This is a genomic window from Leptospira johnsonii, assembly GCF_003112675.1.
GTDB classification, from domain to species: Bacteria; Spirochaetota; Leptospiria; order Leptospirales; family Leptospiraceae; genus Leptospira_B; species Leptospira_B johnsonii.
On the sequence record NZ_BFAY01000008.1, the window covers coordinates 57,672 to 115,342 of the forward strand.

Here is a 57,671-nt window from a genome sequence, read left to right on the forward strand (position 1 = left end):
CTAGCTCCACTTAGACTACCCAACATTCCTCCGCTACCTGTTTGAGCGGAGCTTCCACCTACAATACTAGAAAGTGATTTTGCAGCGGTTAAAACCCAATCGGGTATTAAATCCTTCCAATTGATGGAAGAAAACGCGGTTGTGATGGAATTCACTAAACCGATAATCGCTTTTTTGATTTGGTCGAAATAGAAATATAAAATCGAAATGGGGAAAATAGCCATGATCAGATATTTTCCGTAAGTATTAGCGAAATTTAATAAGGAATTGAATGCATTTTTAATCCAATCGATCCCGGCCCCAAACCATTTTGCAGCATTTTCCTTAAATTTCTCAAAGGGTCCGAAGAATTGACCAAGGACAGATTCACCTCCGGTGATCCACGCATATAGATCTGCGATCACGAGAATAATTGCACTAATAGCTAACCACCACCAAGAGAATGTTCCGACCAGTATGAGCAAGATCCCTTGGAACATGCGTGTCAAAACCACAGACTGTTTTACATAGTCCAAGAAATTAACAAAATAACCTAATATAGTAGCGAATAATTTAACAAAAGGAGTGAGAATTGGGAGAAGTAAGTCTCCGAAAGCTGCCGTCAAGTTGCTGATTGTAGTAGCTAATTGCTCTTGAGCTCCTACATTTGAGTACGCATATCGATTGTATTCTTCCTGTATCTGCACATTCTTTTCCAAAACTTTTGAAAGCAATTCTCTTCGTTTGGTCTGGGAATTTAGATCGTCCCCGTTCCCGATTGCCTTTGCCTGATCGATATATGCGGAAAGAGCAGCATTATTCTTAAGAAGACCAACATCTCCTGTTTCGATAAACTTTTGAGCTTCTTCGAACAAAGAAGAAGTTGTTTCACCAGAGATCTTGGAAAGTTTTTGAAAACTGTCCATCGACTGTTTTACGAAATCGAGAGAATGTCCGTATTGAAGTGCATCTTTCGAAGCAGTTAATAATTCGCTCTCAGAAGCAAATCCGTTGGTTTCTTTTTTTACGTTGGCGATCGTTTCTGCAAGAGCTTGGTATCCCTGAGCACCGGTCAGCCTCTTCAGCTCCATTCTTTGTTTTTCCAACGCCCTAGCTGCGTCTAGATCTATGAATTGTGAAGGAATACCTCCCGGTAAACCTTTCGTAACACTCCCAAGTTTTGCCCATTTCGATCTGCTCGCATCGGCAATCTTCGAAAAATTCTTTTTAAAAAGTTCCGTACTCGATTTAAAAGAAGCGGAAAGAGAACTTCCGATCTTCTTCATCCATGATACTGCGTTTTTCCCCCAGGAATTCAATTGATTGAAAGAATTTTTGTAGAAACTATTTAAACTTTTACCCCAAGATTTTAATTCGGCAGAAGCGGATTTAAAGGCCTTCGTTAGATCTTTTCCGAAGGAAGCTTGGAGTTTTTCAAATTGCTTCGCAAGCTTCTGCATTTCTTTTATCCAATCTTCGTTCATGAATTATTTTCCGCCTGATTTGTTTGCTGCCTGTTTCTGCTCTTTGATCATTCTATCTACGAGTATATTCGCTTTTGCTAAATCTCTTGGATGCATTTCGCAAGCTTCCGAATAAGTTAGAATGCCGTTTACAACCGGTCTCCAGATCGCGATTTCTTCGTCGAGTTCCTGTTTTAGTCGAATTTCCTCAAGACGATTGATTTGCAAGAGACGCTTTACCGTTTCTTGCTCCATTTTCTGGCCAGGAAAATCCGGGCTCCAACTCCCCTCTAAGAAATCGGGGAAGAATGATTTCCCATACCTCCTCTAGTTCCCGGATCCAAGATTTTAATTCAGCCTGCTGTAATATTATGGCTTTGCCATCCTGTCCCAAAGGTCCATCAATCGATAATTTTGTAGCGCCTTTTCCAGGAAAGACTACATGATCGAAGCAGTATTCTAATACCACAGAAAGATCCATATTCCCATCGGCGATCTTGAACATCTTAGATTTCAATTTAATCCATTCTTTCGATCCTGGATGTTGGAGAACGTATTCTTTTCCGCCGACTTGTATCGTTTCTTGGTAAGACATATTATGATTCCTTTGTTTATTTTTTTAAATGTTCTTCGCTTCCGTATTCACTTAGAAGTTCCGGAAAGCGAATTTCAATATCGATCAGCTTAAATGTGCTTTATTTAAATCCGCGCAGGTTAAAACCCATTCGACTCCGCTTTCTTCCACACCGAATTCCTTATCGGGATCGGTAGAGACCCAAGCCTGACTTGCAACCGCCACGAATTTCCCATCCGAATTATTCTTTACCATTACAGGGAAAGTGTTCGGTAGGTTTTTTACCAGATCCAAAAACGCGTTATCCGGAGAAGTTCCCTTCAAAGTGAAAGTGATCTGCCCGGAAGTATTATTATTCTTTGTTCTGGAAACTTCTCCCCTTGCGCCTACATGAGTTTTATAAACTTCATTATCGGACCGCTTAACGGAAATGAATGTACCGTCAAAAAATCCTGAAACTAATCTTCCGGAAACGGAAAGAGTAACCTGGTTCGGATCGTATGTTCCTAAAAATTTATCAGCCATTATAATATTTCCTTAAACCGTAATTAAGCCGTTAACATTTACTTTATGGATCGCTCCGGCGAGATAATAAACGAATCGAACTCCTTTCAATTCCCTATTAGCTCTGTCGTTTACAGAAAGATCCGCTCTTCTTGGAACAAAGACTTGGCTCATATAGACTTTATCATCCGATAATTTCAGATCATCTTCTGAAGACGCTCTTGCAACGATCCCTGCGTCTCCTGCCCTCTTCAGAACGTTACGCACCACTCCTTCCACTTGAGCAATACCGGAATCATCCAATGCTATCTTCTCATTATTCAAAAATAAAGAAAGTAGATCCGTTTGAAGTTGATCTTCGACCCAATCCTGTCCGACGATCACATCGATAAATTCCCCGGAAGTGGTTGTTCCTTCATTCACATAAGTCGCTCCGGCCATTTCTTGTAAAGCTTGCCCTTTGCTCGTACGAATTGTAGTCAGTTCGGTTTTGGTGAAGCTGGAAGCATTTTGGCCGTTTAAACGTTTCCACTTAAATGTGGTTGATCCAGGTTGTTTCGGGATATTCTGTCCAACCCAAGCACATTCAGGAAAATCGCCGGGAGCATTATTATGAATGAGATAAGCTTCTCTATCTACATTCCTAGAATCAAGCGAAGTTATATCCGATGAGCATCCGAAGAAAAATTTCTTATTTGCATTCGCCCAAGTGCCTGCCGCATTCAGATCCGTCTTGGTTCTCGAAGTGATACAGACTGCATAAAAATTATCATCCGATTCACGTAGTTCGTCCAAAGCATCGGCAATCGTGTCCGGCGATACTACGATCATGATATCTTCCGGCTTAGGAGACTGGGCAAACATTGCGGCAGCCATTTTATACACGTCATCGGAAGAAGTAAAACCTGCCGATGTTAGATCAGTTAAATCGGATGCTATATGCTTCTCCAAAGCAGTAGCGGAACTATCCCCTGCTTTCAAGATCAGCGGTCGAAACGATTTTTGCGTTAACCCTTGGGTTCCCCGAGTGATATCTATTATGATATCATTAATAAATGCCATTTGCTAAACCTCTACCTCTAGATTTTCATTATGACTGCCGAATTCTTCGGTGATTTGGATTTTCGAAATTTTCTCTATTTCTTCCGTATATTCAAACGTATAATCGAATCGAATATCGAAGCCAACCTGATAGAGCCAGGCAGAATTTTCAAAAACACTTTTGTCTTGAACGTTAGTAGCCACAAAGCGTGGAACAATAGAATGTTCTTCACAAAAAGAACGATTATCAGGAGAACCGAACCAATGAAATACGTTCATAGCAGCGGTTCTTGCATTCTCGAGACTCTGAGTATCAAAAAAATTGAATGAATACGTATCCTGGTATTTTTCAAACCTGGTTCTAACTACTACTGTAGGATCTCCAACCTTCTCCGCGCTAGTCTGAATATTTCGATAAACCGATTCCACCAAACAAGATATTGATCGATACACCCCAAGCGGATAAGCACTTTGCTCTTCGTCAAATCTGAGCAAAATTACCGAGGTATCGGATTGAATTCTCTGAAAAACAGCTTCTACAACGGCACCGGGGATCATTTATACTTAAAAACCCTTGTTAATAATATACAGAAGCAATTCATCAAAGACACAATCTCCAAAAAAAAGACAAGTAATTGCAATTTAAAATTTCATTTTTGCAAAATTAAACTAAATTATCCAATTTGAGGTATTATAAAGACGTTTGATAAATTAACGACATTTAATGGAAGCTTAGAGGCAAACAAGTAAAAAAAGGTTCCAACTAATCCTATAATTTTCTATAAATTGGACAATTGTGCAGAGCTTGGAAAGAAAAAGGACACACTCTGTTATCCGAATAGACAACAGAGTAAAACTTTCGAGGCGGTTTTATACGGGCGTCGTGATTGAAATTACGTTTTTAGGATAAAATAGTAACGGCAGTGTTTTGATCTAAAACGCAGTAACACAAGTAAGGTTGAGAATGAGCTAAAATTGCCTGTTCTATGGTTCTAAAAAATTCCGACCAGGGTGCATCAGTCCAAGTTGAGTTCAAAACAGTGCAACCTGCACTAGCCATTTCTACAAATTTGGAAGTGCTACTTTTGGCATGGATATCGATCGCAAAAAAACCGGCCTGAGTCACAGAGATAGATTCATCCTTCCACTTAAACCATGGTTTACCATTTTGATGAGGAACATATCTATTAACAGTGACTTGCGCATATTGGTTCAAAGCCTTATGCCCTCGATGCATACCTAACTTATATTTATAAATTCCTTCCACAATCCGCGCTGTTCCAGCTGGATTCATTGGCTGATTCAACCAATAACGGCCCGGATCTATCGTGCAGGCGTATATTTTAAATTCCAAAGATTTATTCACGGTCCGTATCAAAAAGAGAGCATCATTGTATTCGTTGATGTTATCGTTATTCGTCTTTACAATGCCATCCTTAAAATCGATACCTCTTATGCCGAAGAGTACCCAACGATCATAAAGTAGGCCGTATTTTTTAGAGCCGTATGCCATAAGACGTTTTACGAATTTCTTCGTATCCATTGTGCCTCGTTTACGCAAGATCGGCATGTAAATTCCCCTAAGAGCGTTGCGCTCAAATCAACTGTAATGGCGCAAAATAATTCTTCCTCGAATATCGTGTCAACCAAGATCCATTATATTTCTCTTTTAAACGAATATAATTGGCTCAAAAGACAAATCTCGAAAAATCATTGTCTTTCACCCTTAGATAATAAAATCCCTTCATGCGCCTTCAACTTTCCTCAGCGTTCCTGCTCCTACTTGCGTTTTCCCTTTTCCCAAAAACATCCGAACCGGCGGATCCTTGCTCCAAGATCAAAAGTAAAAACGATCAGAAAAAATGTTATTCCAAAGAATACCAAGCCGCAGACAAAGAATTGAATGTGACTTATAAAAAGATAAGAGAAGCTCTCTCTGATTCTGAGAAAGAAGATTTAAAAAAACTACAAGTTCTTTGGATCGGATACAGGGATGGAATTTGTGAAGGTCCGATGTATTCTTCGGATGAATCGGGTATCGAAACGATCGCCTGCAAAACAGAGACTACTGCAGAAAGAACAAAATATTTAAATCATGTTTGGAAATTCGGCACTGCATCTAAAGAAGGACTTGGCTCCTATACGGATGGTTTCGGGGGAAGTTTAAGACTATTCCGAGATAAATCGAGTAAGAACATCCAATTTTCCTTTGAGGTTGTCAGAGGTCCTATTGCTCATCTGGGAGAAGTAAGTGGAAACTGGACTCCAGTTAAAGAAGGTAAATGGAACTGGGCTTCTACAGAAGGTTGTAAAGCAGAAGATCCGGACTGCTGCTTGTTGGAATTCCAATATTCACAAAATAGGATAGAGGTCGAAGAGGTGTCTTGTTCGGCGTATCACGGAGCGAGAGCTTACTTCGGCGGAAGTTATAGATATGAATTTAAGTGAATAAAGTAGAGCGCCTAACAGTTTGCCTTCGAACTAAAATCATGGACTGTTCTTTATTCTTTAGAAGTTTCTTATATATGAATTATATATAAGTTATTTATAACGGATGTATCCTCTACGTTCATTCATTAGTATTTTGTATTTCTACATGTTGTCACACTCGTATTTTTAGTTTCTTCTTGCTCTGCATGTGCAGCTCCAATATATTCGCCGCTGTTTGGAAAATTTTTGTAATCAGTTTACAAAAATTATTTCGAACGAACTTACAGATGAAAAAAATATTTGGAGATCCCTATGCGATTCTTTTTGTTAGCCTTGTGCTTAAGTGCGTTCTCAGTTGGCCTTTGGGCGGATTGTCCGGACTACACTACTCCTTCTAACCCTCCCAGTTTTTCGAAACCTACCAAAAGAAATTTCCGTAATTTCGGGAATACAATTTTAGCCGGTCTTTATGTGCCTTATCATATGGTTTATGATACGATCGTAAAATCAGGTTCGAACGCGACTATGGTTGGTAAATTCGATTATGATGCGGTATTTCACAAGGATTTGGAAGGTGAATACATTCACGTTTATATCTACGGAACAGCAATGAGCGGCTGGACCTACGTGGGACGTTACACGACGAACGGTGATGGCAAGATTACTGCAAACTTGGGAGTCCGTGCAACTGGCGATTATATAGTTCGCATGGTGGTAGAAGGTGATCTTTCTAGTGCGGACGGTTATTTGACTGTGGCTGATCCAGGTCGCCAAACCGTTTTATTCGATGTGGACGGAACCTTGACCACAAATGATTTCGAAGCCCTTGCAGATTATGCAGGTATCAAAATTGCCGACGCATATTATTACGCTCCGGAAACTGTGAATGCATATCGTAATAAAGGTTATCAGGTCGTTTATTTGACCGGTCGTCCTTATTGGAATACCAAAGATACTCGCGAATGGTTTCCTAACAAAGGAATGAAATCTTGGCATTACCATCCTAGTTCCGATTATTTAGGTGCGAATGTTCAGGGTTACAAAACGGATTATATCAACTATTTGCGTAATACCGTTGGCTTGGATATTATCCGCGCTTATGGAAATGCGACTACTGATATCGCAGCTTATGCAGCGAGTGGTATTCCAAAATCGGATACATGGATCATAGGAGAAAATGCAGGTAAAGAAGGAACACAGTCCATCACTGGGAACTATTCACTTCATTACAATACTGTAGTTGCAAGTACTCCTCAATCTGCTTCCTGCCAGTAGAAATTTGTTAGAATACGAAATGCCTTTTTAGGAAGGCATTTCTAAGAATAATTTTAGAGAAACATAAACTAAAATTGAGATCCCAAGTTCTAAAACTTCTATCCAAATCCAGCCAATCTTTCATGGAAGTTTGGTTTTGGCCATTGGTGAAAAAACAATCTATGTAGATCCTTCTTCAGAAGAGTCTGGTAAAATCGATTTTCTGAATTCTTGGGGGGTCAATCCTGTATGTTTTTTAAAAGAATCATAGAAAGATGATTTGGATTGGAAACCCACCGAAAATGCAAGATCCAATATATTTGTAGAAGGATCGTTTAAGATAATTCGTTTCGCCTCTTCTATCCTATACTTCTTAAGCAGATCCGGAAAAGAAATATTCAAGACTTGGTTCAAAAGTTCGGAAACCTGATGCACAGATAATCCCAAAACCGCCGCGAGATCGCTGATCCTCAATTCTTCCTCCAAATAGATCTTGTCCTCATCCAGAAGTTTATTCAATCGAGCCAGGGTAACTTCTACATTGATACCTAGAATGGTGGATTTTTTCTTTGTAGATAGATCGGAAGCTGTCTTGTCGGTTTGGAAGTTCCTAAGTTCTTCCCTTCTTAAAAAAACCTCATGTTCCAATTCTCGAATTCTAGTCCGGACGGAGCGGCTAGTTAAAAATATATTTATTGGAACGAAGAACGCTATAAAGAATAAGAAACTTTTGCCATCGAATGAGAAGAAAGCTCGATAGGAAATGATATTTAATATCTCTATCAGGAGCAAGGAGAACATACTGGCTACGAACCAACGAGTTTGGATCGTCTTTTGTTTTGTAGCAATGAGGCTGAGAACGATCGCAGTCATCGTCACTGCTAAGTAAAAAACGGTAAAGGAGCGAGAAACGAACTGCCTCGGAAACTGAGTAAAACTCAAGGCGATCATGATTGCAGTGATAATCGATACGGTATTATAAAAGTACCAAACCGGTTTGAAATTCTGTTTGATCTTGAGAAAATGCGAGACCCAAAGGATACCCGAAATGATGAGATAGCCGATTAGGATCTTCTTCCCTAAAGAAAGTGGAAACCCAAATCCAGGAAAAACATACCTAGATCCTATCCCCGAAACGAATAGGAATGTTAACCCCATCCCAAAAGAGAATAAGATCTGATACAAGATCCATTTGGAACGAAGACGAATATAGGAATTGATTAGATACGCGATCTGAACGATCACAAGCGCAAGAATTGAGAATACGATCCCTGAATATACAGTTGAAATGGAATATAGTTCTTCCGCACTCACCAGGCGGACCTCTGAGAAGATATAATTCCTAGACTGGATCCTTACATTGATCTCCGAACTATTCTCCAAGAATTTTCTAAGCGGAAAAACAGGGAATATACCTGGGACTAGCCATTCGTTGACCGGATGGGCAAAACCAGCCTGCAGGCAGTTGTTCTTGAGATCGCATACTTGAACAGAATCCAAATGGCTCCAAGGAAAGATCAAAAATTCGGTCTTGGATTCCTCTGGCAAATTGCCGATCCGAAAGCGAAGATCAATCGGTTCTGGATAAAATCCCCAATCCAGGACCACTGAAAAATCATCGATCTGCTTCCAATGGGTTTGGTCCGAGTCCAGGATCCGTAGATGCCCTGCTCGATTCTCATTCCCTTGGGCATAGACGCCCTGAAAAACGATTCCGAAAACCAGGGTACAAAGGAGGAATATATTCATTCTAGACGCTTTGATCATTTAAAACTCAGTCCAAACTTATAAACCGGGACGATTTTCCTCATCCTAAATGCTACTAATATACGAGGGAAATAAAATGAAACAAAAAACAAACCCCACTTTCAACATTCATCTGCAAGCAAGATCAATCTTCTGCGGAGATTTACTCAAATGAATGAAATCGTACTCATTGCACTTAAGAGGCCTTATACTTTCGTAGTCCTCGCTATCCTAATTCTATTATTCGGAATACAATCCATTTTCAAAGCCCCTACGGATGTTTTTCCAAACATCAAGATACCGGTCATTTCGGTCGTATGGGGATACCAAGGAATGCTTCCTGCGGATGTTGCAGGAAGGATCACCTACTTTTTCGAAAGAGCCTTAACGAGTACTGTAGAAGGGATCAAAAGTATTAATAGCAGATCCTATTACGGAAGTAGCATTATCAATATTGAACTCCAACCTGATACTGATCTTGCAGGTGCCGAAGCGGAGGTGGCTGCGATTTCGCAGACAGTAGTCACATCTTTGCCCCCGGATATTTCTCCGCCCATGATCATGCGGCTTGAGGCATCTTCTGTTCCGGTTGCAATGCTCCAAGTCACATCGGAGAAGATGACTCCTGCGGAACTCTATAATCTCGCGTTCATGAGGATCCGTTCTCTACTCGTTACCATTCCAGGCGCAATTATTCCTCAGCCTTATGGAGGAACTCCCATGCAACTATTGGTCTCTCTGGATAAGCAAAAACTTTTATCTAGGAACCTATCGCCTATGGATGTATTCAAGGCGTTCAACGAGCAAAGCGCAGTATTGCCTGCGGGAGACCAAAAGATCGGCAAGACCGACTGGATGGTAATGACAAATGCAATCCCTCTCCAAGTAGAAGATTTTAATAATATTCCTATCAAACGTGTCGGGAATAGCACCTTCTTCATGAGGGACGTAGCAAGTGTTGCATTAGGCGGCCCTCCTCAATTGAATTCTGTGCTGGTGGATGGAAAACAATCCGTCTTGATCGTTGTGATGAAAAGTGGTGATGCATCCACATTGGATGTAGTCGACGGAATACGAAAGACCATGCCTAGGATCAAACAGATCGCTCCAGACGACGTAGAGATTAAATTATTAAACGATGCTTCCATATTCGTTAAAGATTCTATAGAAAACGTTGTCCATGAAATGGTATTGGCCGCGGCTCTTACTGGACTCGTTGTATTACTCTTTTTAGGCTCTTGGAGAGCGACTACGATCATCGCTACTTCTATACCTCTTTCTCTTTTGAGTTCCATCATCGGGCTTCACTTGATAGGACAATCCATCAATGTCATGACCTTAGGAGGTCTTGCCTTAGCAGTAGGTATTCTTGTGGATGATGCCACCGTGATGATCGAGAATATAGATACTCATATCGAAATGGGAAAACCGTTAGAGCAGGCGATCATCGATGCTGCGAATGAGATTGTAATTCCCACATTTGTAGCCACTCTCGCAATCGTAATCGTTTGGTTCCCTCTATTTGAACTAAGTGGGGTTTCCGGCTGGTTATTCAAGCCTATGGCAGAAGCGGTAGCATTCGCGATGATTGCTTCTTTCATTCTCTCCAGGACCCTTGTTCCGACCATGGCGAAGTATATGTTAACCGCTCACCATTCTCCGGAGCATAAACAAAATGGATCTCGTTCCAAGGCGTCAGCAAAACATAATATAGAGAATCTTCTTCCTAAGAAAAAGAACTCTCGTTTTGCATTTCTTGCAGAATGGATCGAATTTTTAAAACGTTTTCAGAAAAAATTCGAACACGAGTTCAATGAATTCAGAGAACGTTATTATATTCTATTACAAAGAGTCGTTGCGGATCGTAAAAGATTTGTGCTCATTTTCTTAAGCATAGCTATTAGCTCCCTTCTATTATTTTATCTGAATGGTAGAGACTTCTTCCCCGAGATCAAAGCCGGAACACTCCAAATGCATATGCGTGCACCTTTAGGAACTAGGATAGAGGTTTCAGGAAGGATCGCAACTTTGGTTTCGGAAGATATTAAAAAGTTACTTCCGGATAAGGTGGAGAGTGTGCTTAGTAACTGCGGTCTTCCGGTAGGACCTCATAACCTTGCGTTCATTCCTACTCCTACGATAGGTTCTCAAGATTGCGACTTAACAATTTCCTTAAAGGATGAAGAATCTCCGGTATGGGATTACAGACAGATCCTCAGAAAAGGATTAAGCGAATTGTATCCAGGAACCATTTTTACTTTCCAGCCTGCGGATTTAACCGCAAAGATCCTGAACTTCGGATCTCCTTCTCCGATCGATATTCAGATCAATGGAATGGATCTTGAAAAGAATTTTGAATTCGCTCAAAAACTTCAGGGAAAACTGAGAACCATTCCGGGTGCGGCAGATGTTGTGATCCAACAAACAATGAGCACACCTACCCTACTCGTTGATGGAAATCGGAGCCTCGGGATCAACGTAGACCTTCCGATGAAAACAGTCGCAGAAAATATGTTACTCGCAACTTCGGGAAGCCAACAGATTGACCAAGAGTATTGGATGGATCGTAAGACTGGTCTTTCGTATCAGATCAATATCTATGTGCCTCAACCTCAGATGAGAAGAACAGAAGACTTACTCACTGTCCCGATCAATAAAGGAGACTTACAAGATAACTCTGAGAATGGGATCCAACTTTTAGGAAACGTTGCTACAATCACTCCAACCGGCACTCCAGGTTTAGTGACCCACCAAAACCTTTTACCTCTCATCGACGTATATGTTTCTGCAGAAGGAAGAGATCTCGGAGGGGTCCTTAGTGATGCTCAAAAGATCATGGACTCTATGAAAAGCCAACTTCCAAGAGGAGCAGCGATAGAGATCCAAGGCCAAGCCGAAACTATGAGAAGTTCGTATATAGAGCTATTAGGCGGGCTACTCGTTGCCATCCTTTTGGTTTATCTTTTGATCGTGGTAAATTTCCAGTCCTGGATAGATCCATTCATTATAATCACAGCGTTGCCTGGTGCGTTATCCGGGATCGCCTGGTCCCTATTTCTAACGCGCACATATATTTCTGTGCCTGCGCTAACAGGAGCGATCATGTGTATGGGAACTGCAACTGCAAACTCCATCTTAGTGGTGTCTTATGCAAGGGAAAGGCTGCAAGCTCATGGAGACGCAGTGAAAGCGGCCATTGAAGCCGGTTATGCTCGGATCAGACCGGTGCTTATGACTGCATCTGCGATGATCATCGGAATGGTGCCTATGTCCATAAGCAATTCTCAAAATGCGCCTTTAGGTCGGGCAGTGATCGGAGGACTTGCTGTTGCTACCTTCGCTACACTCTTCTTCGTACCTTGTATCTACGCGATCATCTATAATAACCGTGCAAAACTACAGAAGGATAATTCAAAATGATTCCAACATTACCTAAAAAGAAACTTTTAACCTTTTCATCGATCTCATTCGGCGTTATATTTCTCTGCTATATATTCTATCAGCAAATACATAGCGCTGAGGAATTTCGAAAGGAAGCGCTGGAGGCGTCCATTCCGAACGTTTCCGTAGTAAATCCGCAAGCCCCGAACCCTTTAGAGACGATCACCCTTCCAGGAACAGTCCGCGCCTGGTATGAGGCGGTGATCTACGCACAAGCCTCTGGTTACGTGAAAATGTGGTATAAAGACTATGGAGCAGAAGTGAAAGAAGGTGACGTACTAGCAAGGATCAAAGTCCCAGCCTTGGATGCGGAATATGCGCAAGCAGAAGCGGATCTAGATTCTCAAAAAGCAAAATACAAACTGGCAGCGGTTACCGCAGACAGATATCTATCATTAAGAAGTTCTCATGCAGTTTCAGAACAGTCCATATCTGTGGCAGTAGCCGATAAAAATTCGGAAGAAGCTAAACTGAAATCCGCAGAAAAGAATGTGGATAAGTATAAGGCTAAGATCAATTTTAAGACGATAGTCGCTCCTTTTAACGGTGTAGTGATACAGAGAAATATCAACGTAGGTGATTATGTAAGTCAAGAAGGGAATGTAGATGATAGCAAAAGCCCTTCGAATCTATTTACAGTAGCAGACATTCATAGAATGCGTTTATTCGTTTCTGTTCCCGGAACTTTTGCATACTTGCTTAAACCGGGATTAACCGCAGAACTCACTGTGCAACAATTCCCGAATCGAAAATTTGTAGCAAACTTCCTTACAATGTCTAAAGGTTTCGATCTGAATATGAGAACTGTAGTGGCGGAATTCACGATCGAAAATAAGGACAGAACCCTATGGCCTGGTTCCTTTGCACAAGTGACTCTTACTGCTCCTGTTAAAAAGGATCTTCTGACAATACCTTCCAGCTCTTTGGTTTTCGATGAAAATGGCACTCAAGTTGCAACGGTCACTGAAAATAATAAGATCCATTTCAAACCGATCACTGTGAATAAGATCATAGATTCTATTATAGAAGTACGAGATGGAGTTAGTGCAAGCGATAGAATTGTGAACAACCCTTCTGCTTCTTTACTAGAAGGTGACGAAGTAAGAGTAGTCGAACCAAGAATGGGATATTCGGATACAAACATCTCCAAAAAAGAAAACTCAAATCATCAGCCAGTAGCATCCAAATGAACGATTCTCGATCCAAACAGATAAATCAATCAGCCGGGTCGAACATTTTCTTAAGAAGATGGATCGCATTCATACCATTAACGGTTTTACTTGTTTCTTGTATCAGCGGACCGGCAATAGATCTTGCTCCTAAATATTTAAGTCAAGACTACGTGGTTCCGGACTCTTGGAGTGGATCGGGTCCTTTTATAAAAGCGAATCCTTCCGAAGGAGAAGCGATACAAACAGATTGGTGGAAACTTTTTAACGATCCTGTATTAAACAAACTAGAAGAACTTGCAATCACTGCGAATCCGGATCTGCAAGCTGCCGCAGAAAGATTTGTACAAGCCAGAGATGCAATGCTTAAGGTCCGTTCTCAATTGATCCCTCATCTAGGAGTAGGACTAAGCGGATCAAACAACAAACAATCCGACAACAGACTTTTTAGAGGAGCGGGAGAAGCAAATCAAGAAGGAACCGCTTCTTTAGGAGGTATCGCTTCTTGGGAACCCGACTTTTGGTCTTCTATCCGAAATGCTACAAGAGCACAAATCTATAATGCACAATCGGTAGCTGCAGATTATGCTTTGGCTCGATTAAGTCTACAAGCAGAACTTGCCGCTGATTATTTTACATTCAGAGGTCTGAACGCACAAGATACAACCTATCGCCAATCGATAGAATTTTACGAACAGTCGATGAATCTTGTAAACGAAAGATATAAAAGCGGCCTAGCCCCGGAGCTGGATGTTCAAAGGGCTCAGTATCTTCTTTCCAGCACTCAGGCAAAACGTTTAGATATACAGTCCAAGATGAGAGTAACGGAGAATGCGATCGCGATCTTACTCAATCGAGCTCCATCCGGGTTCAAGATCCCTCCTGAAGAAGAGATCCGTGTTGCTTCGTTCAAGGTCCCAACTACACTACCTTCTACCTTACTAGAGCGCAGACCTGATATTGCTTCCATGGAACGTAAAATGGCTATAGCCAATCGTAATATCGGTATCGCTCGAGCGGCATTCTTTCCTAATATTTCATTTAGCGCAGGTGGAGGATTCGAAGGAGGGGTAAACTTAGTCCAACTCGCAAATAGTTTTTGGTCTTATGGCTCCACCGTTTCTCTTCCGATCTTTCAAGGTGGATATCGTCGTGCTCAATTGCAACAAGCATGGTCTGCCTATCGGGAAACGGAAGATAATTATCGTTCTACAGTCTTGAATGCATTCAGAGAAGTGGAAAACGGTTTGACCGAAACTACTTTGATGTCGGAGCAATCACAACGTCAGGAGCAAGCGGTAGAAGCAGCAAACCAAGTGCAGAATATGACAATGGCATTGTATAAAGGGGGCTTGAGCAATAGTTTGGAATTGATCTATGCCCAAGTGAACACTTTAGATGCTCGGATAGATGCGATTTTAGTTAAGACAGAATTAAACAGGGCCTCCGTTCGATTGATAAGAGCCTTGGGCGGTGGCTGGAAAAATACTCAGTTGCCTGGAGACGATGAGATCCAGCCTTTCAATATATTCGACTTTTCTAATTCTAAAAAACCGGAAGCAGCAGGCGGAATAGATGTAAACGCAGACGATAATAATACCCAGAACAAGGATTTAACCGCTCCAAGTCTAGATAAATGATCTGGCTTAGAGCGAATGAGCAAAAGTAATGACCGAGAAAGGACTGTTCAGTCACTTTCTCTGGTCTTAAATTCTTCTATATCGATCAATGCATGATATTTACGGATCACTTCTTCGTCGAATCCGGAATCGTGATTGAGTTCGTTTAGAACACCTCTTTGGAATTGTAGGAGTTCCAAATACACATCTCCGTATTCTTTTCTTTCTCCCTGATGAACACCAGACATTCCTTTTAGTTCTTCTTCAAAATATCCTAATTCTGTTTTTAAACGGGAGATCAGGTTTTTAAGATGTTTATTCTTTTTTGCACCTGTATTACTTTTTCCTTCCAAATACTGAAGCGACTCTGAAGCCAATTTTTTCTGGATCATCACTTCTTGTCTGTGGACCGGAATGGGCGTTTGAAAATCCATTACATTCAATTTTCGGATCAACCAAGGAAGAGTAAGTCCGTTAAAGATCATAGTAGTCAAGATCACTATGAATGTGATAAATAGGATCAAATTCCGATAAGGAAAAGGAGTCTCTCCACTCACATATAGCGGAATAGAAAGTGCCGCCGCAAGAGATACGACTCCCCTGATCCCTGCCCATCCTAAAACGATCGGGATCCTCCATCCAGGATTGACTTCTGATACTTCTATAAAATTACTCATGATCCGAGTAAAACCGGAGGTGCAAAGAGTAATGATAATTCTAGTAACGATCAAAGCGAAGGAAATCACTAATCCATAAAGAATTGCACTTGTTAAACTAATATCCCCGAGCTGATTTATAATAGAAGGCAACTGCAAACCGATCAATAAGAAGATGAGCCCGTTCAAAATGAATACGATACTATTCCAAACATTTACACCCTGGATACGGCTCGCATAACTCAATAAACTTTGGCGTTTACTGGATAGAAGTAACCCTCCGCAAACCACAGCAAGAACTCCGGAAACATGAAAATGTTCCGCTAAGTAATACATACAATACGGGGTCACAAACGTTAAAACGATCTCTATACTTGGTGTAAGCGGGAGCCAACGATGGATCCCATAAAACACAAGTCCTACCGCGAGACCAATCACTGAACCTGCGATCACCACCCAAACAAAACTGATCGCAGCTTCTTGCAGATAAAATTGACCTGTGATACTAGCTGCCAAAGCAAAACGAAACACGATCAAAGAAGAAGCGTCATTGAGTAAACTTTCTCCTTCTGCGATACTCACCACCGACTTTGGAGCTTTTGTCTGTTTCATGATCGTTACGGAAGAAATAGAATCGGGAGGAGAGATAATCCCTCCTAATAAAAAACCTATCGCTAAAGTAAATCCGGGGATCAATGAAGTGGAGATCAAAGCAATTACACAAGAAGTGATGATTACAATCGGAAATGCAAAGCCTGCAATTATCCTTCTCCATTTCCAAAACTCTTTCCAAGATATTTGCCAAGCGGCTTCATAAAGTAATGGAGGAAGGAATATTAAAAAAACAAGTTCAGGTGTGATAGTGATATTTTGAAAGAATGGAATGGTGCTGATTGCAAGTCCACCGATCAATAAAACAATCGGATAAGCAAGTCCCAGTTTGTTTGCAATCGCAACCAATCCGAGGATGATCAAAATAAGATAAACGTATTCAACTAGGATATTTTCCATCTTTTCCTGTTTGAGCGGAGATTTTACAGATCATCATAAACCTTTTCATCTACTCAACAACTTTACAGCGCGGTATTTTTCTCTCCGATAGATTGTGTTGACTTCCCTTGCTAATAAAGAATTCTTTGGTGTGCTCAAATATTACTCTAGTCTAATCTTTATCGCCTCACTTACTCTATTTGCAACACCTGCAGAAGCATGGTGGAACCATTTCCTATTCAATAGACCAGCTCTCGAAGCTATGCCTGAATTAGTATCCGCACCTAAGGTAAAAGTAGAGTCTCTAGAAGATTTTTTACTTAAAGAACAGGACAAACTTATCCCTCTTATGAGGGATATGGAGAAGGAAGCAAACCTCAATTACGATAAATATGCTCCTCTTCCAGAAGCACTCGCTTTCAAAGGTGGAGATAAAAAGACGATCCGAAATCTTTTTCTAAGAGCTCTTAGATTGAATGCCGGAACACCGTTAGGTTATTTTTTACAGAATCTGCCTGGATACACTCTTCCCGGAAAAAAATCGGATCCAATGACAGTAAGTATCTATGGAAAGAAGGACCTAAAAGAAGATTACGAATTTTATGATATTCGAATAGGAGAACTTGTAAGTCCGTTAGAGGTGCTTTCTACTGCAGGTGACGAACCGGATTTCGGATTAGATCTAAATCTATTCGAAGATAATGGAGAAAGTTTCGGAAAAGATTACGGTTTTGGAATACAGTCCTTTGGAGATTCTAAGGTCTATTATGCCACTCAAGTTCCCTTTCATATAGGTTATTATCACGAATCTCCTATCATTTTTGCTGCGGCTGGATTTTTGACCCGCACCTATCCGCAATATAGAGTGTATCAGTTTATGACACTTTCCCGCTATGCTTTTCAAACGGGACATACGTATTGGGGGTATCGTTTTTTAGGTTGGGGGATGCATTATGTTGCGGACCTAACACAACCTTATCACTCTAGAGTTCTTCCAAATTTTGGGACAATTAGTATGCTTTGGATCAATCTAAAAGCGATACTTGGATTTGAAAGCGCCAAAAACGATGCAATCGATAGGATCTCCAGTCGTCACACGACCATAGAAAAATACCATTTTAGTACATTACGAAATGCGTATCAAAATAAGAATTTAATGCACCCATTTATCGTAAGTGTGAAACAAACGGATCTGGATAATAGTTACGGTAAGTATGATAATTCTTATTTAGTAAATGTTGTAACAAAACAAAGTTACGATATTTCCGATCGGATCGATACTCTAATAGATGAATCGAACCTATTAAACGGTTTTTCAGAAGGAAAACTACTTCCTGAGATCAACCAAAAGTCCCTGGGAGATCTAGATTCTACAATTACGGAACATATGAAAAGTGTAGGCTCTCATCTCCGGAATTACGTTCGAACCGGTTTAAAACAAAACTAAGGAAAGAATAACACTCAATAATTCGGTGAATCTACAACCCAAAGGCAACCAGCAGAATCCACAGCAAGTGCTCTAGATATACTAGGAAGACTATCGGCTTACTGTGAAATGTGCAAGTAGGAGCCGTTTTTTTTTCCTTATACCGGATTCATTCAAGCATCTAAGATTTATACATGCTATCTTTTGTAATCGATGAAGAAATTACTGATCGTTCTACTCTCCGTTCCTTTCTTAATTACGTTTTGGTGGATTCTCACTCCTTCTCCCCATGAATACAAAAGAATCCCAAATTCGGATTTTTCTTTTGAGACAGTAATCTTCAGAAGTCCGGATCCAAAACGGCTTTCCCATTTTTATAAGAATGCATTTCAAGCGATGGAAACGACAAGTGCGTTTAGCTGGACACTGGGAGGTCCGCCCTCTTCTGCAATTACTCTTAGAACCCCGGAGTATCAGAACGAAGGACCTTTATTTACCATATTAAAAGCGAAGAAACCGAATCTAGGAATTTCAGCAGCAAATGATCTAGGTTACGCTCATATTTGTTTCGAAACGGATAATGTTCCGGGGCTTATCCAAACAATCCAAAAGAATGGAGGAAGGATCGATAGCAGTTTTAAGGATTTGCAAAAAGTTCCAGCAATCTACGGAAGAGATCCGGATGGGAATATAATCGAGATCCATATTCCATTCCCCACACCTCTAAACCCAAGCACCATCTTTCGCAGCCTAAATTCATTCATAAGGACTTATTTTAAATTGAATCCACCGAAAATGGATAAGATCCGATTCCTTCATATGAACATCAATGCCAAGGATTGGAGCAAGACCCTTTCTTTCTACAGCAAGATATTCGAAACATCTTCTACAGGCTTTGAAAGGGATTATAAAGGAGACTTTATAGAAAACCTAACTGGGATCCAAGGAATAGAGATCAAAGGCCGACATCTCCCTCTCCCAGGATATGACGACGGAGGGCCCACCTTCGAGATCTTCACCTATAATCGTTTCAGCGAGAGAGGACCATTAGATTCATCTGATACGGGAAGAATTGCAGTAGGATTTTCTGTTTTGGATTTACGATCATCGGTAAACAAAATACTCAAAAAGGGCGGTATTCTATTGGAGGAACATGCTAATACTGCAATACTTAAAGATCCGGAAGGGAATCTTTTACTCGTATCCCAGAGATAATCTCCCTAAACCGGGACTTCGCTAGTAGCGGATAGCCCGGGCCTAAACGAAAGCAAGGAGGCGCACAAATAATACATTAAATATTTACAATATAATAAACATTTTGTAATATATAGATTTTAAATATATGGACTGTTCGTTCAATATTTTTATCATAACAAATGCTTTAAAAAGAAAAAACTTCAGATACAAGAAAGAATCTGAGGCAAAAATAAACGATTTATAAGTATGTCCTGTTTAATATCCCCACACATATAAAAACTATCCGTGATTGATTGGGAATTCAATGGAGAGAATTCAAAAATGTTTAACAGAAAAAAAATGAAAATTTTTTGTTCTGTATCGGTGGTCTTTGCTATACTAGCAAGTTGTTCCCCTGAAACAGACCAAGCGTATTTACCTTTCTCACTTCCGAAATCGGCTAAGTCCGCCTACCGGTCCGTGATGTCTTTAGCAGTACCGAGCAATCCTCCGGTTGTTCCTCTGAGTACGAACGGAAGATATATCGTAGATTCGAATAATAACCGTTTCAAATTAAAAGCGGTGAACTGGTATGGAGCAAGTGATACTCGTCAGGTAGTGGGAGGCTTGGACAAACAACCTATCTCTCATATTATTTCTTTGATCCAGGAATGGGGCTTTAACTCGGTTCGTTTGCCTTTTTCCAATCTAATGCTACATGATGCGAATATCGTTCCGAACGAATATGTGGCGGCTAACCCACAATTTTTCGGAAAGACAGCATTACAGATCTATGATGAGACTGTTGCCGCTTTAACTGCCGCAGGGATCGTAGTGGTTTTAAATAATCATACTACCTTCTCCGAATGGTGCTGTGGTTTCGACTATAACGGTCAATGGTATCATACAGGATCTTCCTTCGCTTATAACCAAACTCCTGAAATGTGGAAAGCGGATTGGGTGTTCTTAGTGAATCGTTATAAGAATAATAAATTAGTCGCAGCTGCGGACCTTAGGAACGAAGTGCGCACTCAACGTTTTAACGATACTCATTTACCGAATAGTCCGAACTGGGGTTGGAATAATATAGACGATTGGCGTAAGGCTGCCGGAGAAGCAGGTAATGATATCTTACGTGCAAACCCGGACATGGTCATCGTTGTAGAAGGTATCAACTGGTGGGGTGCGATCCCTATCTTAGGTTCAGGAGAACGTCCTCACTTAAAGCCTGTTCGTGATCTTCAAGTTCATATTCGTAATGTGAATAAACTTGTGTATGCAGCTCATAACTACGGATTTATCGGACCGAAACATAACGGTGACGATGCCACATCCGGCGGAAATATCAAATACAAAGATATGGATGCCACCACATTCCGAAATACTATTACAGACGAATGGGGTTATGTAACCGATCCGGATGCAGTCACTACTGCACCTGTTTGGGTGAGTGAATTTGGAGCTTCTCCAGGAGAAACGAATCCTGCGGATAGAGAATGGCTCAAGAGACTTGTGGATTATTTAATCGAGAAGGATCTAGATTTCGCATTCTGGCCTCTGAACGGAGAAGATGAATGGGGACTAGTAACTTCCGATTGGTCTCAAACCAAACGAGGCAACTGGAGAGACGAACATATGGATCGCCTTCTTGCCTTCTCCGGTAAGACAGGATCTGTGCCGTATGTGGATCATTTAACCAAAATTGGATTCAACGGTGTAGATGATAACGTAAGTACGATAGATAACGACTGGCTCTCTGGTGCAAATAAAGGGACTTGTCCAGACGGAGAACGTCTTTTAGGTTTAAGCCGCGACCAAAGAGCGCTTTGTAGCGATACCAAATACGGAAAACTTTGGCATAATGACCGCGCGACTAACGTGCAGGCTGTGTATGAGACAACTACTCGTTATCATGGCACAGGAGATTGGGCAGGCGGATTTACAAAATACGAATGTCCTAACGACTATTATGTTGCGGGAGCTACTAAACACTCTTGGGGAACAAGCGGTATCCTTTGCGCACATAGTAAGGTTCCTCTTGCAAATTCTTGTCGCACTATCTGGTTCGATAGAGGAGATAGTCGTTCTTCTCAACGTGGAGGAGACTGGGCGCCCGGTTCTTACAAAGGCCAATGTGCTGACACGGAATACGTGGCAGGAGTTGCTCAAAGAGACGGAGGAGGAGCGGCATTACTTTGTTGTTCTTCTCCATTGAGCGGAGAATTACCTTTAGTTTATAAGGCAAAAAATCTTTCTCACCGCACCGGATTCGCAGAAGGTGATGCTTGGGTGGTTACCACAGCAGATCATTGGGCGGATCATATCATCTACGGACCTTATGATAGAGGACGTTGGGGAACAGGAAACAAACAAGCGGTCTTCCGCATGTTAGTGGATGTTACTAACGCCAATAATGATAAAGTTGTTACCATAGACGTTTTCGATGGGCAAGATGTATTGGCAAGAAGGGATGTTTACAGACATGAGTTTGTAGGTCCGGGCCAATACACCAATTTTACATTAGATTTTAATATCGCACCGGATAAAGCGGATCGTCCTATGGAAGTTCGCGCATGGTGGTTCGATACTTCTTATGTAAAGACAGAGAATGTAACCATTCAGAATCGATAATATCCTCTGCAGGGTGAAGTTTTACCTGGCAGAAGACAAATCGAAAAAAGCCGGCTCGAATGAGTCGGCTTTTTTGTCTAAACATGCGGAATATATAATATTTCCTTAGAGATCAACTGTAACTCTCAGAAAAGTTGCTGGTATTGAGATCCCAACACCAATGTTCTGGTTCTGAGAACTTGCGAGCTCTATCAGTTTCGTACGAAGTTCCTGGACTTTTCCGTTTTTCTCCGCCGCTGCAAAAGCATTCATTGTTGGACCGTAAAATTTCCTTAGAGACTCGATCAGATCTTCCGGAGTTTTGTTCGGAGATACAAAATTGTATGTGTCTTTGAGTAAGGATATTTTCTCCACTTTCACCCCTGCCTTAGCAAAATAATCGATCACATAGGCTTTCATACCCCAAGTCATCGGGCTTATAAAACCTTCCGGAGGCGGAGGTGAGTAAGATGCACTGATCCCTAATAATTGAGAAACGAACGAAGTTGGATCATTTGGGATCCAATTTCCCATCACTATACGTCCGCCCGGTTTCGTAACTCTGACCATCTCCTTTGCAACGTCATATGGTTTAGGAGCAAACATAGCTCCAAATACTGAAAGAGTTAGATCAAAAGAATGATCCGGGACTTCTTGTAAATTACATGCATCTCCTTCTTGGAATTTTAAATTGGAAAGACCTTCATCCGTAGCTCGTTTGTTCCCTGCTTCCACTAAATTTTTTGCAATGTCTATCCCGATCACTTCACAACCGGTTCTGGCAAGCGGGATCGCAGTAGTTCCATCTCCACATCCTAGATCCAAAATCCTTAAAGGAGATGTTATTCCAAGATGAGTTACAAGTTCTTCTCCCGACTCGCGCATTAAAGAAGCAATCTCGGTAAAATCACCCTTCTCCCATAAAGTTTTGTTCGGGTTTTCTGTTCCGGATTCCAAAGCCTGTTTTATCATATAAGTGTAGATCCTATTGTAGAGTAGTATTTTCTTTCCAGCCTTCTACCCAATATACAGGGCAGAATAAATTCTCAGTGACAATATGATTATATTTGCAGATGATGAAAGCTCCTTGTATAATTCTGCAACCTTGGGTAAAAACTTTATAGGCTCTCACTATGGAAATTAATTCTAGTTCACTCCAACGACAGGAAAGGATTTGTATTTGGGGGAGCCGTTGTTTGTTTGCAGGCTATCTTCCCGATCTAACTTTGCGTCGAAGAGCAGCAGCAACAGTTTGTATCGGTTTGGACGGAGAGTTCCAAGTTTCTTTGAATGATACAGATTGGATCGGCTTTCGAACTGCACTCATTCCCCCCATGGTGGATCATTCTATCCGATTCTCTGGAAACTTTTGTGTATTGCTCTTTATGGATCTAAGCAGTCCGAATTACGAATCCTTAAGAGCATCCAACCTAGAAAGTGAAAATGAAGGTATATTCATTTCATTAAGAGAAGAAGAACAACTATTCGATTCAATCAGCAAAATCCTATCTCTCAATTCCGATTCGGAAGAGAGATTATTAGAATTACTAAATCAAATCCCTCCAATCGTAGAGAATGGATATAGAATGAAAGACCCTCGTATCCAAAAAATTGTGGAACTAATTACCACAATGCCTCATGAAGATCATTCTGCAAAAGATCTAGCTGAATTTGCAAGTATGTCCGTTTCTAATCTAGAGCACCAATTCAAAAAAGAGATCGGTATCCCATTTCATTCTTTTCGCACTTGGTTCCGGCTTAAATTAACTGTGTATTCACTTTTACATGGAATGAGCCACACAGATGCAGCCCATCGAGCAGGATTTTTCGATTCTGCTCATTTCACCCGAACTTTTCGTGCCACATTCGGATTACCTCCTTCCGAAATATTTAGAAGCACAAGACATTTGAAATCATTTATAGAAGTGCCGGCAAGTTATGCGGAAGCCTAATAGATTGGGATACTCAACTAGAATATTACGATATTATTCATAGCTAAGATACGTCGTCATCTGTCCCTTACCTTTTACATCCACTAACCTTCTAATTTCAATCTGAGAAGTATCGTTTAATAGGTCATAAGTAGTTTCAGAGATCTGGATTCGACCTGATATACCGTGAGACTCTAATCTACTGGCAGTATTCACAGCATCACCCCAAAGATCGTATGCAAATTTTTTCTTCCCGATCACACCGGCAATCACGGGACCTGAATGGATACCAATCCTCATCCTTAAGGGATTTCCGGATGGATCCTTTAAATTTTTTACAAACTTTTGCATTTCGATCGCCATATTCATCGCGCTTTCCGCGTGATTCTCATGCCAAATCGGAATTCCGGCAGCAGCCATATACGCATCTCCGATGGTTTTTATTTTTTCCATTCGGTATTTTTCTGCGAGAAGATCAAAATGAGAAAATATATCATTCAAAAAATGTACCAAAGTTTCAGGAGAAACCTTTTGGGAAATCACGGTGAAGTTCTCTATGTCCGCAAATAGTATCGAAACCATTTGATACCCGTCTGCAATTGTAGAAGGATTTCGTTTCAATCTTTCCGCGATAGGTTCGGGAAGAATATTCAATAGAAGGTTCTCTGCCCGATCATGTTCTTGTTTGTTTTTAGAAATGAAATAGTATAAGCTGAAAAAAGTCAAAGTCCCAGCGCCAACAATATTTATCACAAAGAACAATATCTGCAAATTACGCTCTACTCTTGGTATAGGTAGATCCAGATAAAATTCGGCAAACCCGCTTAAAACCAATACGATCAAAAATAATCCAAACCAGATCAAACCTTGACGGATTGGAGCAAAAGAAAGAGCCCCGAGTGGACAAAGTATAGCCCAAATGATAACAGCTCCTGAATTCTCAAAACCCCCTAAGCTTAATTGTAAAAGTACAGGAAGAATTAGGATAAATAGAAATTGGAGAAATCTAAAAGCCAAATATTTTCCAGTAGCAAAAACAAACAACAGGCTTAATAAACTTAAGAGAGCATAAGCTCCGGGAATAATTGCCGATTGCGGAAAACCTAATATAAAATATAAAAAGCTCCATAAAAAACCCGCAGCCGTAAACGCCATCGAGAAATTGATGAGCCCATCCTTATGAAGTTTATCTCGTTCTTTTGTTCTCATAATTTTTAACTCTTATTTCCTTAATTGACTGATAGAAAAAGATCCGCCGTTTGTATAATTCTGCAAATTCGTAAAAAAACAGATCTCTTCTATAATTTTTTTCCAAAGAACTGCAGGATTATACAAGGTCCAGAGAGCGGCGCATCGTATATTGATGTATATGCACGTTACAAAGGTAAAAATCCAAAAATGAAAGATATTCTTTTTTACCAACTTTTTGAACCCCAATCCTCTACTTACACTTACTTGATTGCAGATCCGGAAACCAAAGAAGCCGCAATCATCGACCCGGTTTGGGAAACTGTAGATAGAGATCTAAAACTGATCCGAGAACTCGGCTTGTATCTAATGTATATTTTAGAGACCCATATTCATGCGGATCATATCACCGGAGCAGCTGAGATCCGTAAAAATACAATGGCCCAAACAGCAGTAAGCGCTTTGGCAGAAATAGATTGTGTAGATATTTTACTCGAAGATGGACGTATTCTTCCTCTCGGAAACAGACATATAAAAGCAATCGCAACGCCTGGACATACAAACGCCTGCATGAGTTTTCTATTCGAAGGAAAGGTGTTTACAGGAGACTCACTTCTGATCCGAGGAACGGGAAGAACAGACTTTCAAGAAGGATCCGCTTCAAAGCTGTATGACAGCATCACTCAAAAATTATTCTCTCTTCCGGACGATACTCAAGTTTATCCGGCTCACGATTACCAAGGTTTCACAAATACTACAATCGCTTTGGAAAAAAAGTTAAATCCCAGGATCGGAGGAAATCGTTCGAAAGAAGATTTTAAGAAGATCATGGAAGAACTACAACTTACTACTCCTAAAAAAATGCACTTAGCTCTGCCTGCAAATATCGGCTGCGGCAATTTGGAAATCGTAAGAACGATGAACCCGCAAAGTATATCAGGAATTCCTACTGTTTTGAATGAGGATGTATATAAGAAAATTGGAAAAGTTAAGATAGTAGATGTACGTTCTCCGGAAGAATTCCACGGAGAATTAGGACATATTCGCACGGCACAACTTGTAACGCTTGGCCCGGAATTAACTAAATTTTTAGAAACTGGCGATCGTTTCGAAGAGATCATATTCGTATGTCGAAGCGGGAAACGTTCCACTCAAGCAACTGAAGAAAGCATTCGTTTAGGTTATAAATTCACATCCAATATGGCAGGAGGGATGGTGAATTGGAATGAGAAATATCTGCCGAAGGAGTAAGAAGAATGGCAACAGAATGGACTATGGGTCTAGTTGGCGGAGTGGTGATCGGTATCGCCGTTTCTTTAATGTTGTTATGGAATGGAAGAGTTACCGGAGTCAGCAGCATCGTATACGGTGTTCTGGTTCCAGTCAAAGGTGATCTAGCTTGGAGATGGTATTTCATAGCTGGACTTCTACTAGGCGGACTATCTTTACAAGCTACTGCACCGGAACTTTTAGCAGTTGAGCTGCAAACAAAAACCTGGATCGGCGTGATTGCAGGAATACTTGTTGGGTTTGGTGCAATGTTAGGAGGAGGCTGCACAAGTGGACACGGAGTTTGTGGAGTAAGTAGGGTTTCACCAAGGTCCATAGTAGCAACAATCGCATTCATGGCTGCGGGTATGGCAGCAGTAATGTTCCTAAGAAAAACAGGGATGCTTATATGAAATATAATCTTGGAGCATTGATCGTAGGTTTATTATTCGCCATCGGCCTAGGCCTGTCCGGAATTTTACAACCTGCAAACATTATAGGGTTTTTAGATGTTTTTGGAAAGTGGAATCCTACCCTTCTTTTCACCATGGCGGGAGCTGTCGGAGTCCATTTCATCACTTACAAATTAATACGAAAAAGAAAAACTCCAATGTTCTCAAAGGATTGGTTTATTCCAACTAGGCAAGAGATCACTCCTGCTTTAGTCATTGGAAGTTTGATTTTTGGGATAGGCTGGGGATTAGGAGGTTATTGTCCTACAGTTTCAGTCACTTCGCTTGCAAGTTTTGAAACGAGACCACTTATCGTTTTTGTCAGCATAATATTCGGAATGTTACTATTCGGATTCTTAGATAAGAAAATGAATTTGAAAAGTAAATTAGAATAAACTACTATGCTGATCTTAGGTTATATCTCTTCCTTTATCATGGGAACTTTGCTAGGCCTGATAGGTGCCGGAGGTTCGATCCTCACAGTTCCTATTCTTTTCTATTTCTTCGGACAAGACGCGATTTACGCCACTACAAACTCACTCTTTGTGGTCGGAATAGCAGCGTTAGTTGGAACAGCAATCCAGGCAAAGAAAGGAGATACAAACATAAAAATAGGAATGTATTTCGCAGGACCAAGCTTTATAGGAATTTATCTTGCGAGACATTTCCTTCTTCCTTCGCTACCAAACGTCTTAATTTCGGATTTCGGTATTACTCTCACAAAACCGTTACTGGTGATGATCGTTTTTTCAATCATAATGGTTTTTAGTTCTTGGACTATGATCCGCCCCGATAATTCGGTCCCTAGAGGATCGTCAAAACTAAATGGGATATCGTCTAACTTTCCAGCCATTGGGCTCAAAGGACTTATAGTCGGTACGATTACAGGCTTTGTGGGGGCAGGAGGAGGTTTTCTTATCATTCCCGCTCTAGTAATTTTATTCAAGTTTCCGATGAAACAAGCAGTAGGCACTTCACTTGCTATAATTTCCGCAAATTCACTTTTCGGATTCGCAATCAGTTTTAGATCGGTACAAACAGAGAATTGTCCCTTACTTCTAACAATCTGCATGTTGGGAATCGCAGGAATGTTTTTAGGACAAACTCTTTCCTCGAGAATAAATGAAAGATATCTAAAAAGCGGTTTTGGTTATCTTGCGTTAATTACGGCTTCCTTAATTCTATGGGATCAGGCTTTGAGATTATAGGTTATTACTAGTCGTTTAATACGGTTGCTTCCATTTTTTTAGGATGACGGCCATTCTGCAAATTGTTAGCCTTACCTTCCCCATTACTGCCGGTCTGGTTTATTGAACCTGGAGAGTGAATGCGTTACGACCGTATCCTCATCGCACCCGACAAATTTAAAGGAACCCTTAGCGCAATGCGTGCCGCAAGAGCAATGAGCTCGGGCGTTCGCTCCGCTTGGGGCGACACTGTCCAAGTAGTCGAACTCCCTCTGGCTGACGGAGGCGAAGGGAGTCTCGTTGCCCTCCACTCACTTCGACCAAAGCTGAATCTTCGTGCAGATATCCTCTCCAACGCAAGTGGGCTCAACCGCTCCGTTTGTTACCTTGCCAACGAGACAGATGCCTACTTTGAATCTGCACGATTGCTTTCGTTAAACTTCAGAGGCAATTGCCGACTTCCTCTTCTCGACCGCACGAGTGGTGGCGTTGGCCGATGGATTCTGCATATGCTATCCCTGAAAAAAAGGGAGTTATTTTTGTTTCTCGGAGGCACAGCAGTATGCGACGGTGGACTAGGGATCTTACTCGAATTCGGATTTCATTTGTTGGACGGCAAAGGTAACCCGATTCATTCTCTGCGAAATTTGCCTAATGCCCGAAGGCTTATTCCTCCTACTACATTTACATCGATAGAAGCAAATATCAAAATGCTTTCGGACGTAACCAATCCTCTGTTGGGTCCTACGGGCGCTCCCCAATTGTTTGCCCCTCAAAAAGGAGCTACACCAAGCGATGTGGCATTATTGGAAGACGGGCTTGCGCGACTCTCCCATTTGTGGGCTGAGTTCGCTGAACAAGGTGAGACAAACTGGCCGAGCGGAGTCGGTGCAGGAGGTGGAATTGCACTCCCTCTTCTCGGAATGACAAGAAAGCAGGCAACAATCGGTTCGGGCTCTTCTTTCTTTTTGGAGGAATCCGGACTGGCGAGCACGATCCGTCCTGGCGATTTAGTCTTAACCGGGGAAGGAAAGACCGATGCAGGCACCCTCGCAGGTAAGCTCGTAGATGCAGTGGTTCACCTTTGCCGCAAGGTTGGCGCGGATTGTTTGGTAATCAGCGGAGCCGTGACCGACCGAGACAGATTGGACGCAGCCAATTATCCCAAGACAATAGCGGTTTCAACTAATGGTAAGATACCGTCACGTAAAGAAGCCGCTAATGAACTATCCCAGGCCGTTAAGCGAGCTCTCGCCTTAGAAAAATAATTGTGATCGCAAGCTTCTATAAAGAAATCATTTTAAGTATTCGAAGTAAATGCATTACCTAAGAAGAGCAGGAGAGAGAAGCTTTGGATTATTGAAGTCAATGATAAATCACTACCTCAATACATCATTCAGAAGTTTCCCCAACATCTGATCCTGTGTCTGCACAGTTTTCTGATTTGCCTCATAAGAGCGGTTAACTTCGATCATTTCCACCATTTCTGTCACTACGCTTACATTAGAAGCTTCTAAATAACCTTGGAGAAGATTCGGCTCTTCTTCTAAAAGGAAAGGCCTTGGTTCACCGGATTCGGGAGTATCGTTATAAAAAGAGTCCCCTTCTTTATCCAAATGACGAGGATTTTCCACAGTACGGATCTTGATACGATCTAAAAGAACAGGTGTTTCAAATCTATTTTTATCTGCGCCTGTAGAATTTCGAGGATCGTTACCGATCTCACCATTGATCCAAACTTCACCGTTCTCTCTGATCAAAAAATTTCCGCGAGCCACCTTGATCGGACCGTTTTCTCCCATAAGAGGAAAACCCTGAGGAGTCACTAAGTAACCGTTCGTATCCAGAACGAATGCGCCTGAGCGAGAAAGTCTTTCACCTCTATTGGTTAGAACACTAAAAAAAGCAGGGTGTTCTGTGCCTGGTCTGTCTTGCAGCATCATGTCGAAAGGATTATCTGTTTTCTTCACAGCACCTTGTTCGAATCTTGTATAAACTTCATTCACCTCGGCGCCTAACCCGAGTTTGCCGACCACTGGAGCCGTATCGAAGGAGCCCATAGGCACCTTGCCAACTCCGTCTTCGCTGAATCTATGGATTAAAAGTTCAGGGAAAGTTTTGAACAACGTTGTGTCTCTTTTGAATGCGGTCTTGTCCACGTTCGCAAGATTGTTAGAGATAACGTCCATGCGCGTCTGCTGCACGATCATCCCGTTGGATCCGGTGTACATTCCTCTTAACATTCGTCTTTCTCCTACTCTCTGTAAGGATCGGAGTTTTTTAAAAATCCCATTACGCTTTTGAAGACATAAAAAGAAAAAATAAGAAGGAATTCCTACCCCATCTTGGGGTTTGGCCGCCTCCCGCCCAACGGCGGGACCGGGCTGCTACGGGTTCGGCGAGTCCGCCTCATCCCACCTTCGGCGGGACAAGCCCTCCGCATCCCTGGCGGGGAATAAGAGCCCAAACTTGTCTATGAAAATCCATCCGTATTTTTGTAGGAGCTCCTACAAAATCCAGGCTCGAAAAAGGCTTGTGAAAATCAAAATTTCATGATAGAGACGGAAATCGCATTTTCCCACAAACCCACCCCCCATTCCCGACGATGGGTGGGGGTCGATTTATACGCTGTGGGAATTCCTACAAAACCCAGGATTTTGTCTCATTCCGAAAAAACCTTTGACATCTCTTGTTCTGAGGACTATCTATCCAGAGGATGAAGAAAAAAGGGTATTTTCTCTCCTTAGGAGCTGGCAAAAACCAGGTACCCTTGATCTCTGCTGCAAGAGCCCTGGGCTTGGAAGTCGCCGCAGTAGACAAAAACGATAAGGCTCCCGGGTTCGCAATGGCGAGCTTGCGGATCATAGAGTCCACTTTCGAATACAGACGGATCCTAAGAGCAGTCGCAGAAAATCCATTGCCGACCCCAATCATAGGGATCGGGACAAGATCCTTCGGCAAGGCGACGTATAGCGCAGCCTATCTTGCGGAAAAATTAAAACTAAAGTATGCAAGCACCGAATCCGTATTAAAATTTTCTGATAAACAGATCTTAAAGGAAACCTTGGCCCCTAAAGGGATTAGAGTCCCAAAAGAGATCCCGACTTCGGAGATCAAAGCTAAGTCTAAATCTTTTCCTTATCCTTGGATCTTAAAACCGAGCCAAGGTAGCGGTAAATCCGGGATCCAACTCGTGGAATCCGATTCGGATCTAAAATCTATTTCTAATTTAACTTCTCCTAAAAAACAAACCAAGTCAAAAGTTTCGGCGAATTCTCCTCATCCGGAAACTTGGCTTTTAGAAGAGTATATTCCAGGTCCTGAATATACTGTTTTGGGATTAGTGGACCAATCCGATTTTCATTTAGTGAATATCTCCTTGAAGGAAACTTCTTCTTTTCCTCCTTTTTTAGAGGCCGCTCATCGCCTCCCCTTTCCTAAATCTGAATTGGAAGGTGAGATCAAGATGTTATGCAGAGCCATCGTAAAGGCCACAGGCCTGAAAAATTGCCCTTTTGTAGCCGAATTCAGATCAGATGAAAATGGAGAACTTGTTTTGATCGAAGCTGCTCCTGAAGTGGGTGGTGAATATTTGGCCGACGTTTTAGTTCCTGGTTATTCCGGTTACGATTATTTTACGAATCTGGTCAAACTTTTAGTAGGAGAACCTATCGTTCCTCCCCCTTCTAGTTTAGAAATTCCTAAAAAACTAAAATCTCAAGTTCGTTTTGATATTCCACCCAGAGGTATTTCGATCCTGAAATCTTGGGAAGATTTTCCTGCAAATTACGGAGAGACTATACTTTTGAACCAAAACCTAAAAGAGCCTGGTTCCAAACTGGATACTTCTTTGGGGAATGAAACAAGGACTAGAGTTCTTTGTTTAAGATCGAAAGCATCTTCTTCGGAAGAAGAATGGAATGGCAGCGTGAAAAATCGTTTGAAGGCGGAATATGAAGCCCGCTGATCATCCTTCTAAAGAAGCTTGGGAAACTCATTATACCAGACCCAAAGCAAAACTTTCTTATCCGGATGAGAACTTGGTTCGGATGATCTCTAAATTCCCGGCTTCTTCCCCTTCGCCAAAGGCTTTGGATTTTGGTGCAGGTTCCGGAAGACATTGTGTTCTTTTGAAAGATTTCGGTTATGAAGTATATGCTGCAGATTATAGCGAGAATTCTATCCAGTCCGTTAAAGAGTCTTATCCTTGGGCCAAAACTTTTTTATTGAATACTCCTCCTTATCCTTTCGAGAAGGAAGAATTTGATCTAATCGTTAGCTGGGGAGTTCTGCATTATAATTCTCCTGATCTCGCAAAATCCATGTTAGCTGATACCTTCCGCATTCTAAAAAAAGGAGGCTATCTCGCTGCTTCCGTAAGAGCAGAAGGTGACACTCATCTTAAGGCTGAAAAAGGCAAGATTGGAACTGCGGATCTCGCAGGCGGCGCAACGTGGTTTTATTCCAAAGAAGATGTGCAAAGTCTTCTTCAAAATTTTTCTTCCTTCGACCTGGGTTATACGGAAAGAACTCCATTAGGAAAATTGGATGAGAGGATTTGTCATTGGATCTTTCTCGCCAAAAAATAATCCAAGAAGAATGTCCTTTAAACGGGGACTGCAATTGGGAACCTCTATACAGATCCGAGTTCGGTAACTTCGATCTTTCTATCCAAATCTGTAAAACCTGCGGCTTCCAAGCTCAATTTCCAAGACCTGAACCTGAGTCATTGTACACGGAAGAATATTATACCGGTAACCAAGACTTCACCTATAAAGACGAAAGGAAAACTGAAAAATTCGATCGATATGTTTGGTTTGCTCGTTTAAAAAATATTTCCAAATTCAAATCTTCGGGAAATTTTTTGGATATAGGTTGTTCCTTCGGCGGTTTTTTAGAATGCGCTAAAGAAAAAGGATTCGTGCCTTATGGAGTGGAAATTTCTCCCTTCTCCGCCAAACAAGCGGAGGCGAGAGGTTTCAAAGTATGGCAGGGCCAATTCCTGGATGCCGATCTTCCCGAAAATTTTTTCGATGTGATCACATTGATCGAAGTGATCGAACACTTGGAAAACCCAAAAGAAGTATTTAATAAACTTTCCAGAATACTAAGGCCTGGAGGCTTACTTCTTATCCAGACTGCGAATTTTGACGCCTGGCAGGCAATAGAAGCAGGCAAAAATTATCACTATTACCTCCCCGGTCACGTGTATTATTATTCTGCAAAAAACCTTCGGAAAATTCTTGCCATACGAGGATTCGAAAGACAGATTACTTACCTCGGAGTGGACTTCCCTCTTTCCGCTAAACTTTCAAAATCCAGGGGGAGTTTTTCTAGTTGGAAGGATTATTTTAAATGGTTCCGGATCTCTTTCTACCATTTTAAAAGTAAACTTTCAAAAAAGGGAATCCCGCTCACATCTTCTATGGTGCATTACGCGATTAAGAAATGAATTCTCATCCGAATACAAAGTACAGTAGATTTTTCGATTATATTCCGGACGCGGGTTTAGGACGAAAACTGAATTTTACAGTCCGTGTTTTGGCTGCTTCTGCCTATCGTTTTGCCAAAGACGAATGCCTTATTAAGGCTTCCGGTATTTCCTATACTACGATCGTTTCTTTGATCCCTATGCTTGTTGTGGCACTTTCACTTTTAACTATCACTTCCGGGCTGGACAATCGTAAGGAAGAAATATTCGATAAAATTAATGCATTCTTTTTAGTCAGTAATATCAATCTGGATATCAATCCGTACTTGGATACTTTAGGAGAATTGATCGATGCCGCTAGACAGATAGGTGCCATCGGCTTTATTCTTTTAGTATTCTCGGCGACCACTGTATTAAGATCTTTGGAGAATTCTTTTAACTCCATCTGGAGGATAGAAGAAAAAAGATCGGTTCTACAAGAATTCGTATTTTACTTTTTTGTTCTTTCTATCGGCCCTCTGCTACTTGTGATCGGAGACAATCTGGCTAAGAAAGTGACAGATGTATTTCGTCCTCCTCATTATCTGAGTATGGACAAGGATCTAGAAAATCATATCTGGATCTCTGGGGAGAATGGTACACTCTTTCGCATGGATTCAGGTCTCAAACAAGATTATTATCTGGATGAAAAAGATATCGATCTGAAAAACATTCGTTGTCTGGATTCTTTCGGGGTTCGTGTGGACTTTTGCGAAAAACCGGATATCTCTAAGGAAAACTTTGTTCGAGTTTCCATCAAAGATGGAAAAGTATATGCTCTCTCCGAAAAGGGATTATTTCTCTCCCGGCCCGTGGACGGCTCCGTATGGAACGCAATCTATTTCGATAATTCTAATTTTAAAGATTTTGAATATATAAATGAAGGGAATTTTTATTTGATCTTCTCCAACGGAGAAGTCCTACATTTTTTCGCTCAGGGAAGAAGTTATAAACCGGTATTCACAAATGTCCTGAAGATCCGAGCGAATAGGGTCTATTTTCCGGAACCTTACCTAGGATATATCGTGGATGAGGACGGGAATGTTTGGAAGAGCGAGGACGGTGGCTACACCTGGAATTCAACCAAGATCACAGGCCATGGACTTAAAGACATCCATAGAATTCGCCCCGGAGAACTTTTTGTCACGGGAGAAAGAGGTTCCGTTTTCAAAACGGAAGATGGCGGATACACTTGGAAAAACCTAAGTCATAAAAGATACACATTCAGCAAGGTTTGGTCCGTAGAAAATGAAGAATCAGCGGATATTTTCCTTTTGGACGCTCTCGGAAATATTTTAGTCTCCATAGACGGGGGAGAACATTGGAATACTTTTTATATTCCAGCAAAAGGCAAAGTGTTCGCATCCGGACTTCTGGACAGAAGTGAAAATGGAAGATTCAGATTATTGAATATTGGAGAATACAGAAAGATCAGCCTTTCAGAATACAAAGATGTGAAATACGAGACAATCATCCTGCAAGGAGGAGAATCAGTATTCTCACCTTATAATATTCTAAAATTCTTCTTCCCATTGATCGGGATCTGGCTATTCTTCTTGGCATTATTCACTCTGATCCCGAATACAAAGGTCCCTATCCGCGCATCCTCTTGGGGAGCCGGATTCACTAGCGTGATCTTTTTGATCTTCCTCTATGGATTTCAGGTGTATATCACCTCATTCTCCGAAACTACGATGATCGTGTATAAGGCATTAGCCTCCATCCCTATCTTCTTGATCGGAGTTTATTCCTTATCGTTGATCGTTCTATTCGGAGCCGAAGTGACCGCTTGCGTGCAATACCCGGAAAGATATTATGCACCTTTCCAATTGATAGAAGAACATCATACTGCCTTTAGTTACGAATTCAGAAAATTGATCGGAGTTTTGAAAGCAGTCTATTTAGTCCAAAAAGAAAGTAAGATCGCTCCTCGCAATGGCGACCTTGCGATCAAATCTGGACTTCATACGGAAGAAATCCCAAGGCTTACCAAAACATTATCAGAAGCAGGATTGCTCGTAGAGACGAATGAAGGAGGAGCCTGGCTGCCAGTTGTATCCGGAGAAGATCTCAGTTTGGGAGATTTTTATCGTAGGATTCCGGAACCTCTATTAAAGGAAGATCCTTCTTTCCATGTGTATCCGGATAAAGTAAGAGATAAAATGGACAAGGCGGAAACTTCTCTGCAAAAAGACCTGGATGCGATCAGTTTCAGGGATTTGATCGATTAAACTTTCTCGTTTGAAATTCCTCAAACCACTTTCGCTTTCGATATTTGATAAGCAAAAACTCTCGGAAAATATTTATGCAGAAAGATCCCGAATTTCTCTTTTGGACCGGCAATCACTATCTCATTCTTTCCCAAGGCGATTGAATTAAGGATTTCTCTCGCACATTCATCCGCTCCGATCCCGGACCTGATCCCAGGATCTAATTTTCCGTGTTTGGATCCGTTTCCGGAGAAAGCATTTTCTGAAATTTTAGTCCGTACAAATCCAGGATAGACCAACAGAACTTTCAGATTTTCTTTGGAGTTCTCTGCACGAAGCGCTTCATAAAATCCGGATAATGCGAATTTTGCGGCCGAGTATCCAGTTCTAAGCGGGACTCCAAACTTTCCAGCCACGCTGGAAACGGATACGATCCAACCTTGCTTTCTTTCGCGAAAATGAGGAAGTACAGCTAAAGAAAGAGCTATATTTCCGAAAAAGTCGACGTTCATGAGAGACTTGTAAGTAGACATGGAGGTTTCATGCGCAAAGGACCTTTGACTAATCCCTCCATTATTGATCAGAACGTCCACTTTACCGAATTTAAGGATGGCTTGATCAGGCAAATTTTCTATATAAGAATAATTTTCCAAATCGAAAGGAAGAACCAAACAGTCTTCATCAGTTTTTCCTAATTCTTCTTTTACTCGAATTAGCTCCTCTTCTCTTCTTGCGGAAAGAATCAATTTAGCACCGGAATCTTTCAACTCCGATGCCAGCGCCTCACCTATTCCGGAAGAAGCTCCGGTAATCCAGACAACCTTATCTTTAAAAAATGAATTGATCCGACTCACGATCCTTGGACCACCTTTAAGAACTGGTCTCCCAGATCAATCCTACGATCCGCTGTTCGTATGGAAGAATGAATCACATCCCCCGGCTGTAAATACTGGGTTCTTTTACTCTGCCCTTTTATGAAAAGTTCCCATTTTTTTCTTTCTGAAAGAAGTCCAGCGATCTTTTGAACCATCTTGCCTGGAGCCCTAAGAGCGCATCCGGAAGGAGTGCCTGTTAACAAAACATCTCCAGGAGATATATTACAAAAGTTAGATAGTTCAGTGATCGTCTCCTCCGGCTTGAATACTAAATTGGAAATAGTATCATGCTGCCTGACTTCATCGTTCACAAGCAAGGTCAACTCCAGACTATTCAATATCTCAAAATCTCCCGGTTCCAAAACGGCCAGCACAGGCCCTGCAGGTAAAAACGTACGGTAAGATTTTCCCTTATACCACTGCAATTGAGGAAGTTGTATATCTCTTGCAGATACGTCATTCGCCATAAAAATGGCGGCCACATACTCTGATATATTTTGGGAATTTACTTCTATATAAGAATCTATGGATTTTCCGAAAACAAAACCGAGTTCTATCTCGTAATCCAAAAGTTTGACATGATTAGGCCGGATCACTTCACCCACGGGAGAAGTCAGGGATGCGTCCGATTTGGTGAAAAAAAGATTATAACTCTTATCGTCAGGATCAAGTCCAGATTCTATCAGATGTTGTTTATAATTCGCACCTTGGCAGATGATCTGGCACGGTGAAGAAATCGGAGAAAGCAATTTTACTTCTGAAAGTTTATAACTCTTCGATCCGAGATTAGAGTTATCCTTCTTAGAGAATTCCAAAAATTTGCGCGTATCCAAATTCCCTAATCCGAGAGGATAAACCTTACCTTCTATGAGTTTTGCCCAATCTATTTGTTTATCTTTCTCGAAAAGTACGTAATTCCTAGCCATAGTCCATTCCTTTTTCTTAATATTTAATCCAGCTTCTCGGAGATCGTTCTGCGACCTTTTTCAATTCTATCAGCTTCCTTAACTCGATTTTCCTTCCTGAAAATATTCCTTTTACAAGTTCAACCAGCTTATCCAAAGAAAGCTCAGTGTCTAAAAAATCCTCAGGCATATCTTGTCCCCATTGGTACAGACTTTCCCTACTGATCAGGTGAAATCCTACTGGAACGGCATCGTCAAATTTATCTCCGTCTGTATAGTGTTCCACGAGCATTCCACTTGGATCTCTCTGATAATCGAATATCTGACTTCCTAATATATGCCTTCCGATCCCCCAAGCTGGTTTCCAACCTCTTTTTAAAAGCCATTCCCTTCCTTTAGCTACTTCGTCCAAATCTTTCAACTCAAAAGCGCAATGTTCCAATCTATCGTCTATTCCGAAGGCAATCACTATCGTATGATGATCCGTGAGCTCTTCTCCCAAATCACATCTTAAAAAAGCGATCACAGGCTCCTTGGATCCCGGAAGTATCTGTATATCGGAAGGGATCATACCAAATACTTCGCAATACCACTGTGCATTCTTTAAAAATTCCTGTTTTAAAAAAACTGCATGTCCCAAACGATTTACTTTCGCGGGTCCTACATCCCACGGTTGGGGCTGATTTTTTCGTAAGATCTTTCCATCACAATTCCAATGTATAGACTTTCTATCCGTCTCCTTTTCTGTAAAGGAAGAGGAAAGTAATACTGCATCCACCGGAAGGCCGGAAGGATCCTTAATCGTTACGGTCGGAAAATGCTCGGTGCCGAACCTTCCCTGAGGCCAGACCTCGGCTCCATCCATACGTCTTAACCTTTCGAATTCCTCCGTCGAAGATATATACAATCCGAATCCAAGTAAAAAGTCCCTGTCGGCCTTTTCCAAAGACCAACAGGGTAGATCGGAGCTAAAGCCATGAAACAAAACTCTTTCCTTAGACAATTCAAAGGGAGAGAGCCCAAAATCCTTATAGTATTCGGCGGTTAATTCCGGATTTTTTCTTCCTAACCTAACATACGCGATATCTCTCGCCTTGCTTATAGGATTCTTCGATCTTGTCGGACATTTGGAAGGTAATTGTTTCATGGCATTTTTCCTCGATAGATTTCCGCAAATCTTAAAACGGTATCATCCGCTTCCTTTCCCTGAAAGACTGCAGCTACAATCTTATCCGGACGAACGATCGCGAATCGATCCGCTCCGCCGAAAAATTTCAAAAAAGAAGAAGTAACATCTTCGACGGAATTAGAGGTAATCTCGGATGCCTGTTGTTGATTCGAAATATGTAATATCATTCCTCCCATTCTTTTCCAAATCTCAATGCAAGATTGGCTTAGTATCCGGGAAGGATGAACTCCGTAACCGACTAGACAGAGATGAGAGCCTAGTAAAGAATCGGACAATTCCCAATTCCCGTCCTTCGATCGGAGAGGTGCTTGAGGAAAAACTGATCCGGGAGAAATAGAAGAATTCCTTAATGTATCCTTCTTTAAGAATAGACCTTTACCGAAAGAATTATCCGGTTTTAATCTCAGATCCGATAAATAAGGACGAGCAGGAGTAAAAGATAGGAACTTCATCAATAAGTCCCGGAAAAAAGCTGCGATCCTACTTCTGGTCATGATGATCGAACCCAAAAAAACAGCCAAACGTATCATCTTTTTTGCATGTGGCCTTCTCTCCATGTTATAACTGGAAAGTATATCTTTAGAAGCTTCTTTACGTAAAACGGATGCGATCTTCCAGACAAGATTGAAGGAATCCCTCATACCACTCACTAAGCCCTGTCCCGCAAAAGGAGGAGTTAAATGAGCAGAATCTCCCAGCAAGAATACTCTCCCCTTACCCATACATTCCACTGTCTTTGCTTGGAATCTATATACGGCTTTTCTCTGGACCTTCATGGAAGAGAGTTCTCCCCAAGGGCGAATGAGTTCTGCAACCTTTTCCGGCTTCTCCATCTCCTCCTTGGTCTCTCCGTTCCTAAGAAGAAACTCCCAGCGTTGGGATTTTCCGGGACCTGGGACATGTGCGATAGGCCTTTTGGGATCGCAGATAAATTCAACCTTATCTAGAACGTTAGGCAAATCATCTACATCTAATATCAGCCAATCTTCCTTGTAAGAAGAACCTTTCAGTTTCCATCCTTGTTTTTCACGGACCTGACTATGAGCACCGTCGCACCCTAAAAGAAAACCTGTCGAAATTCTATAAGTAGTTCCGTTATATTTGACTTTTACGATAATACCCGAATCCGACTCTATATGAGTTAAATAAGTACATTCTGACCAAAGCTTTACATGATCGAATCTTTCCAGGCCCTTTCTTAGAAGTCTCTCCAAGTCCGGCTGATAAATGGAAACCAAACGAGGATGTCCGTCCATGGATCCCATAGAATTGATCTTAGCTAATGTTCCTACGTAAGGGGAGATCATTTCCACCCAGGAAATGGATGGCATAATTTTAGAAGCCTCTTCACCTAGCCCGGAAGCTTGGAGTATTCTCAAAGCGTCTTGGTCCAAGGAAATGGCTCTTGGGATTTCCAAAATTCCCGGATTCTGATCTATAAGCAGGACTGGAATTCCTTCACTTCCCAAAAGATTCGCGGTCAGAACTCCTACCGGGCCCGCACCTACGATTAAAACATTTGGTTTCTCCAATTCCTCGACTTCTTCCATAAAATGAAATACTAATCAAAAATGATAAAAACGTCAATAAATTTAGAAAAAAAAATAGATAGATCAGATCATTTTTGATAAATCTATCAAAAATGTAATTGTGTCATAATTTGGATGAAGGAATCATCTCTTATGACCTCGCCACCCAAGAAACTACCCCCGAAAAGAGAGAGAACTCGGGTCCAAATCCTGAAAGCTGCTCTCAAACTTTTCGCAAGAAAAGATGCAGGAGAAGCGTCAATCTCGGATGTGATTGCGGAAGCTGAAATTGCAAACGGAACCTTTTATAATCATTTCAAAACCAAGGAGGAACTTTTAGAAGCTTCCTCCTTGGCTATGATAGAATCTCTCGCCTCCGAAGTGGAAACCATTATGGGAGATCTGGATGATCCTGCGGAAAGAATGGCGTTGGCGGGAATTTACTTCTTTAAAAAAGCAAGAATGGATTCGAATTGGGCCTGGGCACTTATCCGAATTGCAGCTGTAACACCTAGGATGAGCGACATGCTTTTAAGTTATCCATTGAGAGATCTGCAAAAAGGTGTCACATCTGGAAAATTCACCATCGAATCTACAGAAACCGCACTCGGACTTTTTGTGGGTTCCTTACATTATGGGATCCGGAACATATTAGAAGGAAGGGCAAAGAATAAATTACACGATAGAGAAATGATGACCCTTGTGCTTAGAAGTTTTGGAGTAGATATCGAGATTGCGAAAAATCTAGCTTCCAAAGGTTTCGAAAGAGCCTGGAAAGAAGACTGATCGATTAAACTTTTGAATCTAACTTAGAGATTGGTGGAAGATTAGAAGACAAAGATTGATAGATCTGCTCTGCAAGTCCCAAAGAGGAATTCGCAGATAGATTCTTAGAATATTCGTCATAGAGCATATCTTCGAAAATTTCTTCCGCGTATCCACCGTCTATCAGTCCAGACTTATGAACTGTCGATTTCATTTCTTTCAACATCATCTTTACGAAGATGGATTCGAATTCTACGGATGCATCGTATAATTTCTTGCGATATGGATCGGCGGAAATCTCTTCTTTGATATTATGAGGCATTTTTACCTCGGAAGAGGAAACCTTTCCGGATAGAGTATTATTAAATTCTTCTCTCAATTGGTCCGGAAAAGTTTGGCCTGGCTTTACATTCTTCTCTTCTCGTAAAAGTCTTTGCACTTCCGGTCTTTCGGAAAGATCCAATTTAGATCGATAGTCTTGGATTTTATCTATCATTATTGTATCTCCAATTCCGCATGAAGTGCACCTGCCGCCTTCAATGCCTCTAAAATTGCGATGATATCTTTTGTGGAAGCTCCTACTTTATTCAACGCTTCCACCACGTCGGAGACCTGAGTTGCCTCCTCTATCACGAAAGATTCTTTTGTTGGAGGTTTTTCTCCGCTAAGTCTGGTAGGTCTTCTGTTCTTATCCGCAACGGAAAGACTTAGGCCCGATCTAGCGACTGCGACTTCATCAATGGTGATATTTCCGCCCATCACGATTACACCGGATCTTTCATTGATAACTACTTTTGCTCTTGGATTCGACTCTACAGTGATGTTTTCCAGATCGGAAAGAAGGTTAAGAAGTCCCGGAGACTTTGCGGAAAACCCGGCACCGACTTCGATCACTATCTCGGAGGGTGTTAATGCCTGGATGGACTCCGCTTTTAGTCCGAATTTTTCAGGAACAGTTTCTTTGATACGATTGACTACATTATTCATCAAAGAGAAGTCTTGGCTATTCAATCGAATGACAACTCTTTGGTTGGAAAAGAAATCTTCTTTTAGTTCCGTTTCCACGATTGCACCTGCGTGGACAATTCCTACGGTCTTTTTGGAAGCTCTACCTAAGCCACCTGCACTATTCTCTTTTCCGCCGAAAGAGATAACTCCGCTTGCCACAGCGTAAATTTTATCGTTCGCAGTCTTTAAAGGAGATTGAAGAAGTACTCCTCCTTCCAAAGACTTTGCGTCCCCTATAGAAGAAACGGTCACATCCAATCTATCTCCCTTACGAGCATAAGAAGGAATATTAGCGGTAATTAATACGGAAGCGATATTTTTAGTCTGCTCAGGCTTTAGATTTGCATCCACTCCCAGGTTCTTGAGATAATTTTTCATACTCTCAGTGGTCATTGGAGTTTTAGAGTCCCCAGTACCAGGAAGTCCAACCACGATCCCATAACCTGTGATCTGGTTATCTCTGATCCCTTCTATTTTGGCCAGATCTTTGAGACGAACTTCCGCTCCAAAAAGAGATAAGGAGAATATTATAAAAAGTAAAATTGCTTTTTTCATCTGGACTCTCCCAATAGGCGGTTCAACTGTTCCAGAATATATCTTTGTTTTTCTTCTTCCGAAAGTTCCGCTTTGACTGTTACAGTTCCATCAGGATTATTGATCGTTTTTAAAGTAATAGGAGGTTGTAAATTTTTAGGTTCGATTCTTCCTGTAAATTGGATCTGAAGATCTGCGATCCGGTCCGCATCCACTGAATTATCTCTGGCAATAAAGTCTGGAGACAATCTTCCGGTTAAAAGAACTTGAGAAGGCTCCCCATTATAAGTAGAAGATCGTTGACCTTGTAATGTCAAAAGTCCGGTATTCGCATCCACTGCGGTAACTACTGCAGTGAGATTTCCTTTCAGCTTTCCAAGAGATTTGATCTTTCCTTTGTTCTTACGAACGATCGTGCGATCCGTATTATAGGTAGGATTTTCAGGGATCACTTTTTTATCAGGCACAGCTTTGATCGTGATATTCTCATCCGCAGTGGATTCTATCTCGAACTCTGCCGTAAAACCTTCTTTCAATTTTACGAATATAGTGGATCCCACTCTTAGATTCTGGCTTCTTGAGTAAGGATTTTTATCCTGCCATTGGGAAAGATCCTGAGCAAAGAGCGCGATCATTCCTGATAAAAATAGAATTGGAAGTAAGAATTTCAAGCTTCGGATCATATCAATTCTCTAAAAGGACTGTGCCCTTCTCCACCACTCTCGCGGAAATTTTTCCTTCTTTGGAATGAGAAGAAACGTCCACGATCTCCCCTATATTACCGGAACTTAATGCTTTTGTCTTTGATTTTACCACCAGGTTCCCCTTGGTAAAAACAAGATTCACATCCCCGCCTCTTTGTACGTCAAATAAGAACCTAAATTGTTTTTTGCGGAGAAGTTCCCCAGTTTGCAAATCCTTAAGTGCAGTAGAGCCTATATCCTTATCGGAAATCCCGTCTGTAAAAGATTCTTCCATGTAAACAGTTCTTTCTTCCAGATCTTCTACCTGAAGTTTTTGTCCTTTGCGGATCTCTTTTTTGGCGAAGAGCGCGTTCGTTCTTCTCTCCAACTTAAATTTGATCCTTTGCGTATGGACCTTTCTATTTTCGAAATAAAAATCCAAAGAAGCAACAATTTGTCCCGGATGGATTACCTGAGGAAGTCCTGCCCATTTCAGTTCCACACCTTGGCTCGGAACAAGTCTATCCCCGCTCAAATAGGAAATTCTGAAATCTCCTTCTTTGTCTTGGGGAAGTTTAGAAACTTCCTTTTTCAGACTTTCTTGCAAATCTTCCGGATCCAATTCTGAATCTAAAGGTAAAACTAAAGTTTCTTTCCCGGAAACAGGAACACCTGCCAACACTTCTCTCAAATTTTCAGGACGGATCAGCACAGGTGCATTCAGATTTTTTAATATAATCTTATCCTTCATCCCGTCCGGAAGTTTAGCGATCTCAGAGAGTAGCACTTCTTTTTTTTGGGTAAGAAGTTTTCCGCGAAGATAAACCGCTTCCATACCTTCTACCTTTTCCGAACCGGACACAAAAAGCCCGGTTAGAATGCAGAATAGGATAATGAAGCGGAAATTCATATCAATTAACGTTTCAGTCCGATTGCGGTAGATAACATATTATCCGAAGTTTGGATGGCTTTGGAATTGGACTCATAAGCTCTTTGAGCTACGATCATATTCACCATCTCTTCTACGATTTTTACGTTAGACATCTCCAAGAATCCTTGCAGAACATTCCCGAAACCTTCCATACCTGGAGTCCCAGGAATTTCAGGGCCGGAAGCAACAGTCTCTTGGAATAGGTTTTTACCGATCGCTTGAAGACCCGCAGGGTTTACAAAACGATACAATTCTACCTGACCGATCACAGTAGGACGGATATCGGCCCCGATCTTTACGGTAACTTCTCCCTGTTCGGAGATCATTAGAGTATTTAGGATCGCTCCCTCTGGAAGGATTAAAGGGGGTTCCAATAAATAACCGTTAGATGTAACTACTTGTTGATTGGAATCTATCTTATAAGAACCGTCGCGAGTGAATGCAAAACTTCCATCAGGCATTTGGATCTTAAAAAATCCCATCTCGCTTGTGATCGCAAGATCCAGCTTGTTCCCAGTCGCCTGAAAGGAACCAATCTCGAATAACTTCTGAGAAGCTGCCGCCCTCACCCCGTGACCCACATTCACACCTGTGGGAATTTCACTCACAGAGGTAGCAGGGGTTCCTGCCAAAACCATGTGTTGGTAAACGAGGTCCTCAAAATCTGCGCGGTTCTTTTTAAAACCGGTGGTATTCACGTTTGCCAAGTTGTTTGAAATAGTATCGATATGAAATTGCTGGGCGGTCATTCCAGTCGCGGCTGTCCAAAGGGAACGCATCATTTGAGTTTATACCTCGATCCCTTTACATATCGGCCAATCCAAAAAAATCCACAGGGGTTAATTAAGGATTTTTGGGACAAAATACCGGTTTTTAGGAAGAAGAGACACAGAGTAATTGCGCACAGAGCCACGGAGTCGCAGAGAGATTTTTGTCGGAATTCCAACAAACGCATTTCTCCGTGTCTTTGTGCCTCTGTGTGAGAATTTTACCCTGTGCCTTTTGCTAACTCCGTGACTCTTACTTCAGGTTACGGAACACTACACAACGATTCGAATTTGTGCCCTTCTCGTTATTCGAAACATTCCAACAATTGGCAAGTTTCGTGAATTTCTGGTCGTTGATATAGGTGTTCTCCCAGACAAGACCGGTAGATTCCGCACATTTGATCACGTATTCGTCTAGGTTAAAGACAGTCTTACCTTTTCTGACTTCTCCCACTTCCATGACAACCGTTCCACCCGGTTTAACTACTCTGGAAAGTTCCGCCAAAGTCCCCTGGATGAATTCACACCAACCTGCGAGAGTTGCGAATATACTCGGTTTCTGGTCCTTCTCCAATTCAATATCTAAGAACCAATATCTAAGCCAATTGTCCTCTTCGTAGTTCACCTTATCCAAAAATGGAGGACTGGTCACGACAAGATCCACAGAATTCTCCTCTAGACCGAAAAGATCCAAAGAAGAATGGTTGGTATATCTGTTCCTAGAAGAAAACTCGTGATAAAAAGGTGTAAGAGATTCTTTCAGGTCCCTTTTCATCTTTTGCAGAATTCGAGGTTTGATCTCTCTATAATCAGGGACAACTCCCTTCTTCTCATTATTTCTTTTCTGAGCCAAAGGAGGAATAGAGATCTGAGGAAAGCTATACACTGAAAAAAATCCGTTACTATGACCATGAAGCCTGGACAATGCGGTCAGACCCAAATATTGGAGTTCAGGAGAATCCGAATCTGAAAGTATCTTTTTCAGATTCTTGATCTCTTTTAAAGTATCTTTATGATAAAAATGTAAAAGACCCTCGTCTTCCTTTTCTTCTTTAACCTTAGTGCGCAGATCCAAAGTACTAAGTGCTTTTTCCAGTTTTTCTAGAGAAGGAACAGTTTGTCTGGACTTCGCCAAGAACAAGGACATAGGACTGATATCGTTATGGATGGCAGCATAACCTTCTAAATTAGCTTGGACAGCAGTAGTCCCTCTTCCACCAAAAGGATCGAACACGATCCCTTTTCGATTCTCCAAATATTTTCCGATGAAGAAGGCTGGTAATTCAGGTTTGAACGAGGCTCTGTAACTGACCACGTAATGGATGGGATGAGACTGCCTTTGTTTGGAAGTCCAAAATTCCCCGGTGAGTATCTTTCTTTCTTTTTTTCGAACTACGCCGTTCATCCGCTCCGCCTTTTCTTTTCTCTTATTCTCGGAAGAAGAGGCGATTTTTTAGTTTTGTTTTTTTAAGGTCTTGTCGGGGACATAACGAAGGAACGGCGGAAGTGAGATCAGAAATACTTGTCTCCCTACTGAATCCAAAAATCTTAGCATTCAGATCTAGAATTTTCGGGAAGTCCGAAGTCGGACTAATAAGAGAATGAAAACCGTATCCTCCCAACTGTACGAAGAATTTTTAAAAGAGAAAAAAACGAATCGAAGATTCGAATTCGCCGGATTATATATAGGATACGGAGCTTACGTGGTAAGTTTAGGGATCGTATTCGGGCTCAAGAGAGAAAATCCACTCTTCTCAGCAATGTTCTTCTTGGGATTATTTACGAGAGCTTCGAGCCTGATGATTGGCAGAATATTCTTGGTTCCTAAAATTTTTCTCCAGCTTCTCTCCTCCAATGTTTCCGAACAGGAAGAAGCCTGGGAAATCATCCAAGCTCATAAAGAGGAGATTATAGGCAGACTCGCAGGAAATATTTTCGGTTGGAACGATTCGAGTGAACTATATTCGATGAATAGGGAAGAAATGACCGAATTCGTGCGTAAATATACTATGACCAATTGGAGAAAGATCGGAAAAATTTTCCTTATGTTCTACATTCCTCTTTTCTTATTCGTTACCTATCTTACAATCTACGCCTGGTTTGTATGAGGCAAATATTCAGTTTTTCTCTTGCGGTTCTTCTTCTTTCCTGCTCCGTAAAGACAGGAACAGACTCGCCGACCGTCCAAAAAGAAGAACTGAATCTCTCCGACAGAAAAGTCTGCCTATTCTTAGCCGAAATGGAAGAAGGTACACTTTTAAAAGTAGGAGAAGATAACTGCAAGAAGACCTCCCCTTCCATGTATGTATTCCAACCGGTGCTTGCATTGGCAGCTTTGGAACTTGGAACATTAAAAGATCCTCATGGATATTTCCCTTGGGACAAAACCAAGTTCCCTTATATCAGATGGCAGAAGGAACAGAATCTCAGGACTTCTTTGGAAAGTTCCACAGTCTGGTATTTCCAAAAGATCTGGATGGATACGGGAAATACGAAACTTAAGACCTGGTTGTCTTCTGTTGGACTTCCTACAACCGTCCCATTCGAGCCTTCTAGATCTTTTTGGATGGACGGAGGATATTCTTGGACAGCAGAAGAATTCTACTTATTCTTATGGAAACTATTCAACGGAGAATTAGGGGTCAGGAAGAAGAACCTAAACTCTGTATTAGAAGGTTTAGAAAGAAATCCAGGTGAGATCAAAAACCCAACAGGCACTCATAAATTAGACGGCAACTTTGGGAATTACTCCGGTTTCTACTCAGATTCTGCAACTGGATATGCCCATGGAAGATCAGTCTCTTGGTATTGGTTTTTTTGGAAAGGCCCGAAAAGATCTTATCTATTCTTGTCCAGAATAGAAAGCGAAGCCGAAACCTTATCTCCCTTAGAAGCTGCTAAGTTTGGTATGGAATATCTAAGAGAAAAAGGGTTTTGGGAAAAATATTTCTCTGCCTCTAACTAAGTATTATCCTTTTCTCATTCTTTCCATTTTTATAGTATGGAGGAACTCCAACATTCCGAGGGTTTCCGATTCTAAGGATGAAACGAAACGCGATTTTCTATATAACCCTATTATTGCTCTCTTTCGGGGCCTTTCTTTTCGTAGCGAAACAAGGTAAGTCATTAGAAATAGGAAAAGTTACTACCGTCGAGGCAAGTCCTTCTACCTCGGTCGAGTCCGCTGAAGATACAATAGATATTTGGAAAAAAGCGGGAGCGAAACTTTGGAAAGGTTTCCATGAACCTCTTCCGCTTCTATTATTACAAATCGGAGTCGTAATTGCCGCTACTAGAGTAATGGGTAAACTTGCAGTTCTTGTAAGACAACCATTCGTAGTCGGAGAGATACTTGCAGGTATACTCTTAGGTCCTTCTTTGTTTGGGTTATTATTCCCGGAACAGTATCAATTCTTATTTCCCAAAGTTTCTTTAAGTTCTCTACAACTATTAAGCCAGATCGGTCTGGTATTCTTCATGTTCGTGGTCGGAATGGAATTGGATCTAAAGATACTCCGAAACCAAGCGGACTCCGCGATACTGATCTCTCATGCGAGCATTCTTCTTCCATTCTTAATGGGAGCGATCTTAGCGCTTTCCATTTACAAAACATTAGCTCCTCCCGAAGTCACATTTCTTTCTTTCTCCTTATTTATGGGAATAGGAATGAGTATCACTGCCTTTCCAGTCCTTGCCCGTATCGTCCAAGAAAGAGGACTGACCAAAACAAAATTAGGGGGACTCGCACTCACCTGTGCCGCTTCAGATGATCTGACCGCATGGTGTTTACTTGCAGTAGTGATCGCTCTTGTGCAAGCAGGAGGGCTTTTAGCTGCGTTATTCACCATAATCCTTGCGATCATTTACGTTATTATAATGTGGAAAATAGTCCAGCCAGCAATGCATAGAGCCGGAGGGATCTTCACAAACAGAGAAGCATTCACCAAAATGGCGGTGGCATTGTTCCTACTTTTCCCGATCGCGTCTGCCTGGATCACAGAATCCATCGGTATACACGCATTGTTTGGAGCGTTTTTAGCCGGGGTTGTTATGCCTGACAAACCCAAGCTTAGGACACTTTTAGCGGAAAAGGTAGAAGACTTAAGTACTGCGATCTTTCTTCCATTATTTTTCGCGTTAACCGGAATCAGGACTCAGATCGGTCTATTGAACCAAGGAAACTTGTGGTTCGATTTTGCAATGGTCCTTATAGTCGCCATCGTAGGAAAATTTGCGGGAAGTACAATCGCTGCGAAAGCGTCCGGAAACAACTGGAAAGATTCATTATCCTTGGGTGCACTCATGAACACCAGAGGACTCATGGAATTGATCGTCCTCAATATAGGCTACGATATCGGAGTATTGTCTTCTCAAATCTTCTCCATGATGGTTCTTATGGCATTGGTCACAACATACATGACCGGACCAAGCTTGAATCTTATTGAAAAAATCTTTGCGGTAGTCAAAGACAAAAGAGAAGAAGGTATACTGCTCGCATTCGCATTACATTCCAGAGGTGTGGATCTATTAAGACTCGCTTCCGGATTATTCCAAAATGGGAACAAAACGAAAGAAGTTACAGCGCTCCATCTTACACCAGATGCATGGATCTCCGGGAAAACCGCTCAAAAGTATGAGAAAAAAAGTTTCGAACCTCTATTCAAACTTTCTAAAGAACTTGGAATCAAGCTCAAAACGCTATATAAACCTTCCGACAACGTCACAAGAGATATACTAAAAACGATCCAATCAGGAAATTATAATATATTCCTGACCGGAGGCGCCAAATCCTTATTCAGCGACGATGTACTAGGAGGAAAGATCAGAACACTTCTGTCCGAATCCGAAACGAACGCAGGGATACTGGTTGCAGAAAAATTAAAAGAATTAGATCGTTTTATCTTAGCAGTTTACTCAGATAAGGATGTAAAACTACTAGGTTTCGCTCTCACCATGGCAAAGAAGATAGGAGCTAAACTTTCTATCTGGGACCCGAGAGGTAAAGTTCCTCAATTCTCCCAAAAAGAAAGAAATCTTCTGAAAAAAGAAAGGATCACTATCTTAAAGGGAGAAAATCCTCAGGTTCTTTCCGAAGCGGACCTAGTGATCTGCGATCTGGAAACCTGGGAAGAAGAGACCGAGTTTAGGAACTGGGAACTCTCGGACGGTTCCGGACTTTTCTTAGTCCGCTATAAAGAATAATATTATAAAAACATTAAGAGTCAGTCTTTAAGAAGTATCCTACTCCGGGTTCTGTGATCAAAATTTCAGGATTACCGGGATCTCTTTCTATTTTTTTACGGATCTGATTTACATACACTCTTAAGTAACCGGATTCTGCCATTTGGTTCGGACCCCAGAGTTCCTTTAAGATCTGGGTTTGGGTTACGATCTTTCCAGGATAAGTCGCAAGTAATTTTAGAAAAGAATACTCTGTAGGTGTCAGTCGGACTTCTTTTCCTTCTTTCAAAACTTTTCTAGTCCCAAAATCCAATTCCAAAAGCCCAATCTTTACTTTAACATCCGTTTTCTCGGGAGAAGAATGTCTCAATAATACTCTGATCCTTGCAAGCAACTCCCCAACGCCGAAAGGTTTGGTGAGATAGTCGTCCGCTCCACTATCGAGCAAAAAGATCTTATCCTTTTCCGAATCTCTAACACTTAAAACTAATACTGGGATCTTTGAACCTGACTCCCTGATCTTTTTTAGGAATTCTTCTCCTCCCTTTTCTGGCAACCCCAGATCTAAGACGATAGAATCAGGGCGAACCATATAAACTTTTGATAAAGCATCATCGACGGAGACTGCTTCTTCCACCTTGTATCCTTCTTTTTCGAGCGCAACCCGAAGCAATCGACGGATCTGGATCTCATCGTCTACGATCATGATGATTGGACTAGCCAATAGAATCCTCCAGAGGTGGGAAAGTTAGCACAGGGATTCGAATAAGAAATCTAGCTCCTCCTTCTTGTCGATTTTCCGCCCAGATCTTTCCACCTTGCGCTTCTACAAGTCCCTTGCAGATAGAAAGCCCGAGACCTGTTCCTTGCATAGAACCCGAAACTTTGGTGAATTTTTCAAAAATTTTACCTTCTTGTCCTACAGGAATTCCAGGTCCATTATCCTCTACCGTTAATAGAAGATGATCCTTAGGAACACTTGCTCTTACTATAACTGTGCTATTCGTTTCAGTATGCAAAAATGCATTTTGTAATAGATGGATTAAAACCTGGATCATCAATCTTCTGTCCATTCTGACAAGAGGCATACTTTCATCCGATTGAACTAATAATATATGCTCTCCCTTTTCATGTTCTGCGATTCGGACCGTTTCATTTACCAAATCCACAGGATCTTCCCATTGTAGATCCAACATCAATCTTCCGGATTCTAACCTAGACATATCCAGTAGATCTCCAACTAACCTGTCCAATTTTTTGTAAGCGATCCGGATCTCTGAGAATAAATTGGATCTCTCCTTTTCATCTTTGCCATCCCCTGATTCTAATAGATCCAAGGAAGCGCGAATAACGGTCAAGGGAGTCCGAAAATCATGGCTGACCGAATTAAATAATGCTGAGTAAAATTTTTCAGATTCTTCTACTACTTTAGCGTTTGCACGAATTCCAAGTAATTGTATCCGCTCTAATGCCAAAGCGATCTGGTTCAGCATTGAAAATAAAAGACTCTCTTCTTCTAATTCCAAACTTTCCTTATGTTCTCTATCTAAACCTACAACTCCAAAACAACCTCCTGGAGTAAGTAACGGAAGATACAAACCTTTAGACAAAGGAACGGTATCGGTATCTTTCCCGGAAGGCTTTCTATTTTGGAAGGTCCAAGCGGCCAAGGCGGATTCTTTCATATCCGGTTTAAAACCGCTTTTAGGATGAGGTGTGCGAGAAAGTAAAGAATCCTGATCCGTAAGTAAGATCAAAACGGAAGATCTAAATGTATCTCCTATCGTTTCCACCGCAACTGACACAATCTCGTCTAAACTATGAGTTTTTGATAATGCTACTGAAAGTCTATATAGACCGGAGAGAGCTTCCTCTCCAGTTTGTAAGGCTTCTTCTCTGTCTCTTAATCTTGTTGTAAGAGCGCCCAAAACCATGGCCAATACAAAGTAAGTCCCGAACATCATCCAATCTTCTACTTTATCTATATAGAACGTGAATTTGGGAGGAATAAATAGAAAGTTCCAAAACATCGCGCTCAAAGAAGCAGTGACTAGAACAGGTCCTCTGCCTGCAAACAGAGCCACAAACATTATAAAAAACAGATATACTAATCCAATAGACCAATAACCTGCAAAAATATTCAGCAAAAGATTGAAGGAAGTAATCCCGAGTAACGCCAAAAAGGAAAGAAAATACTGGATTGGCTTCGATCTTGTTCCTTTCGTAAAAAATCCAAATCGGATCTTAGGACTCTCCTTTGTAATTTCCGTCGGAGCGAGAAGTATCTGAAAATCGCCGGATTGTTCGCTTAGTTTATCAACAAAGGAGCCTCCTCTTAAGGTCCTGAAAAGTTTACTCTTGCCGCTTCTTCCTATAACAACATGAGTTGCCTTAGTTCGATTGATTGCTCTTACAATACCGAGAACAGGATCTCTGTCAGAAATGTTCAGTATCTCCGCACCTAATTCTCTTGCAAGACCCAAGTTTTGTCTTAAGAGGTCCTTCTGATCCGATGATAAAACCTCCCCATTGTCTACATGCACCGCCACCCAAGGACATTTTAATCCGAAAGAAATTCGTTTCGCATAACGTATCAGATTGGCAGCCTGGGAAGAAGAAGATACAGCCACTAAAATTTTGTCCGAAAGTTTGGAATCCTTAGTCGGTTCCAAACGAGAAAGTTCCCTATCTACCAATTTGGAGGTAAAATTTAGAGAAAGTTCCCTAAGAGCCGTTAGATTCGGGATCTTAAAGAAAGAATGTAAAGCCTGGGGAACCTTATCGGAAGGGTAAATTTTTCCTTCTTTCAAACGTTTGATTAGATCGTCCGGGACTAGATCGATCAATTCTACTTCATCAGCAATTTCTAAAATGGAATCGGGAACCCTCTCTGAAACAGGAGCACCCGATATTTCCTCCACGATACCTGCCCTACTTTCCAAATGTTGCACATTCAAAGTAGAATAAACATTTATACCTTGATCCAAAATTTCCAGAACGTCTTGGTATCTTTTAGGATGCCTGGAACCTGGAACATTTGTATGAGCAAGCTCATCTATCAAAACAAGATCCGGCTTTTTTTCCAGAATGGCATCTATATCCATTTCCTCCAGATCCACAGACTTGTATTTGGACCTTTTCCGAGGAATGACAGGAAGGCCTTCTGCCTGGACTTCGGTTTCTTTTCTATTATGAGTTTCTAAGTAACCGATCCAGACGTCTATTCCTTCCGACTTTGCTTTTTGAGCGTCTCGTAACATCTCGAAAGTTTTGCCTACGCCTGCGGCCATCCCGAAGAAAATTTTCAATTTCCCTCTACTTTTAGTCTCCTCTCCTCCGATCCGAGAAAGTAACTCGTCCGGATCCGGCCTATTTTCTTCCGTAGGTCTCACTCTATAAATACTTTATTTTTTTAGAATATTCTCTTCTAAGTAAATAGATCTTAACTTCAGGTTCAATTTCAAAATATTGATCTTAAAAGAACCGAATAGTCCCCATTCAGGAGGTTCTATAGATCCTTCTACCAATCCACCTAATTTCTCCTCTGAAATTCCTTTTACCTTTGCCACCAAAGGGATCTGATATTTCACAGCCTCCGGACTCAAATGTGGATCCAGCCCACTTCCGGAGGAATACAAAAGTTCGGAAGGCACAAGTTCAGCTCCGCCTCTTGCAATCCAGTAAGCTCTTCTTTCCTCCACTTTTTTAGAAAGCAGAACGCTAGTAGGTCCAAGATTAGAACCACCGGAAGAAGAAGAGTCATAACCGATCGCAGAAGGTCTGGAATGAAAATATTCCGGAGAATCAAAAGACTGCGCAATCAATTCAGAACCGAGTATCTTTCCATCAAATTCAACCAAGGAGCCTGAACTTGCTTTAGGAAAAGCGAATTTAGCAAATCCATATACAATAGCTGGATAAAAGATCCCACAAATAAAAGTCCAAAGTCCGAACTGCAAAATCGCGCGTATCATCCGAATACTCCTTTAGTAAAACTTAAAACCAGATCTATCCCTTTGATCCCGAAAAAAGGAAGAATGAGTCCACCAAATCCATAGATAAATACATTTCGAGCCAAAACGGAATCCGCACCTGCAGGCCTATAACTCACACCCTTTAATGCAAGAGGAACTAAAAACACCATGATCAAGGCATTAAAGATGACGGCGCTTAAAACTGCAGATTCAGGACTTGCAAAACCTAGAATATTCAAAACAGATAAAGCACCTATTCCACCTATTGGAAATAAACCTGCAAACATAGCTGGCAAGATCACAAAATATTTAGATACATCGTTTGCGATGCTGAAAGTTGTCAAAGAACCCCTTGTCATCAAGAGTTGTTTTCCAATCTCCACGATCTCTATAAGTTTAGTTGGATTACTATCCAGATCGATCATATTTCCCGCTTCTCTCGCGGTTTGGGTGCCTGTATTCATCGCAACACCCACATCTGCTTGCGCTAAGGCAGGTGCATCGTTTGTTCCGTCCCCTATCATAGCCACGAGTTTTCCGCCAGTCTGTTCTTCACGGATACGTTTTAGTTTTGTTTCGGGTGTCGCTTCTGCTATAAAGTCGTCCACTCCCGCTTCCGCAGCAATTGCTGCAGCAGTCAGAGGATTGTCTCCAGTGATCATCACTGTTCTGATCCCCATTTGCCTGAGCCTTGCAAATCTTTCCTTGATCCCACCTTTTACTATATCTTTTAGATGAATGACCCCCAAAATTTCTCTACCTTCAGAAACAACTAAAGGAGTTCCTCCTTCCCTCGCAATCTCATCTACAATATCCAAAATCTCTTTCGGATACTCCCCACCTAAACCCGTAATATGATTTCGAATAGATTCTGAAGCTCCTTTTCGGATCATAGGTCTTGTTTTCCCTTCCGAGTCTGGCTCAAAGTCTACACCGCTCATTTTACTTTTAGCGGTGAATGGAACAAATTTCCCACCTAACTCGGCTAAGTTCCTTCCTCTCAGATCGAATTTTTCTTTTGCTAAGACTACGATGGATCTCCCTTCCGGTGTTTCGTCTGAAAGAGATGCAAGTTGTGCTGCATCTGCTAAATCCTTTTCTGAAATTCCTGGAGCAGGAACAAATCTGGTGGCCATTCTATTCCCCAAAGTGATGGTCCCTGTTTTGTCCAATAAAAGGACGTCTATATCTCCCGCAGCTTCGATCGCTCGACCGGACTTAGCGATTACGTTCCTTCTCATGAGTCTATCCATACCACTGATACCAATCGCGGATAACAATCCGCCAATTGTAGTAGGGATCAAACATACCAAAAGACCAACTAACGCAGGAAAAGAACCTGCGAGTCCCAAATCCCCCCCTCCTTCTTTTTGGCTGTAGAATACAGCAGGAACGAGTGACGTAATCGCCACCAAAAACACCAAAGATAATGCGGAAAGAAGAATGGATAGTGCAATCTCGTTCGGAGTCTTTTGTCTAGAAGCTCCTTCTACAAGAGAGATCATTTTATCTATAAAAGTTTTTCCGGGATCCGTAGTGATCTGAACTACGATTCGATCGCTTAAAACTTTCGTGCCTCCAGTGACAGCGGACCTATCTCCTCCGGATTCTCGGATCACTGGAGCAGATTCTCCGGTAATTGCGGATTCGTCGACTGAGGCGATACCTTCTACGACCTCACCATCGCCAGGGATCAGATCACCCGATTGGCAAACTACCTTGTCTCCCGTTCTTAACTCGGAAGAAGGAACTATAAGTACGGAACTCCCACTTAATTTATTCGCCTTGGATTCCTTTCTCGTTTTTTTCAAGGACTCTGCCTTTGCTTTCCCCCTGCCTTCCGCCAATGCTTCTGCAAAATTAGCGAATAAAACTGTAGCCCATAACCAAATTGAGATCTGTAAACCGAAACCTAAATTTACAGGATGAAATATAATATCATAAGAGCTTAATATTGCTCCTATATACACTATAAACATTACAGGATTTTTCCATTGGACCCTAGGATCCAATTTTATGAAAGAATCTAGAATTGCTTTGAATACCGACTTTGGATCCTGGAAAAAAGAAGACTTTTTGTTTTTCATAAAATCCTAAACCTTAAAATTTCGAACCGGAATGCAAAAGAATATGCTCACTTCCGGGTCCTAAAACCAAAACAGGCAGGAATGTTAGAGCTCCTACCAAGAAGATCACGGAAAGAAGAAGTAACACAAACAAAGGACTTTCTGTTGAGAATGTACCTTCTCCCTTTGGAGCGATCTTTTTGCCGAATAAGGCTCCGCCGAGCCCCAAAGCAGGAATGATCACCGCAAATCTTCCCACCAACATGCAAAAAGAAAGGGATAAATTGTAAAATGGAGTATTCACATTCAAACCTGCAAATGCAGATCCGTTGTTTCCGGAAGCGGAAGCGAATGCGTATAAAATTTCTGTCAGACCATGAGGTCCCGAATTCGTTCTGGAAGAAAGAGCAGATTCATGTAGAAGTGAAAATGCAGTGAATAAAAGAATACAAAGCCCAGGGACCAAAACTCCCATAAGGGCAAGTTTTACTTCTTTTGATTCTATCTTCTTTCCTAAATATTCGGGAGTTCTTCCTACCATGAGTCCTGCGATAAATACGGTAAGAACCACATAGAATAACATTCCGATAAGCCCGACACCCACTCCTCCGAATACAACTTCTCCCAGAAGAATATTCCAAACTGCTAACCCTCCCGCAAGAGGAGAAAAACTGTCATGCATCGCATTTACAGAACCGTTAGAAGCTGCCGTAGTTGCCATTCCCCAAAGAACACTTTGGGCCACTCCGAATCTGGTCTCTTTTCCTTCCCAATTTCCGGCAAAGAGACCTTCTGACCAAAGAGATATGGAAAGACTTAGGAAAAAGAGAAGAGTCATTCCAAAAAAGATAGAAAGACCTGCCTTCCAGGAGCCAACCCATCTTCCATAAGCAAAAGGTAATGCACCCGGAAGAAGTAGGATCAAAATACATTGCAACCAACTAGAAAAAACAGTAGGGTTCTCGAAAGGATGGGCGGAGTTTACACCGAAAAATCCGCCGCCGTTCGTTCCCAATTGTTTGATCGCAATCTGAGAAGCGGCAGGCCCGAGAGGGATCTTTACGGAATGGCCTTCGATCCCAATTGAGTCCACGTATTTGGAAAAATCCATGACCACACCTTGGGAAACTAAAACGAACGCTACTAAGATGGAAATCGGTAAAAGAATATATAATATACTTCTGGTTAGATCTATATAAAAGTTCCCTATCCCGGAAGAATCATTTGGCTTAGAGATCATTCCCCTTGCCATGGCTGCTAATACTGCGATTCCTGTCCCGGCACTCACAAAATTCTGCACTCCTAAGAGTAACATCTGGCTTAAGTAAGAGAGAGAAACTTCTCCAGAATATGCCTGCCAATTCGTGTTCGTAACAAAACTAACCGACGTATTCCACGCCAGGTCCCAAGCTACTCCAGATTTACCTTCCGGATTTCCAGGAAGAAGGTCTTGAAAATGAAGGCCAAGCACAACCAGGG

49 protein-coding genes (2 of these 49 cut by a window edge) are annotated in these 57,671 nt (G+C 41.5%); 22 read left to right on the forward strand and 27 right to left on the reverse strand.

Features of this window, described 5'->3' with window-relative positions; translation table 11 throughout:
* The 7 genes from LPTSP_RS07790 to LPTSP_RS07820 all read right to left on the reverse strand — a co-directional run.
* Nucleotides 1-1,463, reverse strand: partial view of a phage tail tape measure protein gene (locus LPTSP_RS07790; RefSeq protein ID WP_108928259.1) — the 5' portion only. Its footprint begins 268 nt before the window's first position; only the first 1,463 of its 1,731 coding nucleotides appear in the window; the start codon lies at nucleotides 1,461-1,463; the stop codon falls past the left edge of the window.
* Between the two features lie 3 nt (nucleotides 1,464-1,466).
* A complete protein-coding gene (locus LPTSP_RS07795; RefSeq protein WP_108928260.1) occupies nucleotides 1,467-1,670 on the reverse strand; it encodes a hypothetical protein in 204 nt (67 codons plus the stop codon).
* Nucleotides 1,651-2,037: a hypothetical protein gene (locus tag LPTSP_RS07800; protein WP_108928261.1), complete on the reverse strand. Its 387-nt coding sequence runs from the start codon at nucleotides 2,035-2,037 to the stop codon at nucleotides 1,651-1,653. Before LPTSP_RS07800 ends, LPTSP_RS07795 begins: the two co-directional genes overlap by 20 nt.
* An 84-nt stretch (nucleotides 2,038-2,121) precedes the next feature.
* On the reverse strand, nucleotides 2,122-2,541 hold the full coding sequence (locus LPTSP_RS07805) for a phage structural protein (protein WP_108928262.1): 420 nt from the start codon (nucleotides 2,539-2,541) through the stop codon (nucleotides 2,122-2,124).
* 12 nt (nucleotides 2,542-2,553) lie between these two features.
* Nucleotides 2,554-3,582, reverse strand: coding sequence for a DUF3383 family protein (locus LPTSP_RS07810; protein WP_108928263.1), 1,029 nt, complete (start codon nucleotides 3,580-3,582; stop codon nucleotides 2,554-2,556).
* 3 nt (nucleotides 3,583-3,585) lie between these two features.
* On the reverse strand, nucleotides 3,586-4,119 hold the full coding sequence (locus tag LPTSP_RS07815) for a phage neck terminator protein (protein WP_108928264.1): 534 nt from the start codon (nucleotides 4,117-4,119) through the stop codon (nucleotides 3,586-3,588).
* Nucleotides 4,120-4,462: 343 nt separating this feature from the next.
* Entirely contained in the window at nucleotides 4,463-5,104 is a 642-nt protein-coding gene (locus LPTSP_RS07820; RefSeq protein WP_135354750.1) for a hypothetical protein, read from the reverse strand.
* Between the two features lie 203 nt (nucleotides 5,105-5,307).
* On the opposite strand from LPTSP_RS07820, the gene LPTSP_RS07825 reads away from it, so the two are divergent.
* Complete coding sequence (locus LPTSP_RS07825; protein WP_108928266.1) at nucleotides 5,308-6,009, forward strand: lysozyme inhibitor LprI family protein; 702 nt, start codon at nucleotides 5,308-5,310, stop codon at nucleotides 6,007-6,009.
* A gap of 294 nt (nucleotides 6,010-6,303) precedes the next feature.
* On the forward strand, nucleotides 6,304-7,266 hold the full coding sequence (locus LPTSP_RS07830) for a lipin/Ned1/Smp2 family protein (protein ID WP_108928267.1): 963 nt from the start codon (nucleotides 6,304-6,306) through the stop codon (nucleotides 7,264-7,266).
* Nucleotides 7,267-7,425: 159 nt separating this feature from the next.
* Here LPTSP_RS07830 and LPTSP_RS07835 read toward each other — a convergent pair whose 3' ends face one another.
* Entirely contained in the window at nucleotides 7,426-8,994 is a 1,569-nt protein-coding gene (locus tag LPTSP_RS07835) for a helix-turn-helix domain-containing protein (protein ID WP_245915511.1), read from the reverse strand.
* A 168-nt stretch (nucleotides 8,995-9,162) separates the two neighbouring features.
* On the opposite strand from LPTSP_RS07835, the gene LPTSP_RS07840 reads away from it, so the two are divergent.
* From LPTSP_RS07840 to LPTSP_RS07850, 3 genes are read left to right on the forward strand one after another with little or no spacing between them, the layout of a single operon-like run.
* On the forward strand, nucleotides 9,163-12,411 hold the full coding sequence (locus LPTSP_RS07840) for an efflux RND transporter permease subunit (protein WP_108928269.1): 3,249 nt from the start codon (nucleotides 9,163-9,165) through the stop codon (nucleotides 12,409-12,411).
* Nucleotides 12,408-13,622 carry an efflux RND transporter periplasmic adaptor subunit gene (locus LPTSP_RS07845; RefSeq protein ID WP_108928270.1) on the forward strand — a complete coding sequence of 405 codons (1,215 nt, stop codon included), beginning with the start codon at nucleotides 12,408-12,410 and terminating at the stop codon, nucleotides 13,620-13,622. The genes LPTSP_RS07840 and LPTSP_RS07845 overlap by 4 nt, the downstream gene beginning before the upstream one ends.
* Nucleotides 13,619-15,241, forward strand: coding sequence for an efflux transporter outer membrane subunit (locus tag LPTSP_RS07850; RefSeq protein WP_108928271.1), 1,623 nt, complete (start codon nucleotides 13,619-13,621; stop codon nucleotides 15,239-15,241). Before LPTSP_RS07845 ends, LPTSP_RS07850 begins: the two co-directional genes overlap by 4 nt.
* Nucleotides 15,242-15,288: 47 nt before the next feature.
* Here the strand turns inward: LPTSP_RS07850 and LPTSP_RS07855 are convergent, their stop codons facing one another.
* On the reverse strand, nucleotides 15,289-16,887 hold the full coding sequence (locus tag LPTSP_RS07855; protein WP_108928272.1) for a Na+/H+ antiporter: 1,599 nt from the start codon (nucleotides 16,885-16,887) through the stop codon (nucleotides 15,289-15,291).
* Between the two features lie 94 nt (nucleotides 16,888-16,981).
* On the opposite strand from LPTSP_RS07855, the gene LPTSP_RS07860 reads away from it, so the two are divergent.
* The 3 genes from LPTSP_RS07860 to LPTSP_RS07870 all read left to right on the forward strand — a co-directional run bounded on the left by LPTSP_RS07860 (nucleotide 16,982) and on the right by LPTSP_RS07870 (nucleotide 22,099).
* Nucleotides 16,982-18,313, forward strand: a complete 1,332-nt coding sequence (locus LPTSP_RS07860; protein ID WP_245915512.1) for a phospholipase C/P1 nuclease family protein — start codon at nucleotides 16,982-16,984, stop codon at nucleotides 18,311-18,313.
* Nucleotides 18,314-18,505: 192 nt separating this feature from the next.
* The gene (locus tag LPTSP_RS07865) at nucleotides 18,506-19,507 is read left to right on the forward strand and encodes a VOC family protein (RefSeq protein WP_108928273.1); all 1,002 of its coding nucleotides are present in this window, start codon (nucleotides 18,506-18,508) and stop codon (nucleotides 19,505-19,507) included.
* A gap of 303 nt (nucleotides 19,508-19,810) precedes the next feature.
* Nucleotides 19,811-22,099 (forward strand): glycoside hydrolase family 5 protein, encoded by a 2,289-nt coding sequence (locus LPTSP_RS07870; RefSeq protein ID WP_108928274.1) that lies wholly within the window; start codon nucleotides 19,811-19,813, stop codon nucleotides 22,097-22,099.
* Nucleotides 22,100-22,204: 105 nt separating this feature from the next.
* On the opposite strand, the gene LPTSP_RS07875 is transcribed toward LPTSP_RS07870, so the two are convergent.
* Nucleotides 22,205-23,050 carry a class I SAM-dependent methyltransferase gene (locus tag LPTSP_RS07875; protein ID WP_108928275.1) on the reverse strand — a complete coding sequence of 282 codons (846 nt, stop codon included), beginning with the start codon at nucleotides 23,048-23,050 and terminating at the stop codon, nucleotides 22,205-22,207.
* A gap of 161 nt (nucleotides 23,051-23,211) precedes the next feature.
* Between LPTSP_RS07875 and LPTSP_RS07880 the strand changes: the two genes are divergently transcribed.
* Nucleotides 23,212-24,030 carry a helix-turn-helix domain-containing protein gene (locus LPTSP_RS07880; RefSeq protein WP_108928276.1) on the forward strand — a complete coding sequence of 273 codons (819 nt, stop codon included), beginning with the start codon at nucleotides 23,212-23,214 and terminating at the stop codon, nucleotides 24,028-24,030.
* 33 nt (nucleotides 24,031-24,063) lie between these two features.
* Here the strand turns inward: LPTSP_RS07880 and LPTSP_RS07885 are convergent, their stop codons facing one another.
* Nucleotides 24,064-25,218 (reverse strand): adenylate/guanylate cyclase domain-containing protein, encoded by a 1,155-nt coding sequence (locus LPTSP_RS07885; RefSeq protein WP_108928277.1) that lies wholly within the window; start codon nucleotides 25,216-25,218, stop codon nucleotides 24,064-24,066.
* A gap of 189 nt (nucleotides 25,219-25,407) precedes the next feature.
* Here LPTSP_RS07885 and LPTSP_RS07890 point away from each other — a divergent pair, with 189 nt between their 5' ends.
* The 5 genes from LPTSP_RS07890 (at nucleotide 25,408) to LPTSP_RS07910 (ending at nucleotide 29,373) form a co-directional block, all read left to right on the forward strand.
* The gene (locus tag LPTSP_RS07890) at nucleotides 25,408-26,448 is read left to right on the forward strand and encodes an MBL fold metallo-hydrolase (RefSeq protein WP_108928278.1); all 1,041 of its coding nucleotides are present in this window, start codon (nucleotides 25,408-25,410) and stop codon (nucleotides 26,446-26,448) included.
* 5 nt (nucleotides 26,449-26,453) lie between these two features.
* Nucleotides 26,454-26,879 (forward strand): YeeE/YedE family protein, encoded by a 426-nt coding sequence (locus LPTSP_RS07895; protein WP_108928279.1) that lies wholly within the window; start codon nucleotides 26,454-26,456, stop codon nucleotides 26,877-26,879.
* A complete protein-coding gene (locus tag LPTSP_RS07900; protein WP_108928280.1) occupies nucleotides 26,876-27,313 on the forward strand; it encodes a DUF6691 family protein in 438 nt (145 codons plus the stop codon). The genes LPTSP_RS07895 and LPTSP_RS07900 overlap by 4 nt, the downstream gene beginning before the upstream one ends.
* A gap of 6 nt (nucleotides 27,314-27,319) precedes the next feature.
* Complete coding sequence (locus LPTSP_RS07905; protein ID WP_108928281.1) at nucleotides 27,320-28,126, forward strand: sulfite exporter TauE/SafE family protein; 807 nt, start codon at nucleotides 27,320-27,322, stop codon at nucleotides 28,124-28,126.
* Nucleotides 28,127-28,245: 119 nt separating this feature from the next.
* A complete protein-coding gene (locus tag LPTSP_RS07910) occupies nucleotides 28,246-29,373 on the forward strand; it encodes a glycerate kinase (RefSeq protein WP_108928282.1) in 1,128 nt (375 codons plus the stop codon).
* A 111-nt stretch (nucleotides 29,374-29,484) separates the two neighbouring features.
* On the opposite strand, the gene LPTSP_RS07915 is transcribed toward LPTSP_RS07910, so the two are convergent.
* Nucleotides 29,485-30,348, reverse strand: a complete 864-nt coding sequence (locus LPTSP_RS07915; protein WP_108928283.1) for a flagellar hook-basal body protein — start codon at nucleotides 30,346-30,348, stop codon at nucleotides 29,485-29,487.
* Nucleotides 30,349-30,821: 473 nt separating this feature from the next.
* Here LPTSP_RS07915 and LPTSP_RS07920 point away from each other — a divergent pair, with 473 nt between their 5' ends.
* Genes LPTSP_RS07920 through LPTSP_RS07935 form a run of 4 tightly spaced genes read left to right on the forward strand, consistent with a single transcriptional unit; the run spans nucleotide 30,822 to nucleotide 35,806 of the window.
* Complete coding sequence (locus LPTSP_RS07920) at nucleotides 30,822-32,072, forward strand: ATP-grasp domain-containing protein (RefSeq protein ID WP_108928284.1); 1,251 nt, start codon at nucleotides 30,822-30,824, stop codon at nucleotides 32,070-32,072.
* Complete coding sequence (locus LPTSP_RS07925; protein WP_108928285.1) at nucleotides 32,059-32,694, forward strand: class I SAM-dependent methyltransferase; 636 nt, start codon at nucleotides 32,059-32,061, stop codon at nucleotides 32,692-32,694. Before LPTSP_RS07920 ends, LPTSP_RS07925 begins: the two co-directional genes overlap by 14 nt.
* A complete protein-coding gene (locus LPTSP_RS07930) occupies nucleotides 32,670-33,557 on the forward strand; it encodes a class I SAM-dependent methyltransferase (RefSeq protein WP_167396423.1) in 888 nt (295 codons plus the stop codon). Before LPTSP_RS07925 ends, LPTSP_RS07930 begins: the two co-directional genes overlap by 25 nt.
* A complete protein-coding gene (locus LPTSP_RS07935; protein WP_108928287.1) occupies nucleotides 33,554-35,806 on the forward strand; it encodes a YhjD/YihY/BrkB family envelope integrity protein in 2,253 nt (750 codons plus the stop codon). Before LPTSP_RS07930 ends, LPTSP_RS07935 begins: the two co-directional genes overlap by 4 nt.
* A gap of 20 nt (nucleotides 35,807-35,826) precedes the next feature.
* Here LPTSP_RS07935 and LPTSP_RS07940 read toward each other — a convergent pair whose 3' ends face one another.
* From LPTSP_RS07940 to LPTSP_RS07955, 4 genes are read right to left on the reverse strand one after another with little or no spacing between them, the layout of a single operon-like run.
* A complete protein-coding gene (locus tag LPTSP_RS07940; RefSeq protein WP_108928383.1) occupies nucleotides 35,827-36,630 on the reverse strand; it encodes an SDR family oxidoreductase in 804 nt (267 codons plus the stop codon).
* A 5-nt stretch (nucleotides 36,631-36,635) separates the two neighbouring features.
* Nucleotides 36,636-37,586, reverse strand: a complete 951-nt coding sequence (locus LPTSP_RS07945; RefSeq protein ID WP_108928288.1) for a fumarylacetoacetate hydrolase family protein — start codon at nucleotides 37,584-37,586, stop codon at nucleotides 36,636-36,638.
* 16 nt (nucleotides 37,587-37,602) lie between these two features.
* Nucleotides 37,603-38,712, reverse strand: coding sequence for a VOC family protein (locus tag LPTSP_RS07950; RefSeq protein ID WP_108928289.1), 1,110 nt, complete (start codon nucleotides 38,710-38,712; stop codon nucleotides 37,603-37,605).
* The gene (locus LPTSP_RS07955) at nucleotides 38,709-40,304 is read right to left on the reverse strand and encodes an FAD-dependent monooxygenase (RefSeq protein WP_108928290.1); all 1,596 of its coding nucleotides are present in this window, start codon (nucleotides 40,302-40,304) and stop codon (nucleotides 38,709-38,711) included. The genes LPTSP_RS07950 and LPTSP_RS07955 overlap by 4 nt, the downstream gene beginning before the upstream one ends.
* Nucleotides 40,305-40,436: 132 nt before the next feature.
* On the opposite strand from LPTSP_RS07955, the gene LPTSP_RS07960 reads away from it, so the two are divergent.
* Nucleotides 40,437-41,069, forward strand: a complete 633-nt coding sequence (locus tag LPTSP_RS07960; protein WP_108928291.1) for a TetR/AcrR family transcriptional regulator — start codon at nucleotides 40,437-40,439, stop codon at nucleotides 41,067-41,069.
* A gap of 4 nt (nucleotides 41,070-41,073) precedes the next feature.
* Here the strand turns inward: LPTSP_RS07960 and LPTSP_RS07965 are convergent, their stop codons facing one another.
* The 6 genes from LPTSP_RS07965 to LPTSP_RS07990 all read right to left on the reverse strand — a co-directional run bounded on the left by LPTSP_RS07965 (nucleotide 41,074) and on the right by LPTSP_RS07990 (nucleotide 46,421).
* Nucleotides 41,074-41,547 (reverse strand): rod-binding protein, encoded by a 474-nt coding sequence (locus tag LPTSP_RS07965; RefSeq protein ID WP_108928292.1) that lies wholly within the window; start codon nucleotides 41,545-41,547, stop codon nucleotides 41,074-41,076.
* Entirely contained in the window at nucleotides 41,544-42,611 is a 1,068-nt protein-coding gene (locus LPTSP_RS07970) for a flagellar basal body P-ring protein FlgI (RefSeq protein ID WP_108928293.1), read from the reverse strand. Before LPTSP_RS07970 ends, LPTSP_RS07965 begins: the two co-directional genes overlap by 4 nt.
* Nucleotides 42,608-43,273, reverse strand: coding sequence for a flagellar basal body L-ring protein FlgH (locus LPTSP_RS07975; protein ID WP_108928294.1), 666 nt, complete (start codon nucleotides 43,271-43,273; stop codon nucleotides 42,608-42,610). Before LPTSP_RS07975 ends, LPTSP_RS07970 begins: the two co-directional genes overlap by 4 nt.
* Before the next feature lies 1 nt (nucleotide 43,274).
* Complete coding sequence (gene flgA, locus LPTSP_RS07980) at nucleotides 43,275-44,183, reverse strand: flagellar basal body P-ring formation chaperone FlgA (RefSeq protein WP_174704444.1); 909 nt, start codon at nucleotides 44,181-44,183, stop codon at nucleotides 43,275-43,277.
* A gap of 5 nt (nucleotides 44,184-44,188) precedes the next feature.
* Nucleotides 44,189-44,986: a flagellar basal-body rod protein FlgG gene (gene flgG, locus LPTSP_RS07985; protein ID WP_020767975.1), complete on the reverse strand. Its 798-nt coding sequence runs from the start codon at nucleotides 44,984-44,986 to the stop codon at nucleotides 44,189-44,191.
* A 238-nt stretch (nucleotides 44,987-45,224) separates the two neighbouring features.
* Nucleotides 45,225-46,421 (reverse strand): DNA methyltransferase, encoded by a 1,197-nt coding sequence (locus LPTSP_RS07990; protein ID WP_282432935.1) that lies wholly within the window; start codon nucleotides 46,419-46,421, stop codon nucleotides 45,225-45,227.
* A 151-nt stretch (nucleotides 46,422-46,572) separates the two neighbouring features.
* Between LPTSP_RS07990 and LPTSP_RS07995 the strand changes: the two genes are divergently transcribed.
* The 3 genes from LPTSP_RS07995 to LPTSP_RS08005 all read left to right on the forward strand — a co-directional run bounded on the left by LPTSP_RS07995 (nucleotide 46,573) and on the right by LPTSP_RS08005 (nucleotide 50,173).
* Complete coding sequence (locus tag LPTSP_RS07995) at nucleotides 46,573-47,079, forward strand: hypothetical protein (RefSeq protein ID WP_108928296.1); 507 nt, start codon at nucleotides 46,573-46,575, stop codon at nucleotides 47,077-47,079.
* A complete protein-coding gene (locus tag LPTSP_RS08000; RefSeq protein ID WP_108928297.1) occupies nucleotides 47,076-47,936 on the forward strand; it encodes a penicillin-binding transpeptidase domain-containing protein in 861 nt (286 codons plus the stop codon). Before LPTSP_RS07995 ends, LPTSP_RS08000 begins: the two co-directional genes overlap by 4 nt.
* 77 nt (nucleotides 47,937-48,013) lie before the next feature.
* Complete coding sequence (locus tag LPTSP_RS08005; RefSeq protein ID WP_108928298.1) at nucleotides 48,014-50,173, forward strand: cation:proton antiporter domain-containing protein; 2,160 nt, start codon at nucleotides 48,014-48,016, stop codon at nucleotides 50,171-50,173.
* A gap of 13 nt (nucleotides 50,174-50,186) precedes the next feature.
* Here the strand turns inward: LPTSP_RS08005 and LPTSP_RS08010 are convergent, their stop codons facing one another.
* The 5 genes in view from LPTSP_RS08010 to kdpA are tightly spaced (at most 13 nt apart) and all read right to left on the reverse strand, a layout consistent with a single transcriptional unit that may run on beyond the window.
* Nucleotides 50,187-50,858 (reverse strand): response regulator, encoded by a 672-nt coding sequence (locus LPTSP_RS08010; RefSeq protein ID WP_108928299.1) that lies wholly within the window; start codon nucleotides 50,856-50,858, stop codon nucleotides 50,187-50,189.
* Between the two features lie 10 nt (nucleotides 50,859-50,868).
* Nucleotides 50,869-53,544 (reverse strand): sensor histidine kinase, encoded by a 2,676-nt coding sequence (locus tag LPTSP_RS08015; RefSeq protein ID WP_108928300.1) that lies wholly within the window; start codon nucleotides 53,542-53,544, stop codon nucleotides 50,869-50,871.
* 12 nt (nucleotides 53,545-53,556) lie between these two features.
* Nucleotides 53,557-54,126 (reverse strand): potassium-transporting ATPase subunit KdpC, encoded by a 570-nt coding sequence (kdpC, locus tag LPTSP_RS08020; RefSeq protein ID WP_108928301.1) that lies wholly within the window; start codon nucleotides 54,124-54,126, stop codon nucleotides 53,557-53,559.
* Entirely contained in the window at nucleotides 54,123-56,213 is a 2,091-nt protein-coding gene (gene kdpB / locus LPTSP_RS08025; protein WP_108928302.1) for a potassium-transporting ATPase subunit KdpB, read from the reverse strand. Before kdpB ends, kdpC begins: the two co-directional genes overlap by 4 nt.
* 13 nt (nucleotides 56,214-56,226) lie before the next feature.
* On the reverse strand, nucleotides 56,227-57,671 hold the 3' portion of the coding sequence (gene kdpA / locus LPTSP_RS08030; RefSeq protein ID WP_108928303.1) for a potassium-transporting ATPase subunit KdpA. Its footprint extends 235 nt past the window's final position; 1,445 of the gene's 1,680 nt are visible here — the last part of the coding sequence; its start codon lies beyond the right edge, outside the window — the gene reads right to left on this strand; its stop codon occupies nucleotides 56,227-56,229.

Excerpts from the sequence above, each read along its gene's own strand:
- LPTSP_RS07800 (WP_108928261.1), bottom strand. The coding sequence starts at position 2,037 with ATGTCTTACCAAGAAACGATACAAGTCGGCGGAAAAGAATACGTTCTC.
- LPTSP_RS07805 (WP_108928262.1), bottom strand. The coding sequence starts at position 2,541 with ATGGCTGATAAATTTTTAGGAACATACGATCCGAACCAGGTTACTCTT.
- LPTSP_RS07810 (WP_108928263.1), bottom strand. The coding sequence starts at position 3,582 with ATGGCATTTATTAATGATATCATAATAGATATCACTCGGGGAACCCAA.
- LPTSP_RS07815 (WP_108928264.1), bottom strand. The coding sequence starts at position 4,119 with ATGATCCCCGGTGCCGTTGTAGAAGCTGTTTTTCAGAGAATTCAATCC.
- LPTSP_RS07820 (WP_135354750.1), bottom strand. The coding sequence starts at position 5,104 with ATGGATACGAAGAAATTCGTAAAACGTCTTATGGCATACGGCTCTAAA.
- LPTSP_RS07825 (WP_108928266.1), top strand. The coding sequence starts at position 5,308 with ATGCGCCTTCAACTTTCCTCAGCGTTCCTGCTCCTACTTGCGTTTTCC.
- LPTSP_RS07830 (WP_108928267.1), top strand. The coding sequence starts at position 6,304 with ATGCGATTCTTTTTGTTAGCCTTGTGCTTAAGTGCGTTCTCAGTTGGC.
- LPTSP_RS07835 (WP_245915511.1), bottom strand. The coding sequence starts at position 8,994 with ATGAATATATTCCTCCTTTGTACCCTGGTTTTCGGAATCGTTTTTCAG.
- LPTSP_RS07840 (WP_108928269.1), top strand. The coding sequence starts at position 9,163 with ATGAATGAAATCGTACTCATTGCACTTAAGAGGCCTTATACTTTCGTA.
- LPTSP_RS07845 (WP_108928270.1), top strand. The coding sequence starts at position 12,408 with ATGATTCCAACATTACCTAAAAAGAAACTTTTAACCTTTTCATCGATC.
- LPTSP_RS07850 (WP_108928271.1), top strand. The coding sequence starts at position 13,619 with ATGAACGATTCTCGATCCAAACAGATAAATCAATCAGCCGGGTCGAAC.
- LPTSP_RS07855 (WP_108928272.1), bottom strand. The coding sequence starts at position 16,887 with ATGGAAAATATCCTAGTTGAATACGTTTATCTTATTTTGATCATCCTC.
- LPTSP_RS07865 (WP_108928273.1), top strand. The coding sequence starts at position 18,506 with ATGAAGAAATTACTGATCGTTCTACTCTCCGTTCCTTTCTTAATTACG.
- LPTSP_RS07870 (WP_108928274.1), top strand. The coding sequence starts at position 19,811 with ATGTTTAACAGAAAAAAAATGAAAATTTTTTGTTCTGTATCGGTGGTC.
- LPTSP_RS07875 (WP_108928275.1), bottom strand. The coding sequence starts at position 23,050 with ATGATAAAACAGGCTTTGGAATCCGGAACAGAAAACCCGAACAAAACT.
- LPTSP_RS07880 (WP_108928276.1), top strand. The coding sequence starts at position 23,212 with ATGGAAATTAATTCTAGTTCACTCCAACGACAGGAAAGGATTTGTATT.
- LPTSP_RS07885 (WP_108928277.1), bottom strand. The coding sequence starts at position 25,218 with ATGAGAACAAAAGAACGAGATAAACTTCATAAGGATGGGCTCATCAAT.
- LPTSP_RS07890 (WP_108928278.1), top strand. The coding sequence starts at position 25,408 with ATGAAAGATATTCTTTTTTACCAACTTTTTGAACCCCAATCCTCTACT.
- LPTSP_RS07895 (WP_108928279.1), top strand. The coding sequence starts at position 26,454 with ATGGCAACAGAATGGACTATGGGTCTAGTTGGCGGAGTGGTGATCGGT.
- LPTSP_RS07900 (WP_108928280.1), top strand. The coding sequence starts at position 26,876 with ATGAAATATAATCTTGGAGCATTGATCGTAGGTTTATTATTCGCCATC.
- LPTSP_RS07905 (WP_108928281.1), top strand. The coding sequence starts at position 27,320 with ATGCTGATCTTAGGTTATATCTCTTCCTTTATCATGGGAACTTTGCTA.
- LPTSP_RS07910 (WP_108928282.1), top strand. The coding sequence starts at position 28,246 with ATGCGTTACGACCGTATCCTCATCGCACCCGACAAATTTAAAGGAACC.
- LPTSP_RS07915 (WP_108928283.1), bottom strand. The coding sequence starts at position 30,348 with ATGTTAAGAGGAATGTACACCGGATCCAACGGGATGATCGTGCAGCAG.
- LPTSP_RS07920 (WP_108928284.1), top strand. The coding sequence starts at position 30,822 with ATGAAGAAAAAAGGGTATTTTCTCTCCTTAGGAGCTGGCAAAAACCAG.
- LPTSP_RS07925 (WP_108928285.1), top strand. The coding sequence starts at position 32,059 with ATGAAGCCCGCTGATCATCCTTCTAAAGAAGCTTGGGAAACTCATTAT.
- LPTSP_RS07935 (WP_108928287.1), top strand. The coding sequence starts at position 33,554 with ATGAATTCTCATCCGAATACAAAGTACAGTAGATTTTTCGATTATATT.
- LPTSP_RS07945 (WP_108928288.1), bottom strand. The coding sequence starts at position 37,586 with ATGGCTAGGAATTACGTACTTTTCGAGAAAGATAAACAAATAGATTGG.
- LPTSP_RS07950 (WP_108928289.1), bottom strand. The coding sequence starts at position 38,712 with ATGAAACAATTACCTTCCAAATGTCCGACAAGATCGAAGAATCCTATA.
- LPTSP_RS07955 (WP_108928290.1), bottom strand. The coding sequence starts at position 40,304 with ATGGAAGAAGTCGAGGAATTGGAGAAACCAAATGTTTTAATCGTAGGT.
- LPTSP_RS07960 (WP_108928291.1), top strand. The coding sequence starts at position 40,437 with ATGACCTCGCCACCCAAGAAACTACCCCCGAAAAGAGAGAGAACTCGG.
- LPTSP_RS07970 (WP_108928293.1), bottom strand. The coding sequence starts at position 42,611 with ATGAAAAAAGCAATTTTACTTTTTATAATATTCTCCTTATCTCTTTTT.
- LPTSP_RS07975 (WP_108928294.1), bottom strand. The coding sequence starts at position 43,273 with ATGATCCGAAGCTTGAAATTCTTACTTCCAATTCTATTTTTATCAGGA.
- flgA (WP_174704444.1), bottom strand. The coding sequence starts at position 44,183 with ATGAATTTCCGCTTCATTATCCTATTCTGCATTCTAACCGGGCTTTTT.
- flgG (WP_020767975.1), bottom strand. The coding sequence starts at position 44,986 with ATGATGCGTTCCCTTTGGACAGCCGCGACTGGAATGACCGCCCAGCAA.
- LPTSP_RS07995 (WP_108928296.1), top strand. The coding sequence starts at position 46,573 with ATGAAAACCGTATCCTCCCAACTGTACGAAGAATTTTTAAAAGAGAAA.
- LPTSP_RS08000 (WP_108928297.1), top strand. The coding sequence starts at position 47,076 with ATGAGGCAAATATTCAGTTTTTCTCTTGCGGTTCTTCTTCTTTCCTGC.
- LPTSP_RS08005 (WP_108928298.1), top strand. The coding sequence starts at position 48,014 with ATGAAACGAAACGCGATTTTCTATATAACCCTATTATTGCTCTCTTTC.
- LPTSP_RS08010 (WP_108928299.1), bottom strand. The coding sequence starts at position 50,858 with ATGATCGTAGACGATGAGATCCAGATCCGTCGATTGCTTCGGGTTGCG.
- kdpC (WP_108928301.1), bottom strand. The coding sequence starts at position 54,126 with ATGATACGCGCGATTTTGCAGTTCGGACTTTGGACTTTTATTTGTGGG.
- kdpB (WP_108928302.1), bottom strand. The coding sequence starts at position 56,213 with ATGAAAAACAAAAAGTCTTCTTTTTTCCAGGATCCAAAGTCGGTATTC.